Origin of the sequence: Rhizobium sp. CG5, assembly GCF_023701945.1 — a bacterium.
In the GTDB taxonomy this organism is placed as follows: Bacteria; Pseudomonadota; Alphaproteobacteria; order Rhizobiales; family Rhizobiaceae; genus Allorhizobium.
The window spans coordinates 1-53,676 of record NZ_JABAEF010000029.1 but is presented as its reverse complement, the minus strand read 5'-3'; the positions used below and the strand labels follow the sequence as shown (position 1 = coordinate 53,676).

The 53,676-nt window shown below is 62.3% G+C and carries 63 protein-coding genes (1 of these 63 only partly in view); 40 read left to right on the top strand and 23 right to left on the bottom strand.

Annotated features, from left to right (window positions below; all coding sequences use genetic code 11):
* Positions 1 to 904 carry the 3' portion of an OpgC family protein gene (locus HGO38_RS29125; protein WP_250959285.1) on the top strand. It extends 287 nt beyond the left edge of the window, so only the last 904 of its 1,191 coding nucleotides appear in the window; its start codon lies beyond the left edge, outside the window; its stop codon occupies positions 902 to 904.
* A 272-nt stretch (positions 905 to 1,176) separates the two neighbouring features.
* Here HGO38_RS29125 and HGO38_RS29120 read toward each other — a convergent pair whose 3' ends face one another.
* On the bottom strand, positions 1,177 to 2,379 hold the full coding sequence (locus tag HGO38_RS29120; RefSeq protein WP_250959284.1) for a pyridoxal phosphate-dependent aminotransferase: 1,203 nt from the start codon (positions 2,377 to 2,379) through the stop codon (positions 1,177 to 1,179).
* Positions 2,380 to 2,759: 380 nt separating this feature from the next.
* Between HGO38_RS29120 and HGO38_RS29115 the strand changes: the two genes are divergently transcribed.
* From HGO38_RS29115 to HGO38_RS29095, 5 genes are all read left to right on the top strand, one after another.
* Complete coding sequence (locus HGO38_RS29115; RefSeq protein ID WP_250959283.1) at positions 2,760 to 3,152, top strand: hypothetical protein; 393 nt, start codon at positions 2,760 to 2,762, stop codon at positions 3,150 to 3,152.
* Positions 3,142 to 3,294 carry a hypothetical protein gene (locus tag HGO38_RS29110; RefSeq protein WP_250959282.1) on the top strand — a complete coding sequence of 51 codons (153 nt, stop codon included), beginning with the start codon at positions 3,142 to 3,144 and terminating at the stop codon, positions 3,292 to 3,294. Before HGO38_RS29115 ends, HGO38_RS29110 begins: the two co-directional genes overlap by 11 nt.
* A gap of 162 nt (positions 3,295 to 3,456) precedes the next feature.
* A complete protein-coding gene (locus tag HGO38_RS29105; protein ID WP_502941661.1) occupies positions 3,457 to 4,614 on the top strand; it encodes a PQQ-dependent sugar dehydrogenase in 1,158 nt (385 codons plus the stop codon).
* A gap of 125 nt (positions 4,615 to 4,739) precedes the next feature.
* Entirely contained in the window at positions 4,740 to 5,630 is an 891-nt protein-coding gene (locus HGO38_RS29100; RefSeq protein WP_250959281.1) for a DMT family transporter, read from the top strand.
* A gap of 456 nt (positions 5,631 to 6,086) precedes the next feature.
* The gene (locus HGO38_RS29095; RefSeq protein WP_168474828.1) at positions 6,087 to 6,302 is read left to right on the top strand and encodes a cold-shock protein; all 216 of its coding nucleotides are present in this window, start codon (positions 6,087 to 6,089) and stop codon (positions 6,300 to 6,302) included.
* Positions 6,303 to 6,423: 121 nt separating this feature from the next.
* Here HGO38_RS29095 and HGO38_RS29090 read toward each other — a convergent pair whose 3' ends face one another.
* The 3 genes from HGO38_RS29090 to HGO38_RS29080 all read right to left on the bottom strand — a co-directional run bounded on the left by HGO38_RS29090 (position 6,424) and on the right by HGO38_RS29080 (position 7,676).
* Positions 6,424 to 7,074 (bottom strand): MBL fold metallo-hydrolase, encoded by a 651-nt coding sequence (locus tag HGO38_RS29090; protein WP_250959280.1) that lies wholly within the window; start codon positions 7,072 to 7,074, stop codon positions 6,424 to 6,426.
* A 74-nt stretch (positions 7,075 to 7,148) separates the two neighbouring features.
* Entirely contained in the window at positions 7,149 to 7,316 is a 168-nt protein-coding gene (locus HGO38_RS29085; protein ID WP_250959279.1) for a hypothetical protein, read from the bottom strand.
* Positions 7,317 to 7,349: 33 nt separating this feature from the next.
* On the bottom strand, positions 7,350 to 7,676 hold the full coding sequence (locus HGO38_RS29080; protein ID WP_250959278.1) for a hypothetical protein: 327 nt from the start codon (positions 7,674 to 7,676) through the stop codon (positions 7,350 to 7,352).
* On the opposite strand from HGO38_RS29080, the gene HGO38_RS29075 reads away from it, so the two are divergent.
* The 4 genes from HGO38_RS29075 to HGO38_RS29060 are packed head-to-tail and all read left to right on the top strand — an operon-like array spanning position 7,645 to position 10,896.
* Positions 7,645 to 8,160 carry a MarR family winged helix-turn-helix transcriptional regulator gene (locus tag HGO38_RS29075; RefSeq protein WP_502941659.1) on the top strand — a complete coding sequence of 172 codons (516 nt, stop codon included), beginning with the start codon at positions 7,645 to 7,647 and terminating at the stop codon, positions 8,158 to 8,160. The genes HGO38_RS29080 and HGO38_RS29075 overlap by 32 nt on opposite strands.
* Positions 8,161 to 8,164: 4 nt before the next feature.
* Complete coding sequence (locus tag HGO38_RS29070) at positions 8,165 to 8,863, top strand: response regulator (RefSeq protein ID WP_250959277.1); 699 nt, start codon at positions 8,165 to 8,167, stop codon at positions 8,861 to 8,863.
* Between the two features lie 39 nt (positions 8,864 to 8,902).
* Complete coding sequence (locus HGO38_RS29065) at positions 8,903 to 10,285, top strand: ATP-binding protein (protein ID WP_250959276.1); 1,383 nt, start codon at positions 8,903 to 8,905, stop codon at positions 10,283 to 10,285.
* A 29-nt stretch (positions 10,286 to 10,314) separates the two neighbouring features.
* Positions 10,315 to 10,896 carry a DUF1349 domain-containing protein gene (locus HGO38_RS29060; protein ID WP_250959275.1) on the top strand — a complete coding sequence of 194 codons (582 nt, stop codon included), beginning with the start codon at positions 10,315 to 10,317 and terminating at the stop codon, positions 10,894 to 10,896.
* Positions 10,897 to 10,933: 37 nt separating this feature from the next.
* Here the strand turns inward: HGO38_RS29060 and HGO38_RS29055 are convergent, their stop codons facing one another.
* The 4 genes from HGO38_RS29055 to HGO38_RS29040 all read right to left on the bottom strand — a co-directional run bounded on the left by HGO38_RS29055 (position 10,934) and on the right by HGO38_RS29040 (position 13,375).
* The gene (locus tag HGO38_RS29055; protein WP_250959274.1) at positions 10,934 to 11,293 is read right to left on the bottom strand and encodes a tRNA-binding protein; all 360 of its coding nucleotides are present in this window, start codon (positions 11,291 to 11,293) and stop codon (positions 10,934 to 10,936) included.
* The gene (gene proC / locus HGO38_RS29050; protein ID WP_250959273.1) at positions 11,290 to 12,108 is read right to left on the bottom strand and encodes a pyrroline-5-carboxylate reductase; all 819 of its coding nucleotides are present in this window, start codon (positions 12,106 to 12,108) and stop codon (positions 11,290 to 11,292) included. Before proC ends, HGO38_RS29055 begins: the two co-directional genes overlap by 4 nt.
* A gap of 2 nt (positions 12,109 to 12,110) precedes the next feature.
* Entirely contained in the window at positions 12,111 to 12,611 is a 501-nt protein-coding gene (locus tag HGO38_RS29045) for a type III secretion system chaperone family protein (protein WP_250959272.1), read from the bottom strand.
* A gap of 503 nt (positions 12,612 to 13,114) precedes the next feature.
* Complete coding sequence (locus tag HGO38_RS29040; RefSeq protein ID WP_250959271.1) at positions 13,115 to 13,375, bottom strand: accessory factor UbiK family protein; 261 nt, start codon at positions 13,373 to 13,375, stop codon at positions 13,115 to 13,117.
* A gap of 224 nt (positions 13,376 to 13,599) precedes the next feature.
* Here HGO38_RS29040 and lgt point away from each other — a divergent pair, with 224 nt between their 5' ends.
* The 7 genes from lgt (at position 13,600) to HGO38_RS29005 (ending at position 21,984) form a co-directional block, all read left to right on the top strand.
* Positions 13,600 to 14,412, top strand: a complete 813-nt coding sequence (lgt, locus tag HGO38_RS29035; protein ID WP_502941662.1) for a prolipoprotein diacylglyceryl transferase — start codon at positions 13,600 to 13,602, stop codon at positions 14,410 to 14,412.
* A 21-nt stretch (positions 14,413 to 14,433) separates the two neighbouring features.
* Positions 14,434 to 15,534, top strand: coding sequence for a class I SAM-dependent methyltransferase (locus tag HGO38_RS29030; RefSeq protein WP_250959269.1), 1,101 nt, complete (start codon positions 14,434 to 14,436; stop codon positions 15,532 to 15,534).
* Between the two features lie 128 nt (positions 15,535 to 15,662).
* Positions 15,663 to 16,457 carry a peptidoglycan editing factor PgeF gene (pgeF, locus tag HGO38_RS29025; protein WP_250959268.1) on the top strand — a complete coding sequence of 265 codons (795 nt, stop codon included), beginning with the start codon at positions 15,663 to 15,665 and terminating at the stop codon, positions 16,455 to 16,457.
* A gap of 1 nt (position 16,458) precedes the next feature.
* Positions 16,459 to 17,610 (top strand): M24 family metallopeptidase, encoded by a 1,152-nt coding sequence (locus HGO38_RS29020; RefSeq protein ID WP_250959267.1) that lies wholly within the window; start codon positions 16,459 to 16,461, stop codon positions 17,608 to 17,610.
* A 97-nt stretch (positions 17,611 to 17,707) separates the two neighbouring features.
* The gene (locus HGO38_RS29015; protein ID WP_250959266.1) at positions 17,708 to 18,490 is read left to right on the top strand and encodes a hypothetical protein; all 783 of its coding nucleotides are present in this window, start codon (positions 17,708 to 17,710) and stop codon (positions 18,488 to 18,490) included.
* Positions 18,491 to 18,603: 113 nt separating this feature from the next.
* Positions 18,604 to 19,536, top strand: coding sequence for a ribose-phosphate pyrophosphokinase (locus tag HGO38_RS29010; RefSeq protein WP_250959265.1), 933 nt, complete (start codon positions 18,604 to 18,606; stop codon positions 19,534 to 19,536).
* Positions 19,537 to 19,701: 165 nt separating this feature from the next.
* Positions 19,702 to 21,984, top strand: coding sequence for a methyl-accepting chemotaxis protein (locus tag HGO38_RS29005; RefSeq protein ID WP_250959264.1), 2,283 nt, complete (start codon positions 19,702 to 19,704; stop codon positions 21,982 to 21,984).
* 230 nt (positions 21,985 to 22,214) lie between these two features.
* On the opposite strand, the gene HGO38_RS29000 is transcribed toward HGO38_RS29005, so the two are convergent.
* The 3 genes from HGO38_RS29000 to HGO38_RS28990 form a co-directional block, all read right to left on the bottom strand.
* Positions 22,215 to 22,589, bottom strand: coding sequence for a DUF779 domain-containing protein (locus HGO38_RS29000; protein ID WP_250959263.1), 375 nt, complete (start codon positions 22,587 to 22,589; stop codon positions 22,215 to 22,217).
* A gap of 157 nt (positions 22,590 to 22,746) precedes the next feature.
* The gene (adh, locus tag HGO38_RS28995) at positions 22,747 to 24,261 is read right to left on the bottom strand and encodes an aldehyde dehydrogenase (protein WP_250959262.1); all 1,515 of its coding nucleotides are present in this window, start codon (positions 24,259 to 24,261) and stop codon (positions 22,747 to 22,749) included.
* A gap of 134 nt (positions 24,262 to 24,395) precedes the next feature.
* On the bottom strand, positions 24,396 to 25,355 hold the full coding sequence (locus tag HGO38_RS28990; RefSeq protein ID WP_250959261.1) for a helix-turn-helix domain-containing protein: 960 nt from the start codon (positions 25,353 to 25,355) through the stop codon (positions 24,396 to 24,398).
* Between the two features lie 262 nt (positions 25,356 to 25,617).
* On the opposite strand from HGO38_RS28990, the gene HGO38_RS28985 reads away from it, so the two are divergent.
* From HGO38_RS28985 to pth, 3 genes are all read left to right on the top strand, one after another.
* Complete coding sequence (locus HGO38_RS28985) at positions 25,618 to 26,424, top strand: class I SAM-dependent methyltransferase (RefSeq protein WP_250959260.1); 807 nt, start codon at positions 25,618 to 25,620, stop codon at positions 26,422 to 26,424.
* Positions 26,425 to 26,686: 262 nt separating this feature from the next.
* Complete coding sequence (locus HGO38_RS28980) at positions 26,687 to 27,289, top strand: 50S ribosomal protein L25/general stress protein Ctc (RefSeq protein ID WP_250959259.1); 603 nt, start codon at positions 26,687 to 26,689, stop codon at positions 27,287 to 27,289.
* Positions 27,290 to 27,468: 179 nt separating this feature from the next.
* A complete protein-coding gene (pth, locus tag HGO38_RS28975; RefSeq protein ID WP_250959258.1) occupies positions 27,469 to 28,200 on the top strand; it encodes an aminoacyl-tRNA hydrolase in 732 nt (243 codons plus the stop codon).
* Between the two features lie 47 nt (positions 28,201 to 28,247).
* Here the strand turns inward: pth and clpS are convergent, their stop codons facing one another.
* Positions 28,248 to 28,559 (bottom strand): ATP-dependent Clp protease adapter ClpS, encoded by a 312-nt coding sequence (gene clpS, locus HGO38_RS28970; RefSeq protein ID WP_250959257.1) that lies wholly within the window; start codon positions 28,557 to 28,559, stop codon positions 28,248 to 28,250.
* A gap of 283 nt (positions 28,560 to 28,842) precedes the next feature.
* Here clpS and ychF point away from each other — a divergent pair, with 283 nt between their 5' ends.
* The 7 genes from ychF (at position 28,843) to HGO38_RS28935 (ending at position 33,248) form a co-directional block, all read left to right on the top strand.
* Positions 28,843 to 29,946, top strand: a complete 1,104-nt coding sequence (ychF, locus tag HGO38_RS28965) for a redox-regulated ATPase YchF (protein WP_250959256.1) — start codon at positions 28,843 to 28,845, stop codon at positions 29,944 to 29,946.
* Between the two features lie 151 nt (positions 29,947 to 30,097).
* The gene (locus tag HGO38_RS28960; RefSeq protein WP_250959255.1) at positions 30,098 to 30,568 is read left to right on the top strand and encodes a MaoC family dehydratase; all 471 of its coding nucleotides are present in this window, start codon (positions 30,098 to 30,100) and stop codon (positions 30,566 to 30,568) included.
* Positions 30,569 to 30,570: 2 nt separating this feature from the next.
* Entirely contained in the window at positions 30,571 to 31,032 is a 462-nt protein-coding gene (locus HGO38_RS28955; RefSeq protein WP_250959289.1) for a MaoC family dehydratase, read from the top strand.
* A gap of 14 nt (positions 31,033 to 31,046) precedes the next feature.
* Positions 31,047 to 31,526 (top strand): glutathione peroxidase, encoded by a 480-nt coding sequence (locus HGO38_RS28950; protein WP_250959254.1) that lies wholly within the window; start codon positions 31,047 to 31,049, stop codon positions 31,524 to 31,526.
* Between the two features lie 4 nt (positions 31,527 to 31,530).
* Positions 31,531 to 32,328: a helix-turn-helix transcriptional regulator gene (locus HGO38_RS28945; protein ID WP_250959253.1), complete on the top strand. Its 798-nt coding sequence runs from the start codon at positions 31,531 to 31,533 to the stop codon at positions 32,326 to 32,328.
* A 73-nt stretch (positions 32,329 to 32,401) separates the two neighbouring features.
* Positions 32,402 to 33,013, top strand: a complete 612-nt coding sequence (locus HGO38_RS28940; protein ID WP_250959252.1) for a LysE family translocator — start codon at positions 32,402 to 32,404, stop codon at positions 33,011 to 33,013.
* Positions 33,014 to 33,080: 67 nt separating this feature from the next.
* Complete coding sequence (locus HGO38_RS28935) at positions 33,081 to 33,248, top strand: hypothetical protein (protein WP_250959251.1); 168 nt, start codon at positions 33,081 to 33,083, stop codon at positions 33,246 to 33,248.
* Positions 33,249 to 33,299: 51 nt separating this feature from the next.
* Here HGO38_RS28935 and HGO38_RS28930 read toward each other — a convergent pair whose 3' ends face one another.
* Entirely contained in the window at positions 33,300 to 33,845 is a 546-nt protein-coding gene (locus HGO38_RS28930; RefSeq protein WP_250959250.1) for an adenine phosphoribosyltransferase, read from the bottom strand.
* Between the two features lie 169 nt (positions 33,846 to 34,014).
* Here HGO38_RS28930 and HGO38_RS28925 point away from each other — a divergent pair, with 169 nt between their 5' ends.
* Positions 34,015 to 34,368: a hypothetical protein gene (locus HGO38_RS28925; protein WP_250959249.1), complete on the top strand. Its 354-nt coding sequence runs from the start codon at positions 34,015 to 34,017 to the stop codon at positions 34,366 to 34,368.
* Positions 34,358 to 34,690, top strand: a complete 333-nt coding sequence (locus tag HGO38_RS28920; RefSeq protein ID WP_250959248.1) for a type II toxin-antitoxin system PemK/MazF family toxin — start codon at positions 34,358 to 34,360, stop codon at positions 34,688 to 34,690. The genes HGO38_RS28925 and HGO38_RS28920 overlap by 11 nt, the downstream gene beginning before the upstream one ends.
* 84 nt (positions 34,691 to 34,774) lie before the next feature.
* On the opposite strand, the gene HGO38_RS28915 is transcribed toward HGO38_RS28920, so the two are convergent.
* Genes HGO38_RS28915 through petA form a run of 3 tightly spaced genes read right to left on the bottom strand, consistent with a single transcriptional unit; the run spans position 34,775 to position 37,540 of the window.
* The gene (locus HGO38_RS28915) at positions 34,775 to 35,653 is read right to left on the bottom strand and encodes a cytochrome c1 (RefSeq protein ID WP_250959247.1); all 879 of its coding nucleotides are present in this window, start codon (positions 35,651 to 35,653) and stop codon (positions 34,775 to 34,777) included.
* A 25-nt stretch (positions 35,654 to 35,678) separates the two neighbouring features.
* Complete coding sequence (locus HGO38_RS28910; protein ID WP_250959246.1) at positions 35,679 to 36,947, bottom strand: cytochrome b; 1,269 nt, start codon at positions 36,945 to 36,947, stop codon at positions 35,679 to 35,681.
* Positions 36,948 to 36,961: 14 nt separating this feature from the next.
* Complete coding sequence (petA, locus tag HGO38_RS28905; protein WP_250959245.1) at positions 36,962 to 37,540, bottom strand: ubiquinol-cytochrome c reductase iron-sulfur subunit; 579 nt, start codon at positions 37,538 to 37,540, stop codon at positions 36,962 to 36,964.
* A gap of 339 nt (positions 37,541 to 37,879) precedes the next feature.
* On the opposite strand from petA, the gene HGO38_RS28900 reads away from it, so the two are divergent.
* From HGO38_RS28900 to HGO38_RS28875, 6 genes are all read left to right on the top strand, one after another.
* Positions 37,880 to 38,824: an endonuclease/exonuclease/phosphatase family protein gene (locus tag HGO38_RS28900; RefSeq protein ID WP_250959244.1), complete on the top strand. Its 945-nt coding sequence runs from the start codon at positions 37,880 to 37,882 to the stop codon at positions 38,822 to 38,824.
* Between the two features lie 276 nt (positions 38,825 to 39,100).
* Positions 39,101 to 39,457 (top strand): helix-turn-helix domain-containing protein, encoded by a 357-nt coding sequence (locus tag HGO38_RS28895; RefSeq protein WP_250959243.1) that lies wholly within the window; start codon positions 39,101 to 39,103, stop codon positions 39,455 to 39,457.
* A gap of 155 nt (positions 39,458 to 39,612) precedes the next feature.
* Entirely contained in the window at positions 39,613 to 40,278 is a 666-nt protein-coding gene (locus HGO38_RS28890) for a hypothetical protein (RefSeq protein ID WP_250959242.1), read from the top strand.
* Positions 40,279 to 40,410: 132 nt separating this feature from the next.
* Positions 40,411 to 41,127, top strand: coding sequence for a hypothetical protein (locus HGO38_RS28885; protein ID WP_250959241.1), 717 nt, complete (start codon positions 40,411 to 40,413; stop codon positions 41,125 to 41,127).
* 180 nt (positions 41,128 to 41,307) lie between these two features.
* The gene (locus HGO38_RS28880) at positions 41,308 to 41,856 is read left to right on the top strand and encodes a NucA/NucB deoxyribonuclease domain-containing protein (protein WP_250959240.1); all 549 of its coding nucleotides are present in this window, start codon (positions 41,308 to 41,310) and stop codon (positions 41,854 to 41,856) included.
* Positions 41,843 to 42,259: a hypothetical protein gene (locus HGO38_RS28875; RefSeq protein ID WP_250959239.1), complete on the top strand. Its 417-nt coding sequence runs from the start codon at positions 41,843 to 41,845 to the stop codon at positions 42,257 to 42,259. The genes HGO38_RS28880 and HGO38_RS28875 overlap by 14 nt, the downstream gene beginning before the upstream one ends.
* 72 nt (positions 42,260 to 42,331) lie before the next feature.
* Here HGO38_RS28875 and HGO38_RS28870 read toward each other — a convergent pair whose 3' ends face one another.
* The 4 genes from HGO38_RS28870 to HGO38_RS28855 all read right to left on the bottom strand — a co-directional run bounded on the left by HGO38_RS28870 (position 42,332) and on the right by HGO38_RS28855 (position 46,891).
* Positions 42,332 to 44,263, bottom strand: coding sequence for an ABC transporter ATP-binding protein (locus HGO38_RS28870; protein ID WP_250959238.1), 1,932 nt, complete (start codon positions 44,261 to 44,263; stop codon positions 42,332 to 42,334).
* Positions 44,264 to 44,370: 107 nt separating this feature from the next.
* Positions 44,371 to 44,691, bottom strand: a complete 321-nt coding sequence (locus HGO38_RS28865) for a type II toxin-antitoxin system RelE/ParE family toxin (RefSeq protein ID WP_250959237.1) — start codon at positions 44,689 to 44,691, stop codon at positions 44,371 to 44,373.
* Positions 44,688 to 44,960 carry a ribbon-helix-helix domain-containing protein gene (locus HGO38_RS28860; RefSeq protein WP_250959236.1) on the bottom strand — a complete coding sequence of 91 codons (273 nt, stop codon included), beginning with the start codon at positions 44,958 to 44,960 and terminating at the stop codon, positions 44,688 to 44,690. Before HGO38_RS28860 ends, HGO38_RS28865 begins: the two co-directional genes overlap by 4 nt.
* 74 nt (positions 44,961 to 45,034) lie before the next feature.
* The gene (locus tag HGO38_RS28855) at positions 45,035 to 46,891 is read right to left on the bottom strand and encodes an ABC transporter ATP-binding protein (protein ID WP_250959235.1); all 1,857 of its coding nucleotides are present in this window, start codon (positions 46,889 to 46,891) and stop codon (positions 45,035 to 45,037) included.
* A 398-nt stretch (positions 46,892 to 47,289) separates the two neighbouring features.
* Here HGO38_RS28855 and HGO38_RS28850 point away from each other — a divergent pair, with 398 nt between their 5' ends.
* From HGO38_RS28850 to HGO38_RS28840, 3 genes are all read left to right on the top strand, one after another.
* Positions 47,290 to 47,751, top strand: coding sequence for a tRNA (cytidine(34)-2'-O)-methyltransferase (locus tag HGO38_RS28850; protein WP_250959234.1), 462 nt, complete (start codon positions 47,290 to 47,292; stop codon positions 47,749 to 47,751).
* A gap of 95 nt (positions 47,752 to 47,846) precedes the next feature.
* A complete protein-coding gene (gene soxR, locus HGO38_RS28845) occupies positions 47,847 to 48,305 on the top strand; it encodes a redox-sensitive transcriptional activator SoxR (RefSeq protein WP_250959288.1) in 459 nt (152 codons plus the stop codon).
* A gap of 91 nt (positions 48,306 to 48,396) precedes the next feature.
* Entirely contained in the window at positions 48,397 to 49,896 is a 1,500-nt protein-coding gene (locus HGO38_RS28840) for a cell envelope biogenesis protein OmpA (RefSeq protein WP_250959233.1), read from the top strand.
* A gap of 155 nt (positions 49,897 to 50,051) precedes the next feature.
* On the opposite strand, the gene HGO38_RS28835 is transcribed toward HGO38_RS28840, so the two are convergent.
* The 3 genes from HGO38_RS28835 to hemF all read right to left on the bottom strand — a co-directional run bounded on the left by HGO38_RS28835 (position 50,052) and on the right by hemF (position 51,744).
* Positions 50,052 to 50,237 (bottom strand): DUF1059 domain-containing protein, encoded by a 186-nt coding sequence (locus HGO38_RS28835; RefSeq protein ID WP_250959232.1) that lies wholly within the window; start codon positions 50,235 to 50,237, stop codon positions 50,052 to 50,054.
* A gap of 123 nt (positions 50,238 to 50,360) precedes the next feature.
* Positions 50,361 to 50,636: a hypothetical protein gene (locus tag HGO38_RS28830; protein WP_250959231.1), complete on the bottom strand. Its 276-nt coding sequence runs from the start codon at positions 50,634 to 50,636 to the stop codon at positions 50,361 to 50,363.
* A 193-nt stretch (positions 50,637 to 50,829) separates the two neighbouring features.
* Positions 50,830 to 51,744, bottom strand: coding sequence for an oxygen-dependent coproporphyrinogen oxidase (hemF, locus tag HGO38_RS28825; protein WP_250959230.1), 915 nt, complete (start codon positions 51,742 to 51,744; stop codon positions 50,830 to 50,832).
* Positions 51,745 to 51,908: 164 nt separating this feature from the next.
* On the opposite strand from hemF, the gene HGO38_RS28820 reads away from it, so the two are divergent.
* On the top strand, positions 51,909 to 52,169 hold the full coding sequence (locus tag HGO38_RS28820; RefSeq protein WP_250959229.1) for a hypothetical protein: 261 nt from the start codon (positions 51,909 to 51,911) through the stop codon (positions 52,167 to 52,169).
* Between the two features lie 224 nt (positions 52,170 to 52,393).
* Positions 52,394 to 53,353 carry a flagellin N-terminal helical domain-containing protein gene (locus HGO38_RS28815; protein WP_250959228.1) on the top strand — a complete coding sequence of 320 codons (960 nt, stop codon included), beginning with the start codon at positions 52,394 to 52,396 and terminating at the stop codon, positions 53,351 to 53,353.
* Positions 53,354 to 53,676: the final 323 nt, after the last annotated feature.

The following is a 53,676-nucleotide window of genomic DNA, read 5'->3' as shown; positions in this document are numbered from 1 at the left end:
CGCCCGCCTGCTGCTGCCCGGCGCCACCGCCATCTGGCAGGATTGGCTCGGCGTGATTGCGCTCAACGACCCCTGGCGCCTCACATCAATTGCGACATTCTTCTACCAGCCGACCTTCATGGATATCCTGCCGCAATACATCATCTACATGATCTTTGCCCCGGCGCTGATCTGGCTGTGCATCACCGGTCGCTGGACCTGGGTGGCGATCGGTTCGCTGGTCATCTGGATGGCCGGCCAGCTCGGCCTGCAGCGCCTGATCACCTACCCGATCGACGGTATGCTCGGCGCGCCGGACCAGGAAGGCATCCGCGCCAGCTTCAACCTGCTCGGCTGGCAGATCGTCTTCTTCTCAGGTCTCGTCGCCGGCTCGCTGACCGCCATGAAGAAGATCGAATGGAGCCGCATCTTCAGCCCGGAAAAGACCCTGATCCCCAAGGTTGCCGCCGCCATTTTGCTGTTCTTCCTGCCGCTGCGCATCGCCACGGCCCATGACCTGATGCCCGGCTTCATTCTGGAAAAGTTCGGCACCATGGAAATCCGCGCCGATTTCGGCCCGGTCTATCTGCTGAACTTTGCAGCCCTTGCCGCCGGCGTCGCCTGGCTCTTGATTGCCGGCCCGCGCCACCATCACCCCTATGTGCAGAAGGCGGCGTCTGTGCTGACCGGCGTATTCAGCCTCAGCTTCCTGCAGCTGCTCGGCCGCCATTCGCTGCATGTCTATGTCTGGCACGTCATCATCGTCTTCCTGGTGCGCTATATCGACGGCATCAGCCCGGATTTTTCCGAGCTGACCAAGACGGCCATCGCCATCTCCTGCGTCGCCCTGCTCGCCCTGCCGGCCCTCTACCGCGAGCGCGAGACCTTCTGGCCCACCGGCCCCGCCGAACCGAAGAAGGCCTGAGCGAGCTCCTGAGGACCAAACAACCGCAAACGCAGATCGGGCCGGATGATCCCTCATCCGGCCCGCTCTTTTTACGCTTGGTATGTGCCGAGGACTCTGCCCCCCACCCTAGCCCTCTCCCCGCAGGCGGGGAGAGGGGACGTGCCCCACTCCTCGTGCGAGAGGACGGAAACGGTGCGGCATATGTCCGTCTCCCCGTTCACGGGGAGAAGGTGCCGGCAGGCGGATGAGGGGCTTCCTCAAGAAAGAAGGCCCGTCAAACGGAAATCCTCTTACTTGCAGGCGGCGCAGAAGCGCTGGATGCGCTTGCAGGCTTCTTCCAGCTGCTCTTCCGAGGTCGCATAGGAGATGCGGAAGTTCGGGCCGAGGCCGAAGGCCGAGCCGTGCACGACGGCAACGCCTTCCGATTCCAGCAGCTCGGACACGAAATCCTCGTCCGTCTCCATGACCTTGCCGCTCGGCGCCGTCTTGCCCATCAGTCCGGCGCAGGACGGATAGACGTAGAACGCACCCTCCGGCGACGGGCATACGATGCCCTTGGCCTGGTTCAGCATCGAGACGACCAGATCGCGGCGACCTTCGAAGATCTTCTTGTTGACCGGGATGAAGTCCTGCGTGCCGTTCAGCGCCTCGACGGCGGCCCACTGGGCCACCGAGCAGGCGCCCGAGGTCTGCTGGCCCTGGATCATGTCCATCGCCTTGATCAACGTCAGCGGACCGGCAGCATAGCCGATGCGCCAGCCGGTCATGGCATAGGCCTTCGACACGCCGTTCATGGTCAGCGTGCGATCGTAGAGCGTCGGCTCCACTTCGACCGGGGTGACGAACTTGAAGTCGCCATAGGTCAGGTGCTCGTACATGTCGTCGGTCAGCACCCAGACATGGGGATGCTTGACCAGCACATCGGTCAGCGCCTTCAGCTCGTCGAAGCTGTAGGCGGCACCCGACGGGTTGGACGGCGAGTTGAACAGGAACCACTTGGTCTTCGGGGTGATCGCCTTTTCGAGGTCTTCCGCCGTCAGCTTGAAATTGTTGTCCTGGGTGGTCGCCACGAACACCGGCGTGCCGCCGCACAGAGCCACCATTTCCGGATAGGACACCCAGTAGGGCGTCGGGATGATCACTTCATCGCCCGGATTCATCGTCGCCATGAAGGCGTTGAAAAGAATCTGCTTTCCGCCGGTGCCGACGATCGTCTGCTCCGGCTTGTAGTCGAGACCGTTTTCGCGCTTGAACTTCTCGGCAATCGCCTTGCGCAGTTCCGGAATGCCCGAGACCGGCGTGTATTTGGTCTCGCCGCGATTGATCGCATCGATCGCTGCCGCCTTGATATTGTCTGGCGTATCGAAGTCCGGCTCGCCGGCGCCCAGACCGATCACATCGCGCCCACTGGCTTTCAGTTCACGGGCTTTCTGCGAGACGGCGATGGTGGCGGAAGGCTTTACACGGGAAAGAGCGTCGGCGAGGAATGCCATGGTCAGTGTCCTGAGCTGTTGATCGGGCGGATGCCTCGACAGCGCCAAGGCTCCAGGTTCAAGCTCTATGGCGAATTCGCCCCTCGCTTTCAAGCTTAAACCTGTCTCGGTCACGATGTTTTGCGACAATGGCCGCCGGCGGCCCCAGACGGCGGGATGAATCCGCATGTCAAATGACATCTCGTTCGCCGCTGAAACCAAATGTGTCGGGAGGGTCGGACCGGCGCTTGCCCTTGTAGATCAGGCGATTGCGCGCTTTTTCCCGCAAATCACGAGATCGCCGTAATGATTGCCGTGGTTCGCCGCAATTTCTCCCCCGTCCCGTCCATTTGCAGGGCTTCAAATAGGGCAGCGTTCAACAAGGATCGAGGGGATCTGCCATGTTTCTGGGTGATGAAGAGGAAGGCACTCTGCGCTTCCGGCTCCCACTCTGGCAGGCCCGGATGACGGCGGCAGCGCTGCTGGCCTGTCTTTTTATGTTTCTCGGGCTGATGATTCCCGCCCATGCCGCACCACCCCAGGCCGCGCCGCACCGTGTCACGAACGAGGTAACCGCCGTGCCGATAACGGCCCCGGCGCCGGATGCGGGCCGTATCCCGACCGAGACTGCTTTTCTCGTCACGCCGCCGCAAACAGTGCTCCCTGCCGACCGCCGTATCATCATGGGCCTGCTTTTGCTGTCCTTCGTCGCCATGGCCTCTGCCTGCATGGCCTTCTGGCGGCGCAGCATCAAGGACATGCTGCAGGCGCAGGGCAAGCGCCGTGTCTCCTGATCAACCCAGCCGCCGCAAAAGGGCATGGCAGCGCCTGAGCCCGACTCAAAAGTGGATTGCCGCAGCGCTGGCGGCCATGGCACTCGCCGGGATCGCGCTGATCGGCAACGGCCTCTACATCAAGGCCTTGGCAGCGCTTTAGCCGGGTCATCCTCAAGGCCGATCGATCATCGCCCCCCTCTTCGCACAGACCCCGTGAATAGCCGGCGCCCCCGCGATCACGAAATCGCGACCGGCAAAATCCTTGTCAAAGCCTTGCACCTCCCCAAATAGCGGGGAGATGATCCCGACGGAGGCAAGACCGATGACCGATGCAAACACCCCCGCCCGCGCGCTTTCAACCCTCGCCGCAGCCCTGCTGGCCGGCTCGATGCTGGCCGTAGGATACGCGCAGGCCGGCGACCGCGTGCCGACCCAGAAGGTCGAGCTCGATATCGAGAAGATCGCCGACGGTCTCGAAAACCCCTGGTCTGTCGAAGTGCTGCCGGATGGGGCCTATATCGTCTCGGAACGGCCGGGCCGCCTGCGCATCATCCGCGACGGCAAGCTCGGCGCGCCGCTTGAGGGCCTGCCGGAGCTCTTCGTCGGCGGCCAGGGCGGCCTGCTTGACATTGCCCTGTCGCCCGATTTCGCCACCAGCCGCCAGTTGTTCTTCACTGCTTCGGTCAAAGGCGATGGCGGCCAGGGCACGGCCCTCTTCCAGGCGGTCCTCGATCAGAATGATTCAGCGCTCACCTCCGTCCAGCAGATCTTCGCCATGAACCGCTTTACCGGCACCACCCAGCATTTCGGCTCGCGCATCGCCATCGCAAAGGACGGCAGCCTGTTCTTCGGCATCGGCGACCGCGGCAAGGAGGATCGCGCCCAGGATATCCAGGATCACGCCGGCTCGATCATGCATGTCAAACCCGACGGCACACCGGCCGATGGCAATATCCTGGCCGAGAAAGGCGCCCTGCCGGAGATCTGGTCGATCGGCCATCGCAATCCGCAGGGCATCACCATCGATCCGGCCGATGGCACGCTCTATACCGTCGAGCACGGCGCCCGCGGCGGCGACGAGATCAATGCCCCGAAAGCCGGCGAGAACTACGGCTGGCCGGTCATCTCCTATGGCAAGCACTATACCGGCGCGGAAATCGGCATCGGGCAGGCAGCCGATGGCTACCAGCAGCCGATCTATTACTGGGATCCGTCCATCGCGCCCGGCGCCATCGATGTCTATCGCGGCGCCATGTTCCCCGAATGGGATGGCAGCTTCCTCGTCGCCGCGCTGAAATACCAGCTGCTGGCCCGCATGGAGCGCGACGACAGTGGCGCCGTTATCAGCGAGGAACGGCTGCTCGGCAAGGATTACGGACGGATCCGCGACGTCAAGGTCGCACCCGACGGTTCCGTGCTGCTGGTCACCGACGAAGAGGACGGCGCCCTGCTCAGGATCACCCGCGCGCCATCGACGTGATCGGCGACGGGCGCGACGGATAAGGGGCGAACTGCGCGCTGCCGCACCGCCCTTGTCGGCAACCGGTCTGCCTGCTAACGCTCACCGGTCTTAACCCCCTGCCGAACCGGTGAGTTGCAGCCTTCATGACCCGCATCCAGGCCAATCTGGCCCTGCTTCTCGCAGCCGCCATCTGGGGCGGCGGCTTTGTCGCCCAGTCCCAGGCCATGGCCCATATCGGGCCGAATTGGTTCAACGCCCTGCGCTTCGGCCTGGCCTTATGCGCCATCCTGCCCTTCGTCTGGCACGAGGCAAGACGCGCCACTGTCACACTGTCGATGCGGGAATGGATCGGGTTTACATTGGCCGGCCTCTGCCTGCTGGCCGGCCAGACCGCCCAGCAGATCGGCATCCAGACCACCACCGTCACCAATGCCAGCTTCCTCACCGGCCTCTATGTCGTCCTCGTCCCGGTCATCTCGGTCCTGGTCCTCAAACGATCGCCCCATTGGGTCATCTGGCCGGCGGCCCTGCTGTCGCTGGTCGGCATCTTTTTCTTGAGCGGCGGATCTCTGTCGGCGCTGAATGGCGGCGACCTGCTGATCATTCTCTGTGCGCTATTCATCGCCGGCCAGATCATCCTGACCGGACTGATGGTGCGTTTGAGCGGTCGCCCCATGGCGCTCTCGGCCATGCAGTTTGCCGTCTGCGTCATCGGCGCGACGGCGGCCGGCGCGGCCGTCGAGCCTTTCGACGCGGTGGGCATCTCCGCCGCGCTGCCGCAGATCCTCTATGCCGGCCTGCTCTCCTCCGGCGTCGCCTTCGTGCTGCAGGTCGTCGGCCAGCGCTACACCACCTCGCCGCAGGCGGCGATCTTCCTCTCGTCCGAAGCCCTGTTCGGCGCCCTCTTCGGCGCCTGGCTGCTTGGCGAGACCCTGCCGACGATCGGCTATATCGGCTGCGCCACGCTGTTTTCAGCCATGCTCCTGGTCGAACTGGTGCCGGAAGTGACCCGGCGAAGGGTAAAAAACGCCTGATTTTTAGGCCTGATGAAATTTTGCATTTTCTGCGAAAATTCCACGGCAAAGCCATCGGAAATTCGCAAATAGCATCGTAGGCGATGCACTTTTCAGCGCCAGGGCGAGGTTCGCTTTGAAAAACCGGCCACATGAGGGGCCGTCAAGCCCGACATGTGCTGCATTTGCGGGACTTTGTTAAAAAACTTTTGCTTGCCTATTCCGAATAAACGAAGCAATCTTGGCGTGTTCGGGCAATTTGCGAGCACGGGAAGAGCTTATAATTTCATGCGCGCCGGAGACGCAGAAGTTCCGGGCACCAGCAGATGAATCGTCCTTTTGGTCGAAACCCAGTCGCTGGTTGCGGTAGCAAGGCCCCTTTCCTCACATTTCGAGAAATGCCTGTCGCACACCCGTTGAGGGATTTATTGCAATGCTGTCCGTCGACACCGGACAGAGACAAAAGGGACCTGACGCATGGCCGAAACTGGCACTGTAAAATTCTTCAATACCGACAAGGGCTTTGGCTTCATCAAGCCGGACAATGGCGGAGCCGACATCTTCGTGCATATCTCTGCCGTTCAGGCGTCCGGGCTGAACGGACTGACTGAAAACCAGAAAGTAAGCTTCGATACGGAACCGGACCGCCGCGGCAAAGGGCCGAAGGCCGTCAATCTGCAGGTCGATGGCTGAGCCTTGACCTCTCTTTGAGACTGCAAGCTCAGACATTCGCGTTGCGGCCCGGCAAGTTTGCCGGGTTTTTTTATGCCCGCCTGTCACCCGAAAACGCTCCCGCTTCGGGACGCAGAGATGCTCAAAGACCGACGAGATAGGGATTGCTGCGCCGTTCATCGCCGATGCGGCTGCCTGGACCATGGCCGCAGATGAAGCCGACCTCGTCGCCCAGCGGCAGCACTTTGTCGCGGATCGAGGCCAGAAGCGTGGCATGATCGCCGCCCGGCAGATCGGTGCGGCCGATCGATCCGTTAAACAGCACGTCGCCGAGATGGGCGAATTTCTGCTGCCGGTTGAAGAAGATCACATGGCCCGGCGCATGGCCCGGACAATGATAGACCTCGAAGACATGATCGCCGAACGACACGCGGTCACCATCGGCAAGCCACCGGTCCGGCACGACATTGCGCATGGTGCCGGGCGGCACCCCGAATTTCTCGGCCTGCGTCTCGATGCGCTGCAGAAGCGGCAGGTCGTCCTCGTGCGGGCCGACAATGTCGAGGCCAAGCTTTTCTTTCAGTTCCGCCGCGCCGCCGGCATGGTCGAGATGACCGTGCGTCAGCCAGATCTCTTTCAGCATGATGCCGTTCTGCTTTACGGCCTCGACGATCGCCTCGACATCGCCGCCCGGATCGACGACCACGCCCTCCTTCGTCTCCGTGTCGAAGAGAATGGTGCAATTCTGCTGAAAAAGCGTCACCGGGATGATCCCGGCCTGAAGCTGGCCCATGAAGTCCTCTGCCCTAAATGAACGAACGATGGGTGAGCATATAGTCGAAGAATGACCTTATGCCACCCGACGGTTCATTTTACGGACAGAATTTCCGTATCGGCCGCGGCATAGCCGGGCAGCGCCACATTGGCGATCAGGATGCAGGCGACCGCGAGCTTCGCCGCCAGTACGGTCACGACCACAGGCTTGAGCAATGCCTGAACGGAGGCTTCGCTATGGTCCGGTTGAGCCTGTGCCATGAATGGTCTTCCTTCAATGAGAGTGACAGTCGATTACACCATCGGTCTTGCTTCTGCCTTAAGATTCTTGCGGAAAATTGGTTTCATTTGCACAACCGCAAATCCTGCATTCGGCCGATGGGTGATGCAGCCTTGCAACACCATCTCGCCGTGCATGATCACTCTTTTCATTGGTGTTTTTTTGAAACTGAGCTTAGTTTTGCCAAAAAATTGACGGCACTGCTCTCTGCATGCCGAAATGGCAATTCCAGGCGGCAGCGACAGGCGGATTTCGATCGGTCCCCAGTCGAAAATCCGCGGACCGCTTGAGCGAAAAGGAAGCATAATCGTGCCGACACAGTCGATGGCAAGGGTTGCCAAGAAGCTATTGCCGGAAATGCCTGTCATTGACGACAAGACGATCGATTTCGAAACCATCGAATTGTTCTTTTTCGCCTATCGCGACTTCATTTCGGATCCGGACGCAATTCTCGCCAAGATCGGCTATGGCCGCGCCCATCACCGCGTCGTCTATTTCGTCAGCCGCCGTCCCGGCATGACCGTGGCCGACCTTCTCAATATCCTGCGCATCACCAAGCAGAGCCTGGCGCGGGTGCTGAAGGAACTGATCGATTCGGGCTATATCCGCCAGATGACCGGTCCGGCGGACCGCCGCCAGCGCCGCCTCTATCCGACCCTTGCCGGGCGCGAACTGGCGCTGGCCCTCTCGGAGCCACAATCGCTGCGCATCGCCCAGGCCTTTGAGACGCTGAAGCCCGAAATGCGCGAAGGCGTGAAGCTTTTCCTGCAGGCCATGGCCGGCGGCAGTGCCAGGCCGGATCCATCGGACAGCGAAACGGATTGAGACGATGAAAAAGCTTCACCTTCCCGACGATGCCCCCCATCTGCTGGTGGTCGATGACGACACCCGCATCCGCGATCTCCTGAACCGCTATCTCTCCGAGCAGGGCTACCGCGTCACCGTGGCCGCCGATGCCCGCGAGGCAAGGCGCCGGCTCGAAGGCCTGAGCTTCGACCTGCTGGTTCTCGATGTGATGATGCCCGGCGAGAGCGGCCTGTCGCTTGCCCAGTCGCTGGCCCGCGAGAAGCAGGCGCCGATCATCATGCTGACGGCCCGCGCCGAGGCCGACGCCCGCATTGCCGGCCTCGAGGCCGGCGCCGACGATTATCTCGCAAAGCCCTTCGATCCGCGCGAACTGGTGCTGCGCATCAACAATATCCTCAGGCGCAATGCCGCGCCGGAAACGCCGAAGATCGAGCAGGTGATGTTCGGTCCCTACACCTTCTCGATCCTGCGCAAGGAATTGAAGAAGGCGTCCGAGGTGATCCGCTTGACCGACCGCGAGCAGGACATCATGCTGCTCTTTGCCATGCGGGCCGGCGACACCATTCCGCGCCACGAACTGGTCGGCGGCGATGCCGAAGTCGGCGAGCGGACCATCGACGTGCAGATCAACCGCCTGCGCCGCAAGATCGAGGACGACCCGGCCAATCCGGTCTGGCTGCAGACCGTCAGGGGTATCGGCTACCGGCTCAGCATGGACTGACCGCCGGTGGCGCGAACATGAAAAGAGATCCAAAGCAGGATGGCCATCTTTGATTCCCTGAGGCGAGATCCAGACCGCCCGCCGCAATTCGGCTTGCGCTGGATGTCCCGTTGGCTCAGGCGGCAATTGCCGACCGGGCTCTACGCCCGCTCCCTGCTGATCATCATCCTGCCGATGCTGATCCTGCAGACCGTGCTCGCCTTCCTGTTCATGGAGCGCCACTGGCAGATGGTGACGCAGCGGCTGTCCTCCGCCGTCACCCGCGATATCGCCGCCGTCATCGACCTGATCGAAACCTATCCCTCGGCCGAGGACAATGCCATCATGGTGCGGATCGCCCGCCAGAGGCTTAACCTGGCCGTGTCCGTGGAGACCAATGGCGAACTGCCGGCCCCGCGGCCGAAACCGTTCTTCTCCATTCTCGACCAGATCCTCAGCGACCAGATCACCAGCCAGATCCGCCGGCCGTTCTGGATCGACACCGTCGGCGATTCCAAGCTCATCGAGATCCGCATCAAGCTCGACGGCAAGGTCCTGCGGATCTTTGCCAACCGCAACCAGGCCTACGCCTCCAACACCCATATCTTCCTGTTGTGGATGGTCGGCACCGCCTTGGTGCTGATCATCATCTCGACGCTGTTCCTGCGCGGCCAGATCCGGCCGATCCTGTCGCTGGCCCGCGCCGCCGAAAGCTTTGGCAAGGGGCAGAAGCCGCCGGAGGATTTCAGCCCGAGAGGCGCCGACGAAGTGCGCCGGGCCGGTCTCGCCTTCATCCTGATGCGCGAGCGCATCGAGCGGCAGATGGAGCAGCGCACCGCCATGCTGACCGGCGTCAGCCACGACCTGCGCACCATCCTGACCCGCTTCAAGCTGCAACTGGCGCTGGCCGGCGACAATCCCGAACTCGACGCGCTCGGCCAGGATGTCGAGGACATGCAGACCATGCTGGAAGGCTACATGGCCTTTGCCCGCGGCGAGGCCGAAGAGGATCTCGGCACGCTCGACCTGCGCGCCCTGTTCGACAAGCTTCAGAACGACTTCGCCCTGCATGGCAAGTCCCTGACCTATGGGATTCAGGGAGAAGAGGAAATTTCCGTTCGCCCCAATGCCTTTGCCCGCCTGGTCGGCAATCTCGCCTCCAACGCCATGCGCTATGCCAATCGGCTGGAGATCGATGCCCGCCAGAGCGCCAAATGGCTGACGGTGGTCTTTGACGACGACGGACCGGGCATCGCCCGCGAATTTCGAGACGACGTCTTCAAGCCGTTCTTCCGGCTCGACGAGGCGCGCAATCTCGATGCCTCGGGCACCGGCCTCGGCCTCGCCATCGCCCGCGATATCGCCCGCAGCCATGGCGGCAATGTCATGCTGGCCGACAGTCCGCTCGGCGGCCTGCGCGCCACGATCCGCATCCCGGTCTAAGCGACCACTGCCCAGAGGAGGAGAAAGCCATGGCGTTCGACATCAAAAACATGACCTGGCTGAACCCGCCGCCGCACTCCGAAATGGGACCGTCGGGCCTCGTCCTGCGCACCGCCGACGGCACCGATTTCTGGCAGGGCACCTATTACGGCTTCCACCACGACAACGGGCATTTTCTCAGCTGCCCGCGCAGCGGCGATTTCACAGCCGAAATCAGCTTCACTGGCGACTATCAGACGCTCTACGACCAGGCCGGACTGATGATACGCTACGACGAGCACCACTGGATGAAATGCGGCATCGAATATACCGACGGCCTTCGCCATTTCAGCACGGTGGTGACCAATGGCCAGTCGGACTGGTCGGCGATGGCGCTGGCGAGCGATTTCGAGGTGATGCATGTGCGCGTGAGCCGGCTTGGCGATGCACTGTTCGTGCAATACCGGCTGGACGGTACCGGCCCCTGGCACATGGCGCGCCTGGCCTATTTCCCACCGCAGTTTGACGAGGTTCAGGTCGGCCCGACCGCCTGTTCGCCGAAGCGGGCCGGCTTCGAGGCCCGCTTCATGTCCTTCAGCCTGACCGATCCCGTGTCGCGCGACATCCACTGAAACGGAGGCAACCGCCTCCCCGCCCAGCGTGGCACGTCTACATCATCTTGCGGCCGTTCGGCACGGCCTGCTCGACGGCGGCCAGCACCACGGCGCCGGCCTCGTCCTCGAAACCGAGCGTCAGCACTTCCGAGCGGAACGGTCCGATCTGGCGCGGCGGAAAATTCACGACCCCGAGCACCTGCCGGCCGATCAGGCTTTCCAGCGTATAGTGCACGGTGATCTGCGCCGAGGATTTCTTGACGCCGATCTCCGGCCCGAAATCGATCTTCAGCTTGAAGGCCGGCTTGCGGGCCTGCGGAAAGGGTTCGGCCTCGATGATCGTGCCGACCCGGATATCGACCTTCTCGAAATCGCCGTAGGCGATCTCGCCGCTGGCGACGCCCGCCTCGCTCATACCGCCAGTTCCTCGGCGCGTTTACGGGCCGCGGCAATGGCCTTGTCGAACAGCGGTTGCATGCCCTCGTCGGCCATCAGCACCGACAGCGCTGCCGCCGTGGTGCCCCCCGGCGAGGTGACGTTCTTGCGAAGGATGGAGGCGTCGTCGGGGGACTGATGAAGCAGTTCACCAGCCCCCGCGACCGTTTCCCGCGCGAGACGCATGGCAAGGTCCGCCGGCAGGCCCGCTTTGCGGCCCGCCTCAGCCATGCACTCCACGAGATAAAAGACATAGGCCGGACCGCTGCCCGACAGCGCCGTCACGGCATCGATATCGGCCTCCGACTGCACCCATTCGACCGGGCCGCTGACCTTCAGCAGCCGGTGCACCTGGTCGCGCTGTTCGGCACTCACCTTGTCATTGGCAAAGGCGCCGGTAATGCCACGGCCGATCATCGCCGGCGTATTGGGCATGGCGCGCACCATGGCGGCTGGCCCGAGATGCGCCTGCATGCCACCAAGCGTCTTGCCGGCGGCCACCGAGACGACCACCGTATCGTCGCCGACCAGGCCTTTCAGGCCCGGCAGCACGGCATCCATGACCTGCGGCTTGACGGCGAGAAACAGAATGCCGGCCTTGAGATCGGCAGGGGCTGCCTGGGTAGAGGTCGCGCCAGCATCGCCAATCAGCGCCATCATCCGCTCGGACGGGCCGGGATCGATGACGATCACCGAGGAGCCGGGGATGCCGCTCTTCAGCCAGCCCGAAAGCATGGCGCCCCCCATATTGCCCGCACCCACGAGCACGATCGGACCAGCGACGGCAGCACTCATGCTTACGCTTCTCCGACAGTCTGGAACAACACCGCATCCATGGCGGCCTTGGCCTCCATGCCCGACCAGACCACGAACTGGAAGGCCTGGAAATAGGCCTCGCAGGCATCGATGGCGCTCGACAGCAGCACTTCGACCTGCTGGTTGGTCGGCTCCGCACCGCCGGCCAGGAGCAGCGACTGCCGGAAGATCACCACGTCTTCGTTGCGCCACAGATCGAAATGCCCCATCAGCACCTGGCCGTTGACATGCGACAGCAGGCGGATGATCTCGTTGACCCTTGCATCCGGCACGCGGATGTCGAAGGCGCAGGCCAGATGCAGGGCCTCGTATTCCTCCATCCAGGAAAAGGACACATGATAGTCGGCCCAGTGCCCTTCGACCGTCATGGCAATCTCGTCCTCGCCGGACCGCTCGAATGACCAGTCATTCGTTGCCGCGACGAACTCGATCATGTCGACCGGGTTGGACTGACGCTCAAATTGTATTTCCATTAGGCTCATGCGGCACCTTCTTGACCGGAATGAATGTGACAATCTGCGCAACGACATCAGCTGGACACACACGAATAACCGGGAACAACACTTCGGATGATTACCTGACGACCCCAAGGCTACGATCTACACCCTGCCCGAAACTTGCCGGGTTCGTTTCGAATCATCATTTAAAATCAGTGTATAATGCCAAGGAGCCAGCGCCAGCCCCAGAACGGCGATTTGCCTTTCAGCACTGTGGACAGCTGTTGGCGCGCTGTCTCAGGCAGGTGCCTTAAGCGACTCTGGCAATTGGCTTTTTTCAGGTCCCAAGGGATGTGGACAATAGGCCCGATTTTTTTCAACCAGGGCGACTATACGCCAGAAAGCAGCGGCATGCATCAGCCAAGCTGCGGATCGGTTCACGATTCGGTCTGCCAAATGCAGAATCAAAGCGGGTGGCCGAGCCGGAAAAGTTCCGGCATGGCCTTGGCAGGCCACCTTGAGCGGTGGCGCAGGCTGGGTCGGCCCGGTTATTTGCCGTCAGAGACGAGGCGCGCCTCGAGCGCTTCGATCCGGGCCCGCAGCGCATCGTTCTCGTCGCGCGCCTTGGCGGCCATCTCACGCACGGCCTCGAATTCTTCGCGCTTGACCAAGTCCATGGTGTTCAGCCAGCGTTCCGCCTGGGCATGAAACGCGGTTTCCATTTCCTTGCGCACGCCCTGTGCAGCACCCGCTGCATCGGTCATCAGCTTGGCGAAATCGTCCATAATGCGGTTCGGTCCGGTGGACATCAGATTGGCTCCCTTTTGCCTTCGGCGCCATCACTGGATATCGTGGACGGCGTAAATTCAGGTAGGCATTCACCTTTGCCGTTGCAAGGGAAAAGTCCCGCCTGCGGCAGGGACACCAGGGCACCCCGCACGATTCCATCTTGACCACCCCGCATCGGAACGCCATTTTCCGCCAAACCACAGAAAGCATGCCCTTGTTCACAGTAGCCGCCCAACTCGCCATAATGCCGTTCCCGGAGATCGATCCGGTGGCGATCGCCCTTGGGCCTCTCGCCATCCGCTGGTATGGCCTGGCCTATGTCGCCGGCATCCTGCTCGGCTGGTGGCTGGCGCGGCGCATGGTGAGCAAGGATGCGCTCTGGCCGGGACAGGTCGCCCCGCTGACCCACCGCCACCTCGACGACTTCCTGGTCTGGGTTGCCATCGGCATCGTTCTTGGCGGCCGGCTCGGCTATATCCTGTTTTACGATCTCGGCCCCATTCTCGAAGAGCCGATCCGCGCCATCCAGGTCTGGAACGGCGGCATGTCCTTCCATGGCGGCATTACCGGCGCCACCATCGCCATGATCCTCTTTGCCCGCAAGAATGCCATCCCGGCCTGGAGCCTGTTCGACATCGTCGCCAGCGTCGCCCCGGTCGGCATCTTTTTCGGCCGCCTTGCCAATTTCATCAACAGCGAACTCTGGGGTCGCACCACCGATGTCGCCTGGGCGGTGATTTTCCCGACCGGCGGCCCGATGCCGCGTCATCCAAGCCAGCTCTATGAAGCCTGCCTCGAAGGCCTTGTGCTGTTTGTCGTCCTGCAGATCCTGATCCACAACCGCCTGGCCCTTCGCACCCCCGGCCTCGTTACCGGCGTTTTTGTGTGCGGCTATGCGCTGGCCCGCATCTTCAACGAGTTCTTCCGCGAGCCGGACGTGCAGCTTGGCTATCTCTTAGGCGGCTGGCTGACCATGGGCATGGTCCTGTCGCTGCCGATGCTGGCGCTGGGGCTCTGGGCGATCCTTCGGGCGCGTCGCAGTGCCGCGAAGCGCTGAGCCGGAAGTGAGGCGCCCGACGTGACCACTGCCCTGAGCGACAAGATCAAGGACCTCATCCGTACCAGCGGCCCGATCAGCGTGACCGATTATTTCGCGCTGTGCCTGGCCGATCCGAATTTCGGCTATTACCAGACCCGCGATCCCTTCGGCCGGGCCGGCGATTTCGTCACCGCTCCGGAAGTCAGCCAGCTGTTCGGCGAGATGCTCGGCGTGTTCATGGTCCATGCCTGGCAGCGCCACGCCTGTCCCGCCCCCGTGCGCCTCGTCGAGGTCGGCCCTGGCCGCGGCACGATGATGGCCGACATGCTGCGGGTCATCGCCCGGCTGGCGCCGGATTTCTACCGCTCTTCCACGGTCCATCTGGTGGAAACCAGCGAACGGCTGCGCCAGGTGCAGCGCCAGACGCTGGCCGACCATATCGAGAAGATCGACTGGCATTCGGGCTTCGACGAATTGCCGGAGGGCTTTACGCTTTTGGCGGCCAACGAACTGTTCGACGCGATCCCCATCCGCCAGTTCGTCCGCACATCGGCCGGATTTCGCGAGCGCATGGTCGGGCTCGATGCGGACGGCGAACTGACCTTCACCGTCGGCATTGCCGGCCTCGACCCGTCGCTGCTACCGCTCGGCGCGTCCCTGCCGCCGATCGGCACCATTTTCGAATACGCGCCGGCCCGCCAGGCCGTGATGGTGGCGATCTGCGACCGCCTCACCCAATCCGGCGGCACCGCCCTGGTCATCGACTACGGTCATCTGTCGACCGGCTTCGGCGACACGCTGCAGGCGGTCCTCTCCCATGAATACGATCCGCCGCTGGCCCATCCCGGCCGGGCCGATCTGACCAGCCATGTGGATTTCGAGGATCTTGCCAGAACGGCGCAATCGGCTGGCGTGCATATCAACGGCTGTCTGCGCCAGGGCGATTTCCTGGTCGGTCTCGGCATCGAGGACCGCGCCTCGGCGCTCGGCCGCGACAAGAGTGCCGCCCTGCAGCGCAGCATTCTGGAAGCGGTCGACCGGCTGGCCGGCGCCGGCGAAGGACGCATGGGCGAACTGTTCAAGGTCCTGGCCGTTTCCAGTCCGCAGCTGCCGCTGGCACCATTCAGGCCGGTGGATTGACAGACGGCCTGCCAATGGTCAACATCGCCGCCGACCTGAGCCGGCATGCGATTACTGCACCGGCCCCCGCGGCAAACCCGGCGAGTGAACACCCGTCACCTCACCTCCAACGCCACAATCAGGACGCCATGCAGGATCACGCTTTCCCCAAGCCGCTCACCAGCCCGCTTCTCGCCGAAGCGTCGGAAAACCGTATCGAGCACGGCTTCTTCACCCGCCAGGGCGGCGTGTCCGAAGGCCTCTATCGCGGCCTGAATGTCGGGCTCGGCTCGAACGACGAGCGCGACCGGGTGCTGGAAAACCGGGCGCGCGTCAGCCGCTGGTTCGGCCTTCAACCCGAACGGCTGGCAACCGTCCATCAAGTCCATTCGCCCGATGTCGTCACGGTGTCGGCCGATTATGACGGCGCCCGGCCGCAAGCCGACGCCATGGTCACGGCAGTGCCGGGCCTGGTGATCGGCGTACTGTCGGCCGATTGCGGCCCCATCCTGTTTGCCGATCCGCACAATGGCGTGATCGGTGCGGCCCATGCCGGCTGGAAAGGCGCCCTGACCGGCGTTCTGGAAAACACCGTGGAGGCCATGGTGGCGCTCGGCGCCGACCGGCAACACATCGTCGCATGCCTCGGCCCGTCGATCAGCAAGGCCGCCTATGAAGTCGGCCCCGAATTCATCGAGCGATTCGTCGGTCATGACCCTGCCTATGGGGTGTTCTTCACGCCTTCGCCCAAAAGCGGCCACGCCATGTTCGATCTTCCGGCCCTGACCCTGAAGCGGCTGACCGATGCCGGCGTCAGGGCTGAGAGCCTGGACCTCTGCACCTATGCCGACCCGCAGACATTCTACTCCTATCGCCGCACGACCCATGCCGGGGAACCGGATTATGGGCGGCAGATATCCGCGATAGCCATCAAGGAGAACTGATATGGCACTGCAATTCGATACGGCCGAATATACCGGCCGGCTGGAACGGCTGACCGCCCGAATGCGCGACGACAAGCTCGACGCCGTGCTGCTGTTTGCCCAGGAAAGCATGTATTGGCTGACGGGCTACGACACCTTCGGCTACTGCTTCTTCCAGACCCTGGTGGTCAAGGTCGACGGATCCATGACGCTGCTGACCCGCTCGGCCGACCTGCGCCAGGCCCGCCACACCTCGACCATCGACGATATCGTCATCTGGGTCGATCGGGTCAACGCCGATCCGACCATGGACCTGAAGAACATGCTGAGCGAGATGGACCTGCTCGGCTGCCGCATCGGCGTCGAATACGACACCCACGGCATGACCGGCCGCGTCGCCCGCCTGCTCGACAACCAGCTGACCAGTTTCTGCCAGATCATCGACGCCTCCTACCTGGTCGGCGAATTGCGCCTGATCAAGAGCCCGGCCGAGATCGCCCATGCCGAACGGGCCGCAGCCCTTGCCGACGACGCGCTCGATGCCGCCCTGCCGCTGATCCATGCCGGCGGCGACGAGGCCGCCATCCTGGCCGCCATGCAGGGTGCCGTCTTTGCCGGCGGCGGCGATTATCCGGCCAACGAATTCATCATCGGCTCCGGCCCCGATGCGCTGCTGTGCCGCTACAAATCCGGCCGCCGCAAACTGGATGCCACCGACCAGCTGACGCTGGAATGGGCCGGCGTCAGCGCCCATTACCATGCGGCAATGATGCGCACACTCATCGTTGGCGAACCATCGGCGCGCCACCGCGAGCTCTATGCGGCCTGCGTCGAGGCCATCCGGGCGATCGAAACGGTGCTGCGCCCGGGCCACACCTTCGGCGATGTCTTCGACACCCATGCACGCATCATGGACGAACGCGGCCTGACGCGGCATCGGTTGAACGCCTGCGGCTATTCGCTCGGCGCCCGCTTCTCGCCCTCCTGGATGGAGCAGCAGATGTTCCATGCCGGCAATCCCCAGCCGATCCTGCCGGACATGACGCTCTTCGTGCACATGATCATCATGGATTCCGAGCGCAACACCGCCATGACCCTTGGGCACACCTATCTGACCACCGCCGAGGCGCCGCGCGCCCTCTCCCGCCATCCGCTGGAGCTGATCGTCAAATAGGCCGTCTAAAGGCGGAGATTGACAGAAGGGGCGGCTGGCTCCCATAAATTGCCAAGGGGGCGCACTGACACTGACAGAGCGAGAAGGACAGAACCCAATGCGGATCATCGGACTTGCGATTGCGACCCTTGGTCTGGCGCTTGGCCTGTCGGCCTGCAATACGTCCGATGCGCTGACCCCGCAGGTCGATGTCGGCACCAATGGCTCAAAGTCCTCAGGCCCCCTGACCGCCGCCGACCTCCAATCGGCCGCCAATGCAAACTCGCCACCGGGCGGCAGCGTCCAGCCCGGTTATGCCGCCAACCCGCAGAACAGCCTCGAAGCCCAGGCCCAGGCATTGTCGGCCGGCAACAATTCGGTGGCCTCGGCCCCGCTGTCCGCCCCCGGCGCCAGCCAATCCTCCGGCACCCTGCAGCCCGCACCATCGGCACCAGCCCAGCCAACCACGGCCGCGCCGGCCCAGCCGGCCGCTGCCGCAGCCCAGCAGACTGCGGCAGCGCCGACGGCCGCCGCCGTCGGCACCGTTCGCTTCCTGCCGATCATCGGCGCCCCGGTCCAGGCCGTGACACCCCTGTCGCGCCAGCTGGGCGCCGAGGCCCGCGCCAGGGGCCTGACCATCAAGGGCGCCAACGACCCCGCCAGCGAACATATCCTCAAGGGCTATTTTTCCGCCTTTTCCAGCGCGGGCAACGTCAATGTCGTCTATGTCTGGGATATCCTAGATGCCAATGGCGGCCGGATCCACCGCATCCAGGGCCAGGAAACCATCCGCTCCAACGCCACCGATCCCTGGTCGGCGGTGCCGGCCTCCATCATGCAGCAGATCGCCACCAAGACCATTCAGCAATACATGGCATGGCGACCGGGCGGCCGTGGCTGAGGCAGACAGTCACAAACTTTTCATTAAAAAAAACATGTATCGGCCTTAGCCTATTGCATTCGAAGGCAAGGACGCTAAAAAGCGCCCATCAGCATTGGAACGGGCGCGCCATAATGAAGGTTTTCGCAGGTAATTCGAACCGGCAATTGGCCGAGGCAATCTGCAAATATCTCAACGTTCCACTCGGAAAAGCCAGCGTCAGACGCTTCGCAGACCAGGAAATCTTCGTCGAAATCCAGGAGAACGTCCGCGGCGAGGACGTTTTCGTGGTGCAGTCCACAGCCTTCCCGGTCAATGACCACCTGATGGAACTGCTGATCATGATCGATGCCTTCAAGCGGTCCTCCGCCAAGCGCATCACCGCCGTGCTTCCCTATTTCGGCTATGCCCGCCAGGACCGCAAGACCGGTCCGCGCACGCCGATTTCCGCCAAGCTGGTATCCAACCTGATCACCGAGGCCGGCGCCGACCGCGTGCTGACGCTCGACCTGCATGCCGGCCAGATCCAGGGCTTCTTCGACATCCCGACCGACAATCTCTACGCCGTGCCGATCCTCGCCCGTGACGTCAAGGAACACTACGACCTCGCCAATCTGATGGTCGTCTCGCCTGACGTCGGCGGCGTGGTGCGGGCTCGCGCCCTTGCCAAGCGGCTCGACTGTCTGCTGGCCATCGTCGACAAGCGTCGCGACCGGCCGGGTGAATCGGAAGTGATGAACGTCATCGGCGATGTCTCCGGCAAGGACTGCATCCTGATCGACGACATCGTCGACAGCGGCGGCACGCTGTGCAATGCCGCCGAAGCGCTGCTCAAGCATGGCGCCACCAGCGTCACCGCCTATATCACCCACGGCGTGTTGTCCGGCGGCGCTGCCCAGCGCGTCGCGTCGTCGAAATTGCGCGAACTGGTGATCACCGACTCGATCCAGGCCACCACCGCCGTCCTCTCCGCCCCCAATATCCGCGTGCTGACCACCGCCAACCTGCTCGGCGAAGCGATCAACCGCACCAGCCAGGAAGAATCGGTTTCCAGCCTGTTCGACTGATCAGGTCCCGACCGATCTGCAGCATCCGCGACACCAATCGAGAGCCAAGCACGGCGGCGCCAAACGCGCTGCCACGGGCAAATGCCGTAATGCGGACTTAACTCTGCCGTAAACAATTTTGACGAAACTGCCCGGCATATTGAAATGCTGGAGGAGCAGTTTTTTATGTCACCTAACAATTTACCCAGTGCCCGGATCGGCGTCCTGTCGTCCGTCAAAGCCAAATTTGCGGCCCTTGTGGTCGGTGCCACGCTCGTCTCCTGCCTGTCGGTCGGCATCCTGAGCTACCAGGTCGGCAAGAGCGGCCTGATCGAGGCCAGCAAGCTGCGGCTGGAAGCGGTCGCCGCCAACCAGTCCAAGGCCCTGCGCGCCTACAATCAGCGTATCGAACAGTCGCTCGCCGAACTGGCCCAGAACACCGCCATCGGCGAGGCGACCGAAACGGTGGCAAACCTCGTCGGCATCGAGGCCAAGGACATCCGTAGCGCCTTCCAGGACAGCTCCAAGTCGATGGAAGAACGCGCCGCCTTCGACGGCGCCGGTCTGAAGCTGCTCTATGGCGTCCGCCATGCCGGCATCCACGGCACCCTTGCCAGCGCCCGCAAGAACACCGGCGTCAGCGACATCTACGTGATCGACAATGCCGGATTGATCGTCTACTCGGTCACCAAGGGCAAGGACTTCCTCAGCAACGTCTCCGAGCCGCAGAATGCCCCGTTGAAGGCCATCTACGACACGGCCAATGCGGGCCCGCTCGACCAGACCCACAATTCCGGTTTCGTCGCCATGACGACCGAGGACGACACGACCTCGGCCCTGATCGCCCGGCCGCTGGCCATCTCCGTCTGGGGGGATACCGTCAAGAAGGGTGTCATCATCATGCGCGTGGCAAGCGGCAAGCTGGCCGCCAGCCTGGCACCCGAGGGACTTGGCCAGACCATCGACGACGCCTTCCTGCTCAGCGACGCAGGCGCCATGCGCGGCGGCACGGTCTCGGCCGGTGCTGGCGCTGCCATCCCCGACGTCCTGGTCAAGGCGGCCAGCAGCGCCGCGCACGGCTCGGATTTCGCCCTCTCGGGCGATCGCAGCCTGTTTTATTCCTATCTGCCGGTCGAGCTGTTTGGCCAGAAGAACCTGCTCGTGGTCGGCCAGGACGAACAGACGGTTCTGGCCTCTGCCAACGAACTGGCCTGGTGGGCCTTCCTTGCCACCGTCGCCGTGCTGGTCGCCATGGGCGGCGTCGGCCTGCTGGTCTCCTCCGGCCTGACGCGTCCGCTGACCGATCTGGCCAATCTGATGAACCGCCTGAACCAGGGCGACAAGTCGATCGACATCCCTTCCGCCAATCGCGCCGACGAGATCGGCTCGATGGCCCGGGCGCTCGAATCCTTCCGCCAGAATGCGCTGGAAAAGGAACGCATGGAGGCCGATTCCGTGGCCCGCACCCGGCAGATCGACGATGAGCGCCAGCAGCGCGAAGTCGAAAAGGCAAGAAGCGCCCAGGAACTGGAAGAAGCGGTTTCGGCTCTCGCCACCGGCCTGCAGAACCTGTCGAACGGCAAGCTCAACCTGCGCATCAACACCGCCTTCGTGCCCTCGCTCGACCACCTGCGCATCGACTTCAACCAGTCGGTCGAAAAGCTGGAAGAGACCATCCGCAGCATCACCGCCAGCGCCGACACGATCCGCGGCGGCTCCGGAGATCTGAAGAGCGCCTCGGAAGACCTCGCCCACCGCACCGAGCGCCAGGCCGCCTCCCTCGAAGAAGCCGCCGCTGCCCTTGGCGAAATGACCGGCTCCGTCAATGACGCCCTGAAGCGTTGCGAAACCGCTGTCGGTGTCGCCGCCGACGCGCTGAACGGCGCCAAGGAGTCCTCGACCGTCGTCAATCAGGCGATCGTCGCCATGGAGCGCATCGAAAGCTCGTCCTCGAAGATCCGCCAGATCATCGACGTGATCGACCAGATCGCCTTCCAGACCAACCTGCTGGCCCTCAATGCCGGCGTCGAGGCGGCCCGCGCCGGCGAAGCGGGCAAGGGCTTTGCCGTCGTTGCCCAGGAAGTGCGCGAACTGGCACAGAAGTCCTCGGGGGCTGCCCGCGATATCAGCCAGCTGATCAACACCTCGACCACCGATGTCGAAGGTGGCGTGGCGCTGGTCTTGAAGACCGGCGAGAGCCTGCATCGCATCGAGGCCAATATCGCCTCGATCAACGAGCATATCGGCGCCATCGCCGCCTCGTCGCGCGACCAGTCGTCAAGGCTCGGCGAAATAAACGCCTCGGTCAACGATCTCGACCACGTCACCCAGCAGAATGCCGCCATGGTCGAACAGACCACCGCCGCCGCCTTTGCGCTGGCCAGCGAAGCCGATGGCCTGAACGACCAGGTCAGCCACTTCGCCATCGGCCAGTCCCGCCCCCAGGCCACCACCCGCCGCGCCGCCTGATCGACACCGGCCCGCACAGATTAGAAACCTCGCGCTCCAAAGAGCCGCGGGGTTTTTCCACCTCCCCCCTTGAGGGGTGAGGTCGCGCGGAACGCGCGGGTGGGGGTGATCTTTTGATGTCTGCGAGCGTGGCCGGTCACCCCACCCCGGAGCTTCGCTCCGACCCTCCCCCTCAAGGGGAGGGTGTGGCTCGGCATCCCGCCAGAGCCAATCAGTCCTCTCTCGAAACTCTATACCGGCAGCGGGCAGGCTTCGCCGGCGCCGAACAGCTTCGAGCGGGTCAGAAAGCGCCGCTCCCGGCCATTGTCGAGCGAGAACATGCCGCCCCTGCCCGGCACCACGTCGATGATCAGCTGCGTGTGTTTCCACACCTCATACTGGCTGCCGCTGATATAGACCGGCACGCCGCCGATCTCGCCGAGCTTCACATCCGTCTCGCCGACCCGGTAGTCGCTGGCCGGATAGCACATCGGCGAAGACCCGTCGCAACAGCCGCCCGATTGGTGAAACAGAACATCCGGATGATCTTTTCGGATTTCCGCCAGAAACGAAAGCGCCGCATCGGTGGCGATGACGCGCGGTTCGGTGCCTGCAGTGTCAGTCATGACGGCTCCTTCCAAAGATGGTGCAACGGGCAACACCCTCCCCTTGAGGGGGAGGGTCGGCACGTCAGTGCCGGGGTGGGGTGACCCTTTGCGGTAGACGATCACCCCCACCCGCAGCTTTGCTGCGACCTCCCTCCTCAAGGGGGAGGTGGAAGCCTCAGAAGAACCCCAATGCTTTCGGGCTGTAGCTGACCAGCATGTTCTTGGTCTGCTGGTAGTGGTCGAGCATCATCTTGTGGGTCTCGCGGCCGATGCCGGACTGCTTGTAGCCGCCAAACGCCGCATGGGCCGGATAGGCGTGGTAGCAATTGGTCCAGACGCGGCCGGCCTGGATGTCGCGGCCGAAATTGTAGCAGCGATTGGCATCGCGGCTCCAGACGCCCGAGCCGAGGCCGTAAAGCGTGTCATTGGCGATCTCCAGCGCTTCGGCATCGTCCTTGAAGGTGGTGACCGAGACGACCGGCCCAAAGATTTCCTCCTGGAACACCCGCATCTTGTTGTGGCCCTTGAACACCGTCGGCTTGACGTAATAGCCGCCGGCGAGATCACCGGAGAGGTTGTTGCGCTCGCCGCCGATCAGCACTTCGGCGCCTTCCTGCCGGCCGATATCCATGTAGGACATGATCTTTTCCAGCTGCTCGCTGGAGGCCTGGGCGCCGATCATCGTCGACATGTCGAGCGGATTGCCCTGTTTGATGGCGGCAACGCGCTTCAGCGCCTTTTCCATGAAGCGGTCGTAGATCTTTTCATGCACCAGCGCCCGGCTCGGGCATGTGCAGACCTCGCCCTGGTTGAGCGCGAACATCGCAAAGCCTTCCAGCGCCTTGTCGAGATAGTCGTCGTCCTCGCGCATCACGTCTTCGAAGAAGATGTTCGGCGACTTGCCGCCCAGCTCCAGCGTGACGGGAATGAGGTTCTGGCTGGCATATTGCATGATCAGCCGGCCGGTCGAGGTTTCGCCGGTAAAGGCGATCTTGGCGATGCGCGGGCTGGTGGCGAGCGGCTTGCCGGCCTCGAGCCCGAAACCGTTGACGATGTTCAAGACACCCGGCGGCAGCAGGTCGCCGACCAGTTCGGCGAACACCAGCATCGAGGCCGGCGTCTGTTCGGCCGGCTTCAGCACCACGCAATTGCCGGCGGCGAGCGCCGGGGCAACCTTCCAGGCGGCCATCAGGATCGGGAAATTCCACGGAATGATCTGGCCGACCACGCCGAGCGGTTCATGAAAGTGATAGGCGATGGTGTCGCGGTCGACTTCGCCGATCGTGCCTTCCTGGGCGCGAATGCAGGCGGCGAAATAGCGGAAATGGTCGATCGCCAGCGGAATGTCGGCCGCCATCGTCTCGCGCAGCGGTTTGCCATTGTCCCAGGTCTCGGCACGCGCCAAAAGTTCGAGATTGTCCTCCATGCGCTGCGCCACCTTCATCAGGATGTTGGAGCGCTCGGTGGTCGAGGTGCGGCCCCATTTGTCCTTGGCGGCATGGGCGGCGTCGAGGGCCAGGTTGATGTCGTGCTCGTCGGAGCGCGCCACTTCGCAGAGCTTGCCGCCGGTCACCGGCGTGGTGTTGTCGAAATAGCAGCCGTTGACCGGCTCGACCCACTGGCCGCCGATGTAATTACCATAGCGCAGCTTGAACGGCGTATTGGCAATGGCTTGGACCTGGATATTCATGTGATCATCCTCCCTGATGAAACGCCCGACCGGGCCGATGGGAGGAAGATCGCTGCGAATGCCCTTGAGGAGTAGTGCAGCATTTCAATGCCGCAGCGCACACTGTTTCAGTTGTGCGACATATACCGGGCGTGTCAGTGCACCGAGAGCCGCTTCATCTTCCGGTGCAGTGTGGCGCGGCTGATGCCGAGCACCTGGGCGGCCTGCGAGACATTGCCATTGGTGCGCGACAGCACGCGGCGCAGTGCCGCCCGCTCCGCTTCGGCGAGATCCGAACCGCCATCGCTGCGCTCTTCCCTTAGAGCGTCGGCCGCCGGCATGCCCTGGGCGATCACGGCATCGTCGATCTTCAGCGCCAGCCGCGCCGCCCGGGTCGCGCCTAAAATGAGATCGTCGGCATCGACCGCCAAAAGGGCGGCGGTGGAAAACCCTGTGGCCGGCACCATGACGATGCGAGCGGTCGGAAAGGCCATGCGGAACAGGTTTGCCTCAATGCGGCCCGCCACGTCGCGCACCGCCTGCGACAGGATGGTCAGCGTCATGTCGGTGACATCATGCCGGCAGGTGGAAATGTCGAGTGCGGCCGCCACCCGGCCGAGATGGTCGCGGATCGGCGCCGTGGCGCAGCTGAGCGCGATATTGGAGCTTAAGAAATGCTGATCGCGGTGGATCACCACCGTGCGCTCGTCGGCCAGTGCCGTGCCGATGCCATTGGTGCCGACGCTCGCCTCGCTCCAGACGGTCTGCTGCCAGAGGCCGAGACTGCGGAAATCCGCGTCGTCGCCGGCAGCGCCCCGCCGGTCGAGCACCACGCCGTTGCGATCGGAGAGAATGAGGCAGCAGCCCGAACGCCCGACGGTCTGGAACAGCCGGTCGAATTCGTCGGCGCCGGCCACCACCAAATGCTCCATGCGCTCGCGGGCCTGGTGGAATTCGGCATTATCCAGCACCTGCGGCTTGCGGATCTCGTCCGGCGCCAGCTGGTGCACGTCGAGGCAGCGCCGCCAGGATGCGGCAATCGGCGAACTCGCGGCGGCAGAATTCTGCAGCGCCACGGAATAGACCCTGTCGGAATGGCTCGGATCGTTGCGCATGTGCTCCTCCCAAAGCATGTACCGGTCCACGATCCTTCGGCCAGAAACGCTTCAACGGAAATGGCCGGCCTCACGCCGGTGTCACTTGACGCGAAGAACTGTCGCAGATCTGCGACAAATGGCAAGTGCCGGCCGCCACGCCGCAGTGACCCGTCACGCCACGGTCGCGTGTTTTCGCGGACAGGCAATAAATCCCACTCGGGCAATTGCTGTCACTGCGGACGCAGAGATAAGAATAGCTCCCGAAACAGAGGATGCAGATGTGACCGACGCAACGGCGATCGACGAGGATCCCGGCTCCTTGCACGCAAAGGCATGGGCCGAAGAGTACCAACTCATTGACCGTCAGTTGTCCCCGCTTGGGCTATTGGCCATGCAGGAGTTACAGCTGGTTTACGGGCAGACCGTGCTGGACGTCGGCTGCGGCACTGGACAAACGCTTCTGCAACTGGCCGAGCGGGTTGGGGACAAAGGCCTGGTCATCGGCGTGGATATCGCTGGGCGACTGCTTGAGGTCGCCGCACGAAGGACCACGCAACTCGGGCAGGTTAAACTGATAGAAGCCGATGCCCAGACGCTTGATTTGCCGCCTCACAGCGTAGACGCCATATTTTCTCGATTCGGCGTGATGTCATTCAATGACCCGGTCGCCGCATTCTCGAATTTCCGCCGATTGCTGAAACCCAACGGAAGACTCACCTTCATTTGTTGGCAGGCTATGCAGAAGAACGAATTGGATCGGTTTCCGCTGTTTGCGGCGGGCTTTCGTTCAGCCTCTGACGAAAGCCCGTTCAGTTTTGCGGACCCAACGCATGTCCAAAGTATCCTCGCTACCGCCGGATTTAATGACATTTTTATTACGCCCCACGAAGAACTCGTTACGAGCGGTGATCTCGAAGCGATGACGCGGGTCTTACAAAAAGTGGGCCCACTCGGTAAGATCATTCGAGAGAACCCGGTAATCCACTCGACGGCCGAGCCAAAGTTACGGAAGGCTCTGGAAAGCCTTGGTGATCCGGCCAAGGTGCAACTGATGGCCTCAATATGGATAGTGCAAGCTCGCGCTTGAGCAATTATGGAGGAGTTGTCGTGGTCTCGCGACCGTCAAGGACGTGCGCGATCCTATGTGTGCTGGCACCATTCCTCCCGCAAATGCGGAATATCGCCGGGTTATCTTGCCTTTCGCTACCGCTTGTACTATAGGGCCCCGGTCCGCGCAGACACCCTTGGAGGCAATGCGGATGGGTTTCTTGTAAAGAGAGCTCCAGTTTCGCCCTCACCCTTTACCGGGTCATGGCGTAACTCTCCATATAATCTCGAAAGGTAAAACCATGAGCCACGCATCTTATGAGCTCAAGGCCGAGGCACGCGAACGGGTTGGTAAGGGGTCCTCCCGTGAACTTCGCCGCAACGGCTTTATTCCCGCTGTCATCTATGGTGACAAGCAGGCCCCGATTTCCATCGCGCTCAGCACCAATGAGGTGACCAAGCGCATTCACGCCGGCGGTTTCATGACCACCGTCGCTACGATCGACGTCAACGGCGAAAAGATCACGGTCCTGCCGAAGGACTACCAGCTTGATCCGGTCCGCGACTTCACCATGCATGTCGACTTCCTGCGCGTCACCGCTGACAGCCAGGTGACCGTCGAAGTTCCGGTTCACTTCTTCAACGAAGACAAGTCGTCGATCAAGACCGGTGCCGTGCTGAACATCGTTCGCCACGAAGTCGAGCTGTACTGCCCGGCCAACAACATCCCGGAATTCATCACGGTCGACCTCGCAGGTCACAAGATCGGCGACAGCCTGCACATCTCGCATGTCAAGCTGCCGGCTGGCGTCACCCCTGTGATCACCGACCGCGACTTCACGATCGCCACGATCGTTGCTCCGGCTGCCGGCGCTGCCGACGAAGAAGTCGCGACCGAAGAGTAATCTTCACCGTCGATCGACACCTGTTGCATCCCGTCTCCCCACAAAGGAGGCGGGATTTTTGTTTGCGGGTCGTGCGTGAGGCCGGCTACCTTCCCGAAAATCGCCCGGTACGGCTTGACTTCCCGCCCATTTGGCTGTCGGGACAGGGCGGAAAAACGTCACAGAAAGCGGATCCCGCCATGATCATCGTTGCAGGCCTCGGCAATCCCGGTGCAAAATTCGCCGCCAACCGCCACAATATCGGTTTCATGGCCGTCGATGCCATCCATCGCCGCCATGGCTTTTCGCCCTGGTCGAAGAAGTTCAAGGGCGAGATCGCCGAAGGCGAGATTGCCGGCGAAAAGGTGCTGCTGATCAAGCCGCAGACCTTCATGAACCTGTCGGGCGAATCCGTCGGCGAGGCCATGCGTTTCTACAAGCTCGGGCCGGAGAGCCTGATCGCCATCTATGACGAGCTGGATCTCGTGCCCGGCAAGGCCCGCATCAAGACCGGCGGCGGCCATGGTGGCCACAATGGCATCAAGTCGCTCGACGCCCATTGCGGCAAGGACTACCGCCGCCTGCGGCTTGGCATCGGCCATCCCGGCCACAAGGACCGCGTCCACGGCCATGTGCTCGGCGATTTCGCCAAGAGCGACCGCGACTGGCTCGACCCTTTGATCGAGGCCCTGGCCGACAATGCCACCATGCTGGTCAAGGGCGAGGACTCGCAGCTCCTCAACAAGCTGGCGCTTGCCGCCGGTGTGAAGCCCGACGACGAGCCGGCCAAACCCGCCAAGGCTTCGAAACCGGCCGCCCAGTCCCATATCCGCCAGGCCCGCAATTTCAACCAGCCCAAAGCCCTGCCGACCACCGGCCCGATGGCTGCCATGCTGCAGAAAATGTTCGGCAAGAAGGACAGCGAGGAGTGAGCGAGGCTCAAGCCTCGCCTTCCTCTGCGCAGATGTCGTGACCGCCCCTACTCCTCCGGCTCGGCGGTGAACATCAGCGGGAAATCCATGCTTTTGGCGAGATCCATCGCTTCCGCAACCTTGGTTTCGGCAATGTCCTTGGCGCAGACGACGATGACGCAGGAGCCCAGTTTGTGGGCGGTCATCATGAAGCGATAGCCGGTCTCCTCGCTCATGTGGAAGACCACCTTCAGCACCAGCGTCACGACCTCGCGTGGCGTGTAGTCGTCATTGTGCAGGATGACCTTGTAGAGCTTGGGCTTGTCGAGCTTGAGCTCCGTCTGCTTCTTGGGCTTCAAGACAGTATCATTGTCTCTCATCGGATGCTCCGCGACGACTGGGTAAACGGAAAGGGCCAAACGGGCCAATGGTCTGTAAACCAGCCGCATGACGAAGCCATGGCAAGACGGACCGGTTGCGATTGTCAGGGGTCCTGCCGGTTGCCCTTCAAAAGCGGCAATCGGTGGATGATGCAAATCTAGGGCAAATCCGATCCTCTCTCAACCCCGGAATCCGCAGCTTTGCGCCCACAAGCCTTGACCTTGCCACGCCCTTATCCCATAGGCACTGCAAACGAATTCTACCAGGACAGGGTTTCAGGCCATGGGCTTCAAATGCGGTATCGTCGGACTGCCGAATGTCGGCAAGTCCACTCTCTTCAACGCGCTGACCAAGACGGCGCAGGCGCAGGCCGCCAACTATCCGTTCTGCACCATCGAGCCGAACACCGGCGAAGTGGCCGTTCCCGATCCGCGCATGCAGACATTGGCGTCTGTCGCCGGCTCCAAGGAGATCATCCCGACCCGCATCTCCTTTGTCGACATTGCCGGTCTGGTGCGCGGCGCCTCGAAGGGCGAAGGCCTCGGCAACAAGTTCCTCGCCAATATCCGCGAAGTCGATGCGGTGGTGCATGTGCTGCGCTGCTTCGAGGATGACGACATCACCCATGTCGAAGGCCGTATCGATCCGGTCGGCGATGCCGACACGATCGAGACCGAGCTGATGCTCGCCGACCTCGAAAGCCTGGAGCGCCGCGTTGACCAGACCCGCAAGCGCGCCAAGAGCAACGACAAGGAATCGCTGGCCCAGCTGCCGGTCATGGAAGCCGTCCTCAAGCTGCTGAACGAAGGAAAGCCGGCCCGCCTGCTGTTGAAGACGCTGGCTGCCGACGACATCGAGATCCTCAAGGGCCTGAACCTTCTGACCTCGCATCCCGTGCTTTACGTCTGCAATGTCGCCGAAGCCGACGCGGTGGACGGCAATGCCCATACCAAGGCCGTCGCCAAGATGGCCGAGGAACAGGGCGCGGAATGCGTGATCATTTCGGCGGCCATCGAATCGGAAGTGGCCCAGCTGCCGGAAGAGGAAGCCAAGGAATTCCTCACCGCATTGGGCCTGGAAGAGGCCGGCCTCGACCGCCTGATCCGCGCTGGCTACCACCTGCTCGACCTGATCACCTATTTCACCGTCGGGCCGAAGGAAACCCGCGCCTGGACCATCGTGCGCGGCACCAAGGCACCGGCCGCAGCCGGCGTCATCCATACGGATTTCGAACGCGGCTTCATCCGCGCCTTCACCATCGCCTATGACGACTACATCAATTTCAAGGGCGAAGTCGGCGCCAAGGAAGCCGGCAAGGGCCGCGACGAAGGCAAGGAATATGTCGTCCACGACGGCGACGTCATCCATTTCCGCTTCAACACCTGAGCCGCCACAGCCGGCCAGAGACAGCAACGCCGCGATCCGATCGCGGCGTTTTTCGTTTCTGCCGCTCAATGCGCAAGTGGTAATCGCCACTCCTTGAATTTAGCTCCGTGGGCGGCCATTCTGCGCCGAAAAGCAAACGAGGACACGCCGCATGCCATCGCCCACCCTCTATTTCGAGGATTTCCATCCCGGCCGGATCTTCGATCTTGGCCCGAAGACCGCCCAGGCGGATGAAATCATCGAATTCGCGCAGGAATTCGACCCGCAGCCGATGCATCTGTCGGAAAAAGCTGGCGCCGCCAGCATTCTCGGCGGCCTCTCCGCCTCGGGCTGGCACACCAGCGCCATGTTCATGCGCATGATGATCGAGTCCTATCTGCTGACGTCTGCCTCGGAAGGGGCCCCCGGCATCGATGTCATGGAATGGAAAAAGCCGGCGCTGGCCGGCGACACGCTCTCCGGCCGCTCGATCGTCGAGGCCGCAAGGCCGCTGCGCTCGCGCCCGCAGATCGGCATCGTCAACTTTCGCCACGAGCTCGAAAACCAGCGCGGCGAAACGGTGCTGATGTCGAAGAACGCCATCATGTTCCGCCGCCGGACAGTCGAGGGTGAAGCCGCGTGAAAATGATCGAGCTCTACCCTGCCGGCCACAGCTTCACCGTCGGCCAGAAACAGTTCACCGCCGAAAGCATCATCCGCTTCGCCACGAAATTTGATCCGCAGCCCTTCCATATGGACGAGGAGGCCGCCAAATCGTATGTCTTCGGTGCGCTCTGCGCCTCGGGCTGGCACACCTGCGCGGAATGGATGCGCTGTTTCGTCGATTACTGGACCGCGGAAAGCGCACGGCTGATGAAAGAGGGCGTGGCACCGCCGAAAGTCGGCCCCTCGCCCGGCTTCAAGGATCTGCAATGGCTGAAACCGGTCTATGCCGGCGACACCATCACCTATACGGTGACCATGCTGGAGAGCCGCCCGCTCGCCTCCCGGCCGGGCTGGATCCTGAACCACAGCCGCAACGAGGGCACCAACCAGAATGGCGAGCCGGTGATGCGCTTCACCGCAGCACTTTTGGAATTCGAATAGGCAAGGACAGACCCATGAACGTTTATGATTTCCAGGCCACCGACATCCGCGGCAAGAGCCGAAACCTCTCGGAATTTTCCGGCAAGGTGCTGCTGATCGTCAACACTGCCAGCGCCTGCGGCTTCACCCCGCAATACGAAGGCCTGCAGGAATTGCAGGACAAATATCCGGACGATCTCACCGTGCTGGCCTTCCCCTGCAACCAGTTCGGCGCCCAGGAAAAAGGCAGCGACGCCGAGATCGCCACCTTCTGCGACCTGACCTTCAAGGTCAGCTTCCCGCTGTTCTCGAAAATCGAGGTCAACGGCGACGGCGCCCATCCGCTCTACAAATACCTGACCCATGAAGAGCCCGGCATTCTCGGCACCGAGGCGATCAAGTGGAATTTCACAAAATTCCTGATCGGCCGCGACGGCGTGCCGATCGCCCGCTATGCCCCGACGACCACGCCCGCCGCCATCGAGCCGGATGTCGTCAAGGCGATCGGCGCCTGAACCCATGGCGGCGCAGACCGGCTTTCGCGTTGTCGAGACCATCCAGCCCGGCCTGCGCGCCGTGCTGGCCGACACGGCGCATGCCTTTCCGCGCCATAGCCATGACGAATTCGGCATCGGCCTGATCGAGGCCGGCGGCCAGTTGTCGGCCTCCGGCCGCGGCCAGGTGACGGCCGGTGCCGGCGACGTCATCACCGTCAATCCCGGCGAGGTCCATGACGGCAGCCCGCTGCGCAACGAGAACCGCCGCTGGCGCATGCTCTACCTCGAGCCTTCACTCATGCGCTCGCTGGCAGACGGCATCGATCCTGAGGCGGGTGGCCAGGGGGAGTTCCACGCACCCGTGCTCTCCGACCGCCGCATCGCCCAGCGCTTCGCCCACGCCTACCGCGGGCTGTCCGAGCGCTCGTCGCTGGCCGGCGAAGAAGCCCTGCTGACCCTGACGGCCGGTCTGCTGTCCGCAAGGAGCACCTGCCTGGCCGACCCCTTGCATCCCGGCCTCAGACGGGTGAAGGCGCTGATCGACGATGCGCCGGATGCAGATCTCAGCCTGGCCCTGATGGCCGACGAGGCGGGTCTCAGCCGCTTCCAGGTACTGCGCGCCTTTGCCGCCCATTACGGCCTGACGCCGCATGCCTATCTCATGCAGCGCCGCGCCAGCCGTGCCCGCGCGCTCATCCGGTCGGGCCGTCCGCTCGCAGACGTCGCCTTTGAGGCCGGTTATGCCGACCAGAGTCACATGACCCGCGATTTCCGCCGCCGCTACGGCCTCACCCCGGCCGCCTTCGCCGGACAGCGTTGACGCTGCAATTGTGTTCAAGACCGCAGGCCGCCGCGCCCGCTATCGTCTCCTGAAGAGAAACGGAGCGTACAGCATGCTTTTGGAATTCACCCTGACATCCCTGATCGTCATCGCCACGCCGGGAACCGGCGCCCTCTACACCATCGCCATGGGTCTCGCCCAGGGACGGGCGACCGCGATCGTCGCCGCCTTCGGCTGCACGCTCGGCATCGTGCCGCACATGGCGGCCGCCATGGTCGGACTGGCAGCACTTCTGGCCACCAGCGACACCGCCTTCAACATCCTGAAGCTCGCCGGCGCGCTCTACCTGATCTGGATGGCCATTTCGGTCTGGCGCGACACGTCTCTGCTTGCGCCTCCCGGCGAAACCAGACAGCAGGGGGCCGCCAAGATCATCCGCCATGCCGTGCTGATCAACCTGCTGAACCCGAAACTGTCGATCTTCTTCCTGGCGCTGCTGCCGCAATTCGTCCATCCGGACGATCCCGGCGCCCTTGCGGCCATGACCGGCTACAGCCTCGCCTTCATGGTGATGACCTTCGTGATCTTCGCCCTCTACGGCACCTTCGCCGCCATGGCCCGCGACAAAGTCCTGTCCCGTCCGCAGCTGACCGTGCTGATCCGCCGGATCTTTGCCGCCGGCTTCCTGCTGCTCGGCATCCGTCTGGCCCTGGCCGGACGATGAGAACCCGGCATGGAACCGTTCGGCCTTGCTGCCGTTCTCCCCTCAGTCACAACAACGGGAGACGACCATGCACAAGGACAAGCGACAGGCCGAGGCGGATGCCAAGGTCGACACCGATCACCGCGTTATCGTGGCTGGACCGGAAGCCCATGCACGCGAAGGCAAGGGCGACGCTGCGACGCCTGCAAAGACTAAAGAGTCCGACAAGACCAATAAGGGTATTTCCAAACCCTAAGGGTTGGTCGAGGCGCCCGCCCCTCTCGCGGAACGCCACGGGGTCTAAACCTCAGTGGCCGGAAAACTCGACCAGCGTGCGCACTTCGACACCCAGCGCCTCGAGTTTCTTGCGGCCGCCGAGATCCGGCAGGTCGATGACGAAGCAGGCAGAAACCACATCGGCGCCGATCTGCCGCAAAAGCTGCACGGCGCCGACCGCCGTGCCGCCGGTGGCGATCAGGTCGTCGACCAGGATGACCTTCTCGCCCGGCTGCACCGCATCGACATGCATCTCCATCTCGTCGACGCCATATTCCAGGCTGTAGGCAATGCGCACGGTGGTGTGCGGCAGCTTGCCCTTCTTGCGGATCGGCACGAAACCGGCCGACAGCTGATGCGCCACCGCCCCGCCCAGGATGAAGCCGCGCGCCTCCATGCCGGCGATCTTGTCGATCTTCAGACCCACATAGGGCTGCACCAGCTCATCCACCGCCCTGCGAAACGCCCGCGCATTGCCCAGCAGCGTGGTGATATCGCGAAACACGATTCCGGGCTTCGGATAATCGGGAATGGAGCGGATGGAATCGAGGAGGTAAGTCTGTGCTTCGGGGCTCATGATGGTCCGTGAGGTGATGAGGATTCGGGCGCAAATTGACCCTTCGCTTAGGCAATGTCCATCCCTGCGACGATCAATTTCGGTGTCGAGTGGAGGGGATTGACAGGGGATGGAGCGCATATAGAGTACCCCCTATGCACCCCTCACCAACACGCTTGGAGAGCGCGCCGTGGAACCCCGCATCAAAATTGCCGATACCGCCATCTGGTTCAAACACGTGGACAGCATCGAACTGCAGACCAGGCTCCGCACCATGCGTGCCGAGGAAGGCATTCACCTCGAAGCCGACGGCGTGATCGGCCGATGGGTCCGCATGAAGACGGGCAAGGACGGCAGGCCGACCGATGCCATTCGACCAGACGGCAGCATGAAAGAAATCTGGAGCGAGTGGTACAGGACCAGGCGCGGCGAAGTCATTTCGCTCCGGGAAGTGCGCATGTCGGACGACTATCTTCGCAATATCGCCAGCCTGTTTCCTGAATGGGACAGCAAGGAAGACGACGAGGCATTCCGTGATCTGTGAGCGGTACGAGACGATCGTCGTGCCGTTTCCCTTTGCCGATATACCCGTCCTGAAACGACGGCCGGCCGTTGTCCTGTCCGGTCCCGGTTTCAATGAGCGCAACAACGCCACCGTCGTGGCCATGGTCACCACCGCCAAGGCCTCGTCCTGGCCGAGCGATGTTCTGCTGGCGGATCTGGAAGCTGCCAACCTTCCACAAGCCTGCGTCGTGCGCTGGCGCCTGGCGACGATTCCCAACGAGCTGATCCTACGCCGGCTTGGCGCGCTCGGACCGCTGGATCGTCTGGCCTGCGAACGGGAATTTGCCAATATTCTGATGTAGCGAGGAACCGGCAGACCGTACCAATGGCAACAAAAAAGGCGACCGTCGAAGGCCGCCTTTTTCAAAAGTGTCTGCTGAAAAAGCTCAGTGTTCCTTGTTGGAATACACCGATTTCTTGGTGAGATAGACCAGCGACGAGAAGATCACCAGGAACACCATGACCATGAAGCCGGTGCGCTTGCGGTCTTCCAGATGCGGCTCGGCAGCCCACATCAGGAAGGCCGAGACGTCCTTGGCATATTGGTCCAGGGTCTGCGGCGAACCGTCGTCATAGGTCACCTGATCGTCAGAGATCGGCTGCGCCATGGCAAGGGCTGCAGCACCGCTGAAATACGGGTTGAAATGCGTGCCTTCCGCCACCTGCACGCCTTCCGGCGGCTCCACATAACCGGTCAGCAGCGAGTAGATATAATCCGGGCCGCCTTCCTGGTACTGGGTGAAGATGTCGAAGATGAAAAGCGGGAAACCGCGCTCCACGCCACGGGCCTTGGCAATCAGGGAGAAGTCCGGCGGGGCAGCCCCGCCATTGGCCGCAGCCGCTGCTTCCTTGTTCGGGAACGGCGACGGGAAGTAGTCGGAGGCGACAGCCTTGCGGGTGTACATCTCGCCATCCGCGTTCGGACCGTCCTGGACTTCATACTCGGCCGAGAAGGCCTTCACCTGATCAGCCGAATAGCCGAGGTTTTCCAGCATGCGGAAGGGCACCAGCTTCATCGAATGACAGGCCGAGCAGACTTCCTTGTAGACCTTCAGGCCGCGCTGCAGCTGGGCCTTGTCAAATTTGCCGAACGGGCCGGCAAAGCTCCAGTCGAGATTGTGCGGCTTGAGGATCGGATAGTGGCCCAAAGCGGCTGCATGGTGCGTGGCCTCGGCGAGATCATGTCCTTCCTCGGCAACCGCTGTGGCGGCGCCGAACCCGGTGAGAGCCGCGATCAGAGCGATGCTTGTAACAAGCTTTTTCATCTGTGTTTTCCCTCTATCGCAGCAATCAGGCGCTTGCGCCGGCAGACTTGCCGCTTTTTTCAAGCACTGCCTCGGTAATCGAATTGGGAACGCGCCGCGGTGTCTCGAAAAGGCCGAGCAGAGGCATGATCACAAGGAAGAAGCCGAAGTAGTAAAGCGTACCGAACTGCGCCATCAGCGTGTAGAGATCCGACGGCTGACGCGAGCCGAGCCAGCCGAGCAGGATGCAGTCGACGACGAACAACCAGAAGAACAGCTTGTACCAGGGGCGATAGACGGCCGAGCGAACCTTGGACGTGTCGAGCCAGGGCAGGAAGAACAGGATGATGATCGAGCCGAACATCACCAGAACGCCGCCAAGCTTCGAGTCGATGAACCAGACGTTGAAGGTGATGGCGCGCAGCATGGCGTAGAACGGCAGGTAGTACCATTCAGGAACGATATGCGCCGGGGTCTTCAGCGGGTCGGCCATGATGTAGTTGTCGGGATGGCCGAGATAGTTCGGCATGTAGAAGATGAACCAGGCATAGGCGATCAGGAAGATCGACACGCCGAACGCATCCTTGAGGGTCGCATAAGGGGTGAACGGCACGGTGTCGGTCTTCGACTTCACCTCGACGCCGGTCGGGTTGGTCTGGCCGGTGACATGCAGGGCCCAGATATGCAGGATGACGACGCCGGCGATCATGAAGGGCAGCAGGTAATGCAGCGAGAAGAAGCGGTTGAGCGTCGGATTGTCGACCGCAAAGCCGCCGAGCAGGAACTGCTGGATCCACTCGCCGATCAGCGGGAAGGCGGTGAAGAAGCCGGTGATGACGGTCGCGCCCCAGAAGGACATCTGACCCCAGGGCAGAACGTAGCCCATGAAGCCGGTTGCCATCATCAGGAGGTAGATGACCACGCCGAGGATCCACAGGATTTCGCGCGGCGCCTTGTAGGAGCCGTAGTAGAGGCCGCGGGCGATGTGGAGATAAACGGCGATGAAGAAGAACGACGCCCCGTTGGCATGCATGTAGCGCAGCAGCCAGCCGTGGTTGACGTCGCGCATGATCTTTTCGACGGAGTTGAAGGCGACCGTGGTTTCGGCGGCATAGTGCATGGCCAGAACCACGCCCGACAGGATCTGCACGACCAGCATGACCGCCAGCATCGCGCCGAAGGTATAGGCATAGTTCAGATTGCGCGGCACCGGAAAGGCGATGAAGCTGTCATAGACCAGGCGCGGCAAAGGCAGGCGCGCATCGACCCATTTTTCCAGGCCGGTCGACGGCTGGTAGCTAGAATGATCACTCATATTTCTCTATCCCCTCAGCCGATCTTGATCACAGTATCGGACACGAATGCAAAGGTTGGAACGGGCAGGTTCTCCGGCGCCGGGCCTTTGCGAATACGGCCCGCGGTATCGTAGTGCGAGCCGTGGCAGGGACAGAACCAGCCACCGAAATCACCGGCCTGGCCAAGCGGCACGCAGCCCAGATGGGTGCAGACGCCAATCATCACCAGCCAGTTTTCCTTGCCTTCGCCGGCCGAGCGGGCGAGATCCGTTGCTTCAGCGGTAGCATCGGCATTGGCGTTGCGGGCGACCGGATCCTTGAGATCGGCGATCGGCACCTGCTTGCCTTCTTCAACTTCCTTGTCGGTGCGGTTGCGGATGAACACCGGCTTGCCGCGCCATTTGATGACCAGCGACATGCCCGGCTCAAGCGCCGAAACGTCGACTTCGATCGAGCCCAGCGCCAGCGTCGAGGCATCCGGCCGCATCTGGTCGATGAACGGCCAGGCAACCGAGACCGCGCCCACCGCGCCGGCCATGCCGGTCGTCAAATAAAGGAAATCGCGGCGAGTGGGCTCGCCCATGCTTTCGCTATTCGTATCGTGTTCGCTCACCGCTAAACCATCCTCTTCGCAAAGTGCTGCGACAAACCGCATTACCCCCGTAAACGGCCAATCCGCGACAGCCACAAAGCAGCCACAGATTCCCCGCCAATTGGGCGCGTTCTAAGCTTGATATCGAATTCTGTCCAGTCTTCACAGGGGGATGGGGCCACAATGTCGCGGAAAAACTTCGCCGCTGCAGCCATTGGATCACGCGGGTATTGAGCGGCATTTGCTGTTGGCTGTGCATGGTGCCGCCGCCAAAGCCCGATCATGTTGCAACGCACACAGATCTCGGGCATGGTCCCGCCCAAGAGGAAGCGGCATCGGACAGAAGAATATCGGTATACGATGAGAGAAAAGACGTCCTGCGTCATCGGCGCCATTCTGTCCCTGTGCCTGCTGGTCATCTGCCTGCGTTATGTCGCATATCTCTGGCCCTTGACCTTTGTCCAGAGTCTGCAGATCCATATAGGCCTTGCCGTGATGGTGGGCGCGGCGCTGTGTTATGCCCTGAGCCGAGGCCCCTACCCGGTCGTGCTGATGGCAGCCGCCCTGCTGGTCGCCCTTCACGGGCTTTTCATGCAATGGCAGGTTCTGCCGGATGCAACGGGTCCAGCGATGGCCGCTGGCCGGACCGTCCGGATCCTGCATTTCAACATCCTTGGCAACAATCGCGAGAATGGCGACCGGATCGCCGAGACCATTCTCGCCTCCGGCGCCGATATCGCCTTTATCATGGAGGCCGAACCGCTCGAGCCCTTCCTCGATCGCCTGTCGGCGGCCTATCCCTATCGCATCGGCTGCGGCGTGGGCACCGATACCTGCGACCTGCTGCTGCTGTCGCGTCGGCCCATCGTCAAGCCGGTCGTTGGCGCCCTCAGCGACCTGCGCAGGGATCGTTTCGCCATGGCCGATATCGACATCGACGGGCGCATCGTCCACTTCGCCGCCGCCCATCTGACAAAACCGTATTTCGACGACTACCATGGCGGCGAGCTGGAAATTCTTAAAGAGATCATCGGCTATGCCGGCGGTCCCTTCGTGCTGGCCGGCGATTTCAATGCCTCCGCCATCGCCCCCGACATGCAGGATTTCCTTGACGTCAGCGGCATGACCACCACCGGGTGGGAGCCCGCCACCTGGCCGATCGCCGCCGGTCCGCTGGGCATCGCCATCGACCATATCTTTGTGTCGAAGACCCTTGTCCCCGTGTCGCTGCAGCGCCTGAAAGACAATCTGGGGTCCAACCACTACGGCCTGATCGCCGAAATCCTTATTCCGCCGGCCGCCTGAGCCCGGAAAGGCGCCCCGCCGCGCCCTGTACAGCTTCCTCGTCGCTCTGCTGATCCAACACCAGGAATCCGCCGGACCGGCGCCAGAGCCCGAGTAGAGCCCTCCCCTTTTTCCACCGTCTCGGCATGGTTGCCTTGCTCGATGAGCTGTCCTTTGCCCATCACCAGCAGCGGGTCGATCTCGGACGGCATACATGCATTCTTGCGCACAACACCGAAGGTTGCAATGACCAAAATTACGCGTCTCGTTGTTCGGATTGCGAACAAGGAGGACAACATGAGTGAGGATCGTATCCGCGGCCAACGCATTCGCCGCGCAATGGCAGATAGAAATTTCAGTAAGACCCAGGCCCTGGCGGCGGAATTGAAAGTATCGGTCGCTGCCGTGTCCCGCTGGCAGAACGGCGGTCATGTTTCGCTAAAGAACGCCTGCGACTTTGCGCAAAGGCTCGATGTTTCGCTGGATTGGCTGCTGCTTGGCCGGGGCAACATCGACTGGCACCGGGACAACCAACTGACGAGTGCCGAACTGCAGTGGATTTTGTCGCTGCGCACTCAACCGCCGAAGATCCGATCCCTGCTGACGGACCTCGTCCAAGCTCTCTCGCAGAGCCCCTCGTTGCGCCCAGCGTAACAATCACTCCAATTTCACGCGCAAGTAAACAATCAAAAGTTGATTGCATTATTGATATGCAAGTAACTTTCGGTGGCAGAAGAAGATGTAGAGCCGAAGATTTTCCACATAGTCGATCTGCCTGGTTTTAATTTAACAACGAAGAGGGAAAGAACATGTCGACCTTGCTCACTATAAATGTGACGAATATGGAGTCCGCAACACAGAACTTCTACTTCTTCCAGCAGCCGGCAATCTATGCCGGTGGCTCAACCGTCTACAGCAACGCTCTGTTCTCGGAGAGCCTGGGAAGCTATTCGCAAACAGGGGCCATGCTGACATTTCAGGTGAACCTGCAATACTATGCCGGCATCCAGCAGGCGAACAGCACCCCTCAGGTGGGACAGACTTCCGGCTATGCCTCGGCAATGCGTGCCATCGATCTTGCTCCGGCATCCGGATCGGCCAGCGACTGGACAACCGCAACGGTCGCGCCGCTCGGCCTCTCCACCCCGACCGCCGGCACAGGCCTGCAGCCCGGCGCCTTCCGCATCACGACGCCAAGCTACCAGCCTCCCGCGATCTATAACGTCGGCTCGGCCGTCGAGGTCAATGGTGGCATTGCGCTGTCGAACTTCGTGGTGGCAAACCCCGCAAGCAATACCGACTGCCAGCCGATCCTCCAGTATTACGTCCAGACGGGCGTCTACACGCCGGGGACCGTGATGAACTTCACCCAATCGAGCACCAACGCCGCCCTGTGCGACTTTACCGGTGGCCACACGGTGATCGACGTCACTCTCAATGCCGACGGCACCTGGACGACCCAGACCATCGAGTAAGGCCGTCGAACGCGACGGCGGTCGGCCCAACCCGGGCCGGCCGCCTCGGGTCGATCACCTCGGGTCGATCGCCATCCGGTTCAACCTGTCGCAAAGAGACGCCCTGACGGGCTTCTGTTCATGGAGCGTGACATGTCCGCTGAGTACAAGGTCATCATCAAGAACATGTCGAATGACCCCACGAGCTTCTACGCGTTCCAGCAACAGGCAAGCTTCAGTGGTTCGGGTTCAGGTGCAGTCATCCGCTCCTCGAGCCTGGCCACCGGCCCCCTGGCGCCGAATGCGACATCCGGAGCCCAGCTGGAGTTCGGTTTCGACGTGCAGATCTATGCTGGTGCCATCTGCCGCAATCCCGACAGTTCCTTCGTCACGCTCAATGTAACGCTGTCCCGCCGCACCGTAACCGACACCGTGAGCCTCTCCGCGGCCGCTCAGCCGATCACCTTGACGGTCTCGGGAACGGACACGACTGCCAACGATACGACCCTCTCGATCGACCCGTTGGGTCTGTCCACCCCCACCCATCAAACGGGCATGGCCACCGGCAGCTTCGGCATCGAGATCCCGACGTTCAGCCCCGGAACGGTCGAGGATCTCTATTGCGGTTGCGCGGCCATGAACCATGACGGCAGCAGCATCCTGTCGAGCTTCCTCTCCCCCAAGCCCAGCAGCCAGCTCTCATGCGCGCCGCTACCGATCTACTACGTCAAGACCGGTTCGATACCGGTCGGGCAAATCGTCACCTACGACACCGGTAACGCAGGGGAATGCGACTTCAGCAAAGGCTCCTCGGTCCTGACCGCCGAATACAATATTGACGGAACATTCACAATCACGGAGGCCTCATAAATGTAGAACAACAACACCTAGATTCAAATAAAACCAAAGAGCAAACCGTCAATCTGCGAACAGGTATTCGCGGATAGGACACCTGCGCCCTCACGAATCCACAAAATATCCTTCGCTTTACTTGCCGAATGACACGGTCATTTCGGGAGAGCGGATGATATTTTCTATGGAGATAGTCCCATGGTCAAGATCAAAACTGCAAATACCACAAGCGGTGACGGTCGCCGCGTCGGTCGCTTCGCCTCTGCCGCCCTCGGCGTCGCACTGTTCGCCGGTCAAGTGTCGGTCGCCGCCGCCCAGACGATCACCTTCGACGGCATCGGCCTGCCTTGCATCACCTACAATATCGCAACCGCACAGCAGGCCGGTCGCCCCGCGCAGTTGACGCGCACGATGAATCAACAGACCATCGCTGCAAACAGAAGCGCCTCCTGCACCGCCGCCTATACCAACACCGTCACCCAGCTTAACAATGAGCTTGGGGGAGTCGTGTTTTCCTGCGACGAATATGCCTTTGCCAGTTCGACGCAAGGCGGAGCCGGCAATCAGGCCATGATCGTACCGCTGGTCGAAAACAACACGCAGGGCGGAATGCTGGCGGTTTTCTACAATCAGAACCACATTGGAGACGGCGGAAACTTCAACGTCGCCACCAGCCATGTGCCGCAGGCCAACCAGTTGAACCTCGGCGTCGTCAATGGAGTGCAAGTCTGCTATGGCGGAAACTGATCGATCCTATGCCGGCGTCCATTACGTCAACTACGGCCAGATCGGCCTGTGGGACAAGGCGGACCCGTCGGCATATCCGCTGCCCAACGGCCCCCTCCCATGGTGGGGGCCGAAGGGCGTTGTCGTCCCGGCGCTCGACGATGCGGAGGTCAGCGTGCAGGTGAATTTCGAGCCCGCAAGTGCCGACGACGGCTATCGCCTTCTCACGCAAGGCGAGATCGAAGTCGGCCGAAAGGGTCTGACGGTCGGGAACGTGACGACAGCCAGTACCGCGGACCTACCCTGTCGCAGAGGACGCTACACAGTAAGCTGTTATTACCGCGGATCGAGCCCGCAACAATCGAACGCGCTGCTCTTTGCGCTTTCGTCGTCTGTCGCGGAGAAAGGCGCAGGCGATCCGTAAGGAGACGAGGCGGCACGGAACGCGCCTGGCGATCGATCGCCTGGGAATAACCCAACTTGCCCGGTAGACGGCTTAGTTTGAAGCGCCTCGCTGGTCCAGACCGCGGGGTCCACTCCATCCTTCGCCGACGCCATCCTCGTCGCTCTCCTGGTCCAGCGCCAGGAATCCGCCGGACTGCCGCGCCCAGAGTTCCGAGTAGAGCCCGCCGCTCTCGACCAGTTCGGCATGGCTGCCCTGCTCGATGATGCGCCCCTTGTCCATCACCACCAGCCGGTCGAGGGCCGCAATGGTCGACAGGCGGTGGGCGATCGCCAGGACCGTCTTGCCCTGCATCAGCCGGTCGAGATTGGACTGAATCGCCGCTTCCACTTCCGAATCGAGCGCCGACGTCGCCTCGTCCAGCACCAGGATCGGCGCATCCTTCAGCATGACCCGGGCAATGGCGATGCGCTGGCGCTGGCCGCCCGACAGTTTCACGCCCCGTTCGCCGACATGGGCAGCAAAGCCCGGGCGCCCCCGCTGGTCCTCCAGCCGCTCGATGAAATCAAGTGCCTCGGCCCTGAGCGACGCCTTGCGCAACTGCTCGTCGGAGGCATCGATGCGGCCAAACAGGATATTGTCGCGGATCGAGCGATGCAGCAGCGAGGTATCCTGCGTCACCATGCCGATCTGCGCCCGCAGGCTTTCCTGCGTGACCTTTGAAATGTCCTGTCCGTCGATCAGGATGCGCCCCTGCTCCACGTCGTAGAAGCGCAGCAGCAGATTGACCAGCGTCGACTTGCCGGCCCCGGAGCGTCCGACGATGCCGACCTTTTCACCCGGCTTGATGGTCAGCGTCAGGTGGTCGATCACCCCCTTGCCGCGGCCATAGTGGAAGGAGACATCCTCGAAGCGGATCTCCGGCTCGCGCACGGCAAGCGGTGCGGCATCTTCAGCATCGGTCAGCCCGATCGGCTTGGAAATCAGCTCGGCCGAATTCTGGATCGTGCCGATATTGCGCATGATGCTGTTGAGCTGCGTCATCATCCGCCCGAGCAGCATATTGAGTCTCAGCACCAGGCCGAGCGTGAAGGCCACGCCGCCGGCGGTGATGGCGCCGGCAAACCACAGGTCGATCGACAGCGCCGCGATCGTCACGATCATGATGCCCGACAGCAAGGCCAGCGACGCGCGCACGCCGGTCAGCAACCGGGCAAAGGGCCGCATCGAATCCTGAAACCGGTCGAAGCCGTCGCGGATATAGTGATCGTTCTGTTCTTCCCGGCCGAATAGCTTCAGGGTCTGGATGTTGCCATAGGAATCGACAAGCCTGCCATTCAGCATGGAGGCCGTTTCCGCCGTGTCGCGGGCATGGCGGCGGATGCGGGGCACGAACAGCCGCGCCAGCACGCAGAACACCGCCACCCAGGCGGCGATGATCGCCGCCAGCCGCCAATCGAGCTGTGCCACCAGCGCCATGGTCGAGATCGTGTAGATCACCATGAACCAGCCGACCTGCAGCAGCGAGGTCAGCAGGTCGCCGGTCGATTGCCCGGCCGACCACACTTTTGTGACGATGCGTCCGGCAAAATCGTTCTGGAAGAAGGATAGCGATTGCCGGGCCACATGCACATAGGCCTGCCAGCGCACCAGATTGTAGAAATTGAGGACGATCACCTGTTCTTCGACCAGCGCGCCGAAGCTGACGACGATAAACCGTCCGATCAGCACGACCAGCATCATGCCGAGCAGTTCAAGCCCGTGGCTGGCGATCAACCCGTCCCAGCCGGCCTCGGGCGACACCGTGTCGAGCACGTCGACCAGCCTCCCGACGAACCAGAACAGCGCCGCCTCCAGCATGGCGACCAGCCCGCCGAACAGCGCCATGGCGGCAAAGGCCCATTTGGCCTGGCGGACATAGAACCAGACAAAGGCCCAGGTGCCCTCCGGCGGCCGCAGGTCGTCGCGGCGGGCAAAGGGATTGATCCAGGATTCGAACAGGCGGGCGATGGAGCGAACGGACATGCAGAGCGATATAGGCGGATTCCGTGACGCGTCCAAGAAAATGCAGACCCGGCGAGATTATAATTCTGTAATGAAAGGCGGCTTTGGAAAACCTGCCCCGGCAGCGCCTAACCACCTTCGTCGTTGAAGATACCATCGATATCCCGCCTGCCATGCAGGATCCGAAGCACGGTAAGCTCTTGCTCGTGCTCAATATAATAGAGCCGAATATCCTCGAAGCCTCTAACGGGCCAGGACCGCAGCCCTGACAAATCCGGATGAGCGAACTGTTTTGGGGTGCCGGCAGCCGGCGTCGCCTGCAAAGACGAAAACGCCGCCTCGACAGCCGCCAGAAAGCGTTCAGCCACGTCTGGCCTGCCAAGTTCCGCGTAATAGCCAACCTGGCGCAGAATATCGGTTCGGGCCGCGGGCTGAACCCGGATGGTCACTCGGCGACTTTCGGATCAGTGTGTTTCTGCATCAGCGTCGAAGCTTCGGCCTTGAGGTCAGCCCAGAACGCGGGGGTGGCGGTCTGCCCCGGACCTGACGCCAGTCCCTCGAGCAGAAGAGCCTCAAGGCGGGCCTGCCGATCATTTTCATGGGCCTCACGCAGCAGGCTACGGAAATATTCGCTGACATTTCCGTATCCCTTGTCGGCAACCTGCGCATCGACGAAGGACTTCAGCGAATCCGGCAGGGAAATGGTGATGGTGGCCATGGGGAAATCCTTGATTATCTCCTGAACAGGCCACCATTATATAAGAATAGATCTTATTAGTTAAGAGGCCGCGGCTATTCCGCCGCAGCCTCCGTGTTCGCCACCTCGTCGGCCAGGAAGCCGCCGGACTGGCGGTTCCAGAGGTCGGCATAGATGCCGCCGCGGGCCACCAGTTGGGCGTGCGTTCCGGTCTCGATGATATGGCCCTTGTCGAGCACGACAAGCCGGTCCATCTGGGTCAGCGTCGACAGGCGGTGGGCGATCGCGATCACCGTCTTGCCCTCCATCAGCGCAAACAGGCTTTCCTGGATCGCCGCCTCCACTTCCGAATCGAGCGCCGAGGTCGCCTCGTCGAGGATCAGGATCGGCGCGTTCTTCAAAAACACCCGGGCGATTGCCACGCGCTGGCGCTGGCCGCCCGACAGTTTCACGCCGCGCTCGCCGACCTGCGCGTCCAGCGCCTTGCGGCCGTGCATGTCGGAAAGCCCCTCGATGAAGTCCCAGGCATTGGCGCGCTTGGCCGCCTCGATGATCTCGGCATCCGACGCCTCCGGCCGGCCATAGGCGATGTTGTCGCGGATCGAGCGATGTAAGAGCGAGGTATCCTGCGTCACCACGCCGACCAGCGAACGCAGGCTGTCCTGCGTCACCGTGGAAATGTCCTGGCCGTCGATGCTGATCGAGCCCTTTTCCAGGTCGTAGAAGCGCAGCAGCAGGTTCATCAGCGTCGTCTTGCCGGCCCCGGAGCGGCCGACCAGGCCGACCTTTTCTCCCGCCTTGATGGTCAGCGAGAAGTCCTCGATGATCCCCTTGTCCTTGCCATAGTGGAAGCGGACGCGGTCATAGACGATCTCGCCCTTCGGCGCTTCAAGCGGCCTGGCGGACGGACGATCGACAATGTCGTGCGGCTTGGTCATCATGCCCATGCCGTCATAGACCGTGCCGATATTTTCAAACAGCGCCGAAACTTCCCACATGATCCACTGCGACATGCCGTTGATGCGCATTGACAACCCGATGGCGATGGCGATCGCCCCGACCGAAATGGCGCCATTCAGCCAGAAGGCGATGCTGGTTGCCGAAATGGCAAACAGCACGATGGCATTGTTGATGTCGACATAGAAATTCAACAGCGTGATCTGCCGCATCTGCAGGTGTACCGACTCCAGAAAGGCGTTCATGCCGCCCTTGGCATAGGTCTCCTCGCGCCCGGCATGGGAGAACAGCTTGACGGTGGCGATATTGGTATAGCTGTCGACGATGCGGCCGGTCATCATCGAACGGGCATCGGCCTGCGCGCTGGAAAGCCGGCGCAGCTTGGGAATGAAATAGCCAAGGATCCCGCAATAGATCACCAGCCAGATGACCAGCGGCAAGACCAGCCGCCAGTCCACGGCAATGACCAGCGCCAGCATCGAGACGAAGAAGCTGATGGCATAGACGAACACGTCGATGATCTTCATCACCGATTCGCGCACCGCCAGCGATGTCTGCATCACCTTGGTCGCCACCCGGCCGGCGAACTCGTTGGCAAAGAAGGTCATGGAATGGCGCATCAGGAAGCGATGCATCTGCCAACGGGCGATCATCGGGAAATTGCCGGCCAGAACCTGGTGCATGGTCAGCGTATGGAGGAAGCCGACCACCGGCAGGCCGATCAGCAGCAGCGCCGCCATCCACATCAGCCGGCCGCTCTCCTGCTCCAGGAACGTGTTCGGATCGGCCTTCGACAGCCAGTCGACGATATTGCCGAGGAACTGGTAGAGAAACACTTCTCCCACCGCGATCAGCATCGAGCACAGGCCGAGCAGGAAGAGCCAGGGGGCAGCCGGTTTCACATAATGCCAGCAAAAGGCAACCAGGCCCTTCGGCGGCAGTTCCGGCTGTTCCTCCGGATAGGGATTGAGACGCTGTTCGAACCAGCTGAACATGGGCATGCTCCAGTCGTGTCTTTGACGGCCGCACCGGCATCGAACGGCAGATCAGCCGCGCGCCGGCACAAGGGCCAGGAACCAAAAGGGGCGAGGCCGCAATTCGGCCGCACGGACAATCAGAGGGGGAAATTACAGAAAAGAAGCGAGAGTATCGCTGTCACGCCTGCGGATAAAAATCCGGCACCGGGAAGCGCGTCTTGGCAATGGAAATCATGAAGGCCTCCCTCGGTTCGCGTTGAAGATAGCATCGCTTTTAGACGGCTCAAGACCGCTTGAAAAGCCGGAAAACCATAAAATCCCGCCTTTGTCGGCCACCTGTTGCCGTTAGACCACAACCATGAGGCCCCATACCTCGGCTCTTGAGAAGGAGCGGGCCGATCGCGTAAAGCAAAGCCATGACCCAGATCCGCATCGCCCTCTACCAGCCCGACATCGCCGGCAATACCGGCACCATCCTCAGGCTTGCCGCTTGCCTCGGGTTTGGCGTCGACATCATCGAGCCGGCCGGTTTCGACATTTCCGACCGCAACCTCAAGCGCGCCGGCATGGATTATCTGGCAAGCGTGTCGCTGGCCCGCCACGTCACCTTCGATCGCTTCGAGGAGTGGCGCTCCACCACCGCCCGGCGGCTGGTTCTGGCCTCCACCAAGGCCGCCGGCCGTTATACGGATTTCGCTTTCCGACCCGACGATATCCTGCTGTTCGGCCGGGAAAGCGCCGGCGTGCCGGATGCGGTGCATGACAAATCCGATGCCCGGCTGCTGATCCCGATGGTCGAGGGCCAGCGCTCGCTGAACATCGCCATGTCGGCGGCGATGATGACCGGCGAGGCCCTGCGCCAGACCGGTTTTGACTGAAATCATTGCAAACGCCATGCAGGTGGTCCCTCCCGGTTTGAAAATCGGCAAGGCTCGTCTATAAAACCTCAACCATACCTGAGGTCAACAGCATGATGAAAATCTCACCGCCGGATGCCGGCAAGCGCGAACTGAGCGTCGGCGAAGTGGCAGCCCGCAGCGGCATTGCCGTCTCCACCCTGCATTTCTACGAGGCCAAGGGCCTGATCGCCAGCAACCGCAATGCCGGCAACCAGCGGCGTTATGCCCGCTCGATCCTGCGCCGCATCGCCATCATCAAGGTGGCGCAGCGTACCGGCATTCCCTTGTCGGAGATCCGCGCCGCTCTTGCCGTCCTGCCCCATGACCGGCCGGTCACGGTGGCCGACTGGACGCGATTGTCGGAAACCTGGCGCGACCAGCTCGACCAGCGCATCGCGCAACTGCAATCGCTGCGCGACCACCTGACCGGCTGCATCGGCTGCGGCTGCCTGTCGATGGACGAGTGTCCCTTGCGCAATCCCGGCGATACGCTGGCAGAAGGTGGCAGTGGGCCGGTTCTGCTGGAGTCATAAAACCTTTACGCAATTGCTAAAGTGCCGCACTTGGCGGGGTGGCAAATCTATGTCAGGCTCACAACCAGCAGTAAAACGATGAGGTGGCCTGATGTTCGATACGGCATTCACCCTGAGTTTGACCCAGTTCGCCCGGAGCCTGTCTTTTCCCGAGCGCCTGCAGCATCGGCCGATGCGCAATGCGGCCCTGGAATTCTGGCGGCTGCGCAATACCGGCCTCGATGCCCTCTTCTACGATATCAAGGCGCTGAGCGCCGAAGAAACCTTCTACATCAGCGACGCCATCGCCGCCGAAGGTCTGATCATGATCGTGCCGCCGACCGGCGGCGGCATGCTGACGCTCTGCGACAGCGTCGATGAATATCTGCTGCGCGGCGGACGCGACGTGCATGTGCTGGCGGTCGCCGGCATCGGCGGGTCGGCTGCCGGTGCTGCCGCCTTTGCCCGCAACGTCGCCGATGCCGTGGGAGCGCCGGTGGCCGCCGTCGTCTCCGGCTATGGGCTCGGTGATATCCTCACCGAAGCCATGGGCGGCGCCTTCTTCTTCGGGCCGCTCGGCTTCCTGCGCAATGATCTCGAAGTGATCGATGACATGGTCGGCCGCCCCCATTTCGGCGCCTACCGGGAACGCCATCTTGAGGTCGAGACCCCGCGGCGCGCCAGCCTCGATGCCGATACGGTCGAGACGCTGCTGGCCCATCCCGATTTGCGCTTCACCCTGCTGACTGGCCATTCCAAGGGCAACCTCGTCCTGTCGGAAGCGCTCTATGCCCTGAAGCAAACGGCGCCCGAGCGGCTCGCAACCCTCGGCCAGAAGGCCCGCATCGTCACCTTCGGCGCCCGCATCACCATGCCGCCGGCCTTTGCCGATGTGGTCGATGTCCTCGGCGAATTCGACTGGTACGGCGAACTGAACTCGCGGCCGCGCATCGAAACCGATCTCCGCGTGCCGCGCGCCGGCCATTCCACCAATACCGACCTGCCGCTCTGCCTGATGGTCACCCGCACCCTGAAAGAGATTCTTGGCCCAGGCACGGCGGCGGTCGAGCCCGCTCAGGACACCAGCCCGGTCGAAGCCCCGCTCGCCGTAGCGCCGAAAGCCGTCCGCCCGGCCGAGACGGTCCCCGTCGCCGCGTCGTCCCCTGCCCTGCTCCGGCTGGTCGAGCAACCCGTCCCGCCGGTGAACGAGCGTGCTGTTGCTGATGAGCCGACGAAGGTTGAGGCTGCGATTGAGGCAGTAACGGAGACTGAGCTCGCGGCTGCGGAGATCGGTCCATCCTCCGTGGCGGAAGCACCAATAACCAACGCCGGCCCCGACCTCGACAGCCCGGCGCCGCCCGTCAACGAGGTTGCTGTTGCTGACGAGCCGATGCAGGTTGAGGCTGCGACTGAGGCGGTAACCGAGACTGAGGTTGCGGCTGCACCGGAGATCGGTCCATCCTCCGCGGCTGAAGATGGGACGAAAGCATCGCTGACAACCAGCGCAAGCCCCGACCTGGACAGCCCGGCTCCGATCCCGGCCGCGCCGGCGTCGGCCAGACCAAAAACCCCGCCGCGCAGCAAGCCGCGTCGAAAACCGCCCGGCAAATAGTGGATTTTTGTGAAGGTGGGACCCTCTGATCGTCCTGTGACTTGCCCATGGTCTTTGTCCCATGGGCAAGCAAGTCGATCAATTCCGGGAGCAAAGGCCGGCGCTGTTAGCCAAGCCATTGGTCTCGGCTCGGGCTCGGGCGGCGTAACCTGACCTCAGGCCGCCGCAGCCTCGTTGCTGATACGCGCCTTGATGTTGTCGACCATGGTTTCGCGGATGATCGTTTCGCCATGCGTGGTGCGCATGTGCTCGACGGCCCGGCGCACCACTTCCGCTTCCTCCTCGGCCCGCGTGTGCCACGGGCATCCGGGAACCATGGATCCGCATTCAAACTGTTTCATCGTATCTCTCCTCTTCGACTGGGTTCGACAGCCGGGAGACTAGCACGAAACGCCGGGATACCCAAACCGCGGGCCTCCTCCCCGCGGCCTCTCGATCCGGCAATCCGTGCCAGATGACGCTTTTTACTCGGGCATGGCCCAGGCATGAAACACCGAAGCCGGGCCGTTGACCGCAGTCTTGCGGATCTGCGCCGTGGCGTCGTTGGTATTGTCGGCATTCGACAGGTCGATACCCGCAAGCTGCAGCTTGGCCTGTTCAACGAAGTAGGAATGCGGCAGATCGCCATCGCTGGACGCCCGCAATTCCTGAGCCAGTCGATCGATCAATTCAGCGCTTCCGAGCGACCGTTCGCCGGGCGCGCTGCCTGTGGGGATGGGCATGCTGTTATAGGCAACCATTGCAATCCTCCTCCTGAAAATTACCAGAAAAGGATACCATGGTCGTAGCCCATTCCCAATGCAATTTGGTGTCGCAGGGCCTGTCGCGGGCATTTCAGTTAAGTTTCTCTAACATAAAGCGCCGCCACCCGCGACATGGCATGCCCCCTGGTTCATTTATGGGCAGAAAGAGCGGCAAAAAAGGCCTTATCGCTTAAGGCCAGCGCACCACCGGCGGCATGGACGAGAGAATCGATTCGACATTGCCGCCGGTCTTCAGGCCGAAAATCGTGCCGCGGTCATAGAGCAGGTTGAACTCCACATAGCGGCCGCGCCGCACCAGTTGCTCGTCGCGATCGTCTTCGGTCCAGGGCGTATTGAAGTTGACGCGGACGATCTTCGGATAGACCATGTTGAAGGCCCGGCCGACATCCTGGACAAAGGCGAAATCCGCCTCCCAGCCGCCGGCCTCAGGCGAAGAGCGCAGCCAGTCGAAGAAGATGCCGCCGACGCCGCGCGCCTCGTTGCGATGCGGCAGGAAGAAATATTCGTCGCACCATTGCTTGTAGCGCGGATAGTCGGCAACGCCTGAATGGCGGCCGCAGGTGATTTCCATGGCGCGGTGGAAGAGCTTGGTATCGGCATCCTCCTGGGTGCGACGACGGTCGAGGACCGGCGTCAGGTCGGCGCCGCCGCCGAACCATTGGCTCGAGGTCACCACCATGCGGGTGTTCATGTGCACCGCCGGCACATTGGGATTGACCGGGTGGGCGATCAACGAAATGCCCGACGCCCAGAACCGCGGATCCTCCTCGGCGCCCGGCATCTGCTTGCGGAATTCCGGCGAGAATTCGCCATGCACCGTGGAGGTATGCACGCCGCCCTTTTCGAACACCCGGCCTTCCATCATCGACATGCGCCCGCCGCCACCGGCCCCGCCATCGCGCTGCCAGTCCTTGGCGACGAAACGGCCGGGCTGGCGATTGGACAGCGGCCCGGTCAGGTCCTGCTCGATCGCCTCGAAGGAGGCACAGATCGTATCGCGCAGGGTTTCGAACCAGGCGCGCGCCGTCGCCTTCTTGTCTTCGATATTGTCCGGCCAGCCCTTCGGCAGTTCAGGTCGTTCCATGGATAGTCCCCATCTCCGCCCAGCGTCTTGCTTCGACTCGCGGATCCCGTTTTGGAATTATCAGCTCCGGCCCGTTCCGACCAGCAAGGCCGCGGCCAGTTCGCGTTTTTTGACTGGAAAAATGCCGGTTTCGATCGTATCTTCAAGAGCCAGAGGTGTGTTTCATGACGAAAATACCCAGTCGTCCGCCGCTTGACGGATTGAAGCGACAGATTGCCCGGCACCGGCAGGACAATGCCGGGCGGACGGAAGGCCATTTCGTGCGGCAGACCTTCTGCCTGACACGCGACGAGGCCCGCGCCAAGGCGCGCGAATGGTTCGATGCCTTTCCGAAAGCCGCCTACTGGACCGAAGTCGAGAGCTGGCGGCCGCTCGACGGCGACCGTATCGAATTCACCATGCGGCGCCTGCCATCGGCCGATTGAGCGCCCGAGCCGCGAAAACCGCCGCGTCTGCGGGTTTTCGCAGAGATCCCTAAAGTTCTAACGAATGCTTAAACCGTCCGGCAATCTGGCATCGCTATATCTGTCGTCGTGGCGAAGCTGTCCCCTGTTATCGGCGGGACGGTCGAAGGGCATGAAGCCGGTCGTCACGACCCGGACGGCAATCGCGCCGCCGGTCGATCGGTCTCTTATCAGTCAGGCTCTTCATGGTCAGCGTATCCCTGAATTCGACATCTGCCTCCGCCCTGTCCCTGTTGACGGGTTCGACCAAGGCGCTGGAAGCAACCCAGACCAAGGTCGCCTCCGGCCGCAAGGTCGACGAGGCCTCAGACAACGCCGCCTACTGGTCGATCGCCACGACCATGAAATCCAACAACCTGTCGCTGTCGAGCGCCGAGGATGCGACCGGCCTGTCGGCCGCCATCGCCGATACGGCAGCGCTCGGCATGGAGGCCGCCACCAGCATCGTCTCGGACATCCAGGCCAAGCTGGTCATGGCCAAGGCCGTCGGCTCCGACAAGACGGCGATCAATACCGAAATCAGCCAGCTGAAGGAACAGCTCGGCACCATCGCCTCCTCCGCGTCCTTCAACGGCCAGAACTGGCTCAACCTGGGCGAAGGCGAGGCCCCGAAGGTCACCTCCATGGTGTCCTCCGTCACCACCGATTCCGCCGGCGACCTGTCCGTCGATGTGATCGACTTCGACACCGCGCAATCGACCCTGATCAGCAAGGAAGACGCCAGCGACGGTGTCTTCACCCGCTCCTATTTCGGTCTGACCTCCAGCGGCTCGACCTATGAATATTACCTGCTCGATGCCGGCTCCGCCGTGCCGGCGTCCGCCACCGCCAGTGAAATCGCCATCGACGACGACACCTCTTCCAGCGAGCTGGACGGCATGATCGCCGCGGTCAGCACCATGCTGGACGACATGACCGATGCGGGTGCGGCAATCGGCGCCACCAGCAGCCGCATCTCGACCGGGTCCGAATTCCTCAAAGACCTGCAGGATATCACCGAGATCGGCATCGGCCGTCTGGTGGATGCCGATCTCGAGGAAGAAGCCGCCAATCTCAGTGCCCAGCGCGTCCAGCAGCAATTGCAGACCGTCGGCCTCAACATCGCCAACAACCAGCCGAAAAGCCTGCTGACGCTGTTCACCTGATCGGGTGAAACAGTGACGATTGATCGCCCTGCTTGTTGTTGACGAGCGGGGCATTAGCGCATGGGTAAATCACCCCAGCAAACGACAGAGCCAGTTCGCCCCCCTTGCATCATTGATCCGCGCCTTGATGGTATTGTTTGGGCGTGATCCCTCGGAGGTGGCCACCTCCGAGGGATCTGGCGGGCGGGACCGTTTCCCCCTTGGCTTGAACCGAGGCAGAGCTTGGTCCGTCCGTCTTCACGTTTGTCCTGAACAGATGATGGGGAGCAAGTCCCGCATGCAAGGCAAGGTTTCGTTCGAACAAGACGCGACGTCCGCAGTTT

Excerpts from the sequence above, each read along its gene's own strand:
- HGO38_RS29120 (WP_250959284.1), bottom strand. The coding sequence starts at position 2,379 with ATGGCATTCCTCGCCGACGCTCTTTCCCGTGTAAAGCCTTCCGCCACC.
- HGO38_RS29115 (WP_250959283.1), top strand. The coding sequence starts at position 2,760 with ATGTTTCTGGGTGATGAAGAGGAAGGCACTCTGCGCTTCCGGCTCCCA.
- HGO38_RS29105 (WP_502941661.1), top strand. The coding sequence starts at position 3,457 with ATGACCGATGCAAACACCCCCGCCCGCGCGCTTTCAACCCTCGCCGCA.
- HGO38_RS29100 (WP_250959281.1), top strand. The coding sequence starts at position 4,740 with ATGACCCGCATCCAGGCCAATCTGGCCCTGCTTCTCGCAGCCGCCATC.
- HGO38_RS29095 (WP_168474828.1), top strand. The coding sequence starts at position 6,087 with ATGGCCGAAACTGGCACTGTAAAATTCTTCAATACCGACAAGGGCTTT.
- HGO38_RS29090 (WP_250959280.1), bottom strand. The coding sequence starts at position 7,074 with ATGGGCCAGCTTCAGGCCGGGATCATCCCGGTGACGCTTTTTCAGCAG.
- HGO38_RS29085 (WP_250959279.1), bottom strand. The coding sequence starts at position 7,316 with ATGGCACAGGCTCAACCGGACCATAGCGAAGCCTCCGTTCAGGCATTG.
- HGO38_RS29070 (WP_250959277.1), top strand. The coding sequence starts at position 8,165 with ATGAAAAAGCTTCACCTTCCCGACGATGCCCCCCATCTGCTGGTGGTC.
- HGO38_RS29065 (WP_250959276.1), top strand. The coding sequence starts at position 8,903 with ATGGCCATCTTTGATTCCCTGAGGCGAGATCCAGACCGCCCGCCGCAA.
- HGO38_RS29060 (WP_250959275.1), top strand. The coding sequence starts at position 10,315 with ATGGCGTTCGACATCAAAAACATGACCTGGCTGAACCCGCCGCCGCAC.
- HGO38_RS29055 (WP_250959274.1), bottom strand. The coding sequence starts at position 11,293 with ATGAGCGAGGCGGGCGTCGCCAGCGGCGAGATCGCCTACGGCGATTTC.
- proC (WP_250959273.1), bottom strand. The coding sequence starts at position 12,108 with ATGAGTGCTGCCGTCGCTGGTCCGATCGTGCTCGTGGGTGCGGGCAAT.
- HGO38_RS29045 (WP_250959272.1), bottom strand. The coding sequence starts at position 12,611 with ATGAGCCTAATGGAAATACAATTTGAGCGTCAGTCCAACCCGGTCGAC.
- HGO38_RS29040 (WP_250959271.1), bottom strand. The coding sequence starts at position 13,375 with ATGTCCACCGGACCGAACCGCATTATGGACGATTTCGCCAAGCTGATG.
- lgt (WP_502941662.1), top strand. The coding sequence starts at position 13,600 with ATGCCGTTCCCGGAGATCGATCCGGTGGCGATCGCCCTTGGGCCTCTC.
- pgeF (WP_250959268.1), top strand. The coding sequence starts at position 15,663 with ATGCAGGATCACGCTTTCCCCAAGCCGCTCACCAGCCCGCTTCTCGCC.
- HGO38_RS29020 (WP_250959267.1), top strand. The coding sequence starts at position 16,459 with ATGGCACTGCAATTCGATACGGCCGAATATACCGGCCGGCTGGAACGG.
- HGO38_RS29015 (WP_250959266.1), top strand. The coding sequence starts at position 17,708 with ATGCGGATCATCGGACTTGCGATTGCGACCCTTGGTCTGGCGCTTGGC.
- HGO38_RS29010 (WP_250959265.1), top strand. The coding sequence starts at position 18,604 with ATGAAGGTTTTCGCAGGTAATTCGAACCGGCAATTGGCCGAGGCAATC.
- HGO38_RS29005 (WP_250959264.1), top strand. The coding sequence starts at position 19,702 with ATGTCACCTAACAATTTACCCAGTGCCCGGATCGGCGTCCTGTCGTCC.
- HGO38_RS29000 (WP_250959263.1), bottom strand. The coding sequence starts at position 22,589 with ATGACTGACACTGCAGGCACCGAACCGCGCGTCATCGCCACCGATGCG.
- adh (WP_250959262.1), bottom strand. The coding sequence starts at position 24,261 with ATGAATATCCAGGTCCAAGCCATTGCCAATACGCCGTTCAAGCTGCGC.
- HGO38_RS28990 (WP_250959261.1), bottom strand. The coding sequence starts at position 25,355 with ATGCGCAACGATCCGAGCCATTCCGACAGGGTCTATTCCGTGGCGCTG.
- HGO38_RS28980 (WP_250959259.1), top strand. The coding sequence starts at position 26,687 with ATGAGCCACGCATCTTATGAGCTCAAGGCCGAGGCACGCGAACGGGTT.
- pth (WP_250959258.1), top strand. The coding sequence starts at position 27,469 with ATGATCATCGTTGCAGGCCTCGGCAATCCCGGTGCAAAATTCGCCGCC.
- clpS (WP_250959257.1), bottom strand. The coding sequence starts at position 28,559 with ATGAGAGACAATGATACTGTCTTGAAGCCCAAGAAGCAGACGGAGCTC.
- ychF (WP_250959256.1), top strand. The coding sequence starts at position 28,843 with ATGGGCTTCAAATGCGGTATCGTCGGACTGCCGAATGTCGGCAAGTCC.
- HGO38_RS28960 (WP_250959255.1), top strand. The coding sequence starts at position 30,098 with ATGCCATCGCCCACCCTCTATTTCGAGGATTTCCATCCCGGCCGGATC.
- HGO38_RS28955 (WP_250959289.1), top strand. The coding sequence starts at position 30,571 with ATGATCGAGCTCTACCCTGCCGGCCACAGCTTCACCGTCGGCCAGAAA.
- HGO38_RS28950 (WP_250959254.1), top strand. The coding sequence starts at position 31,047 with ATGAACGTTTATGATTTCCAGGCCACCGACATCCGCGGCAAGAGCCGA.
- HGO38_RS28945 (WP_250959253.1), top strand. The coding sequence starts at position 31,531 with ATGGCGGCGCAGACCGGCTTTCGCGTTGTCGAGACCATCCAGCCCGGC.
- HGO38_RS28940 (WP_250959252.1), top strand. The coding sequence starts at position 32,402 with ATGCTTTTGGAATTCACCCTGACATCCCTGATCGTCATCGCCACGCCG.
- HGO38_RS28935 (WP_250959251.1), top strand. The coding sequence starts at position 33,081 with ATGCACAAGGACAAGCGACAGGCCGAGGCGGATGCCAAGGTCGACACC.
- HGO38_RS28930 (WP_250959250.1), bottom strand. The coding sequence starts at position 33,845 with ATGAGCCCCGAAGCACAGACTTACCTCCTCGATTCCATCCGCTCCATT.
- HGO38_RS28915 (WP_250959247.1), bottom strand. The coding sequence starts at position 35,653 with ATGAAAAAGCTTGTTACAAGCATCGCTCTGATCGCGGCTCTCACCGGG.
- HGO38_RS28910 (WP_250959246.1), bottom strand. The coding sequence starts at position 36,947 with ATGAGTGATCATTCTAGCTACCAGCCGTCGACCGGCCTGGAAAAATGG.
- HGO38_RS28900 (WP_250959244.1), top strand. The coding sequence starts at position 37,880 with ATGAGAGAAAAGACGTCCTGCGTCATCGGCGCCATTCTGTCCCTGTGC.
- HGO38_RS28895 (WP_250959243.1), top strand. The coding sequence starts at position 39,101 with ATGAGTGAGGATCGTATCCGCGGCCAACGCATTCGCCGCGCAATGGCA.
- HGO38_RS28890 (WP_250959242.1), top strand. The coding sequence starts at position 39,613 with ATGTCGACCTTGCTCACTATAAATGTGACGAATATGGAGTCCGCAACA.
- HGO38_RS28885 (WP_250959241.1), top strand. The coding sequence starts at position 40,411 with ATGTCCGCTGAGTACAAGGTCATCATCAAGAACATGTCGAATGACCCC.
- HGO38_RS28880 (WP_250959240.1), top strand. The coding sequence starts at position 41,308 with ATGGTCAAGATCAAAACTGCAAATACCACAAGCGGTGACGGTCGCCGC.
- HGO38_RS28875 (WP_250959239.1), top strand. The coding sequence starts at position 41,843 with ATGGCGGAAACTGATCGATCCTATGCCGGCGTCCATTACGTCAACTAC.
- HGO38_RS28870 (WP_250959238.1), bottom strand. The coding sequence starts at position 44,263 with ATGTCCGTTCGCTCCATCGCCCGCCTGTTCGAATCCTGGATCAATCCC.
- HGO38_RS28860 (WP_250959236.1), bottom strand. The coding sequence starts at position 44,960 with ATGGCCACCATCACCATTTCCCTGCCGGATTCGCTGAAGTCCTTCGTC.
- HGO38_RS28855 (WP_250959235.1), bottom strand. The coding sequence starts at position 46,891 with ATGTTCAGCTGGTTCGAACAGCGTCTCAATCCCTATCCGGAGGAACAG.
- HGO38_RS28850 (WP_250959234.1), top strand. The coding sequence starts at position 47,290 with ATGACCCAGATCCGCATCGCCCTCTACCAGCCCGACATCGCCGGCAAT.
- soxR (WP_250959288.1), top strand. The coding sequence starts at position 47,847 with ATGAAAATCTCACCGCCGGATGCCGGCAAGCGCGAACTGAGCGTCGGC.
- HGO38_RS28840 (WP_250959233.1), top strand. The coding sequence starts at position 48,397 with ATGTTCGATACGGCATTCACCCTGAGTTTGACCCAGTTCGCCCGGAGC.
- HGO38_RS28835 (WP_250959232.1), bottom strand. The coding sequence starts at position 50,237 with ATGAAACAGTTTGAATGCGGATCCATGGTTCCCGGATGCCCGTGGCAC.
- HGO38_RS28830 (WP_250959231.1), bottom strand. The coding sequence starts at position 50,636 with ATGGTTGCCTATAACAGCATGCCCATCCCCACAGGCAGCGCGCCCGGC.
- hemF (WP_250959230.1), bottom strand. The coding sequence starts at position 51,744 with ATGGAACGACCTGAACTGCCGAAGGGCTGGCCGGACAATATCGAAGAC.
- HGO38_RS28820 (WP_250959229.1), top strand. The coding sequence starts at position 51,909 with ATGACGAAAATACCCAGTCGTCCGCCGCTTGACGGATTGAAGCGACAG.
- HGO38_RS28815 (WP_250959228.1), top strand. The coding sequence starts at position 52,394 with ATGGTCAGCGTATCCCTGAATTCGACATCTGCCTCCGCCCTGTCCCTG.